Origin of the sequence: Janthinobacterium sp. KBS0711 (assembly GCF_000988085.1) — a bacterium.
Classification (GTDB): Bacteria; Pseudomonadota; Gammaproteobacteria; order Burkholderiales; family Burkholderiaceae_D; genus Janthinobacterium; species Janthinobacterium lividum_E.
Genome location: NZ_LBCO01000011.1, coordinates 169,753 through 227,423 on the forward strand (window position 1 = coordinate 169,753; position 57,671 = coordinate 227,423).

The window sequence follows — 57,671 nt, forward strand, 5'->3', positions numbered from 1 at the left end:
AGCCGTCGGCACTGATGGCATAGCGCGTCTTGCTGTCGCGCGCCACCACATCGTCCAATTGTTCCAGGGAAAGGCGGCGGCCATGCTGGGCCGCCAGCGCCAGCAGCTGGCCGATGTCTGCCCAGCCTTGGGGATCGAGCGTCAGGCCGATTTTTTCGGGGGCGTGGCGCAGTATGAGGGAAAGGAATTTACTGGTATTTACCAAATGATCTGTCATGCCGCAGTCTACCTTTATCAGAACGCGTATGACAAGGTCAGGCGCGCGGAACGCGGCTCCACCGGATGGAAATGCCGGTCATTCACCCCATCAGCCGCTTCGCCGGGCAAACGCGACGCATAGTAATAATCGATGTCGCTGGCGCGCTTGTCGAACAGGTTGAACACGTCCAGCGAGACGCGCGTCTTGCGGTTGAGCTGGTAAGCCACTCTTGCATAGGCCAGGGTGGTCGAGGCCGAGCGCACGCTGTTGTCCTCGATCAGGGGACGGGGGCCGAAATAGCGCAGCTGGAAGGCGCCCGACCACGGCCCCTGGTCCGTCACGGTCACGCCGAACGACGCCACCTTGTCGATGGAACCGGGTATATAGTTGCCGGCGGGGTCGTTTTCCGTATAGCGCGAGCGCGAAGCAGCCAGGTCCAGATCGAACAGCAGCCAGGGTGCGGCAATATAATGGTTGTTCCACTCGATGCCGTGGCGGCGGCTGGCGCGGCTCGCTTCCGTCTCGCCCGCGTCGCCCACGAACAGCAATTCCGACGCGATATCGAGGCGCCACAGGGCCAGCGAGCTTTGCAGGCCCGGCAGCCATTCCGTGCGCGCGCCCAGTTCCATGCCTTTCGTCGGCACCAGCGGCGTGACGGGCGTGGATGGCGTGCCGTCGGGCAAGCGCGTCTGCGTCGTGCCGCGCGCATCGTTGCTGTGGAAGCCCTTTCCGTAGTTGACAAAAAATTCCGTCTTGCTCCATGGACCAAGGATCAAGGACAGTTTCGGCGACACCACGTGGTCGTTCGCCGCGCCGCTGTTGCCGGCTATGCTGCTGTCCACATTGAAACGGTAGGCGTCATAGCGCACGCCCGCCACGGAACGCAGCCACGGTAGCCATTGCACCGTATTTTCGCCATAGAAACCGATGCTGCTTTCGCGCACCCGGTCTTCGCGCACCGTGCTTTGCCGCACGCGCTCCACCGTGTTGTACAAACCCACGGGCGAGAGCCGGTCAAAACGCGTCTGCACGCCCAGCTTGTTGCGCAGGGGAAGACCGAACAGCTCCATGGTCCAGCTTTCGCTGGCGTTCACGCCGGCCACCGTGCGCCGCTCGCTTTGCTGGAACTGGTCGCCCTGCTGCGGATCGGCAAGGAAATACGTGAAGTCGCTGTTGAGTTCCAGCTGCGAGCGGATCACGTAGGCATCGAATTCAAACAGGCGGTTGTCCGTGCGCTTGCGCATCGCGTACGACAGGCTGTAGCGCGAGGTGTCGCCGCCGTCGCTGGGCGCCAGGCTGCCAAAGCGGCCGATCAGGCCCGATTCCACGGCGCGCAGCGGCACCTGGTCAGTGGCGTTCCAGCTGTTTTTATAGGCCATGCCCGTCACGCTGAAGCCGTCGTCCGGCGTGCCCTGGCTGTAGCGCAGCACGCCGCTGTATTTGCGCACGCGCTCCGGCACATCCCAGGGACCGTTGTTGCGATTCACTTCCAGGCCGACCAGCAAGGTACCAGGCCCGGCCCCGAACGAGTCGGCGACGACGCCGCGCACATAGCCGTGCTGGCCCACGGACACGCTGGCCTGGCCCTGCGGCAATTTGTCGGCCAGACGGATACGGGCGCTACCTGCCGAGGCGAAATCGCCTTCGCCGGCAAAATACGGCCCCTTCTTGTAATCGATGCGCTGCACCAGTTCGGGAATGAGGAAATTGAGGTCGGAATAGCCTTGCCCATGCGCATGCGTGCGCATGTTGACGGGCATGCCGTCGACGTAAGTGGCGAAATCCGTGCCATGGTCGAGATTGAATCCGCGCAGGAAATACTGGTTGGCCTTGCCGTCGCCGCTGTGCTGGGTGACGATCAGCCCCGGCACGAATTCCAGCAATTCGCCCGTACGCAAGGCGGGCCGGTTGACAATCAATTCAGTCGTGATGACGCCCTGGCTGGCCGCGTCCGACGTGCCGACGGCGTTGTCGTAATGGCCTGTCACGCGTACGGTGCGCGTCTCATCGGCGACTGTTGCGGCCCCGTCCTGCGCCAGCGCCTGACGTCCCACGCTCAACAATGCCAATGCACAAGCTGCCATCCGTTTGCTTTTTATCAATCGCATCGCGTCTTCCCTTTTTATGATGTCAGTACAGGCTCCCATGGGATATATACGCGGCAGGCTGGCTGCCTGGATTCAGCAATTTTCAAGGAGCGACCGTGGACTTGAGCGACAGTGCCGGCAAGGCAAGCAAAACCTCCGCCGCGGCCGTGCGCAAGCGCGACGTATTGCCTTACATCCTGCTGTTCATTCTGCTGGCGGGCTTGCTGGCCGTACTGGCGGGCGCCCTGCTGCCTCCCTATTACCACGCCGTGCCGGCCCTGCTGTGGAGCCTGGGCTTTTGCGTCAGCGGCATGCTGCTGGGCTTTTTGTTTGGCATCCCGCGCACCTTGCCTTCGGGCACGGTCAACATGGCCCCACCCGATGAGCGGGCCAATGGCAAGGCCCGCCCCACGGACGAGCCGCCAGCCGCCGGGGCCGATACGGCGGCCGGCAACACCAGCAATACCCTGTTCCTGGGCACGCCCACGCCCATGGAAATCAATTCGAATCTGGTGGAAGTGTCGGACTGGCTGACGAAAATCATCGTCGGCGTGGGCTTGATCGAACTCAAAAGCCTGCCCGGCAGCGCGCGCAGCATGGCCGCCTTCATCGCGCCCAGCCTGGCCACCGATACGGCCACGGCGATGGCGGTGGTCGGCGGCATCATGCTGTTCTTTTCCGTGCACGGTTTCCTGATCGGCTACCTGCTCACGCGCATTTACCTGTCCATCATGATCAAGCGGGCCGACAGCATGGTCAAGAACGAGTCCGTGCGCCTGGAGAGCGGCAAGGAAATCGAAGTGACGGAACTGAGCCGTCTGCAGCAAAAATCGCTCGATGACATGCAGGAAGCCGTCACGCAGCTGCTGCTGGCCCATCCGCCCGATGGCGGCGCGGCCGTCACGGCCCTGGCTGGCGTGCCGACGGCGCAAAAGCCGGCCAGCCTCGTGCTGTGGCTGGACGACCATCCGCGCAACAATACCTTGCTGGTGGAACAGCTGGAACGGGAAAACATCAAGGTGGACCAGGCCGTGTCGACGCGGCAGGCACTGGCCATGCTGCAACAGAAACCGTATGCGCTGCTGATCACGGACATGGCACGGGTGGAAAACCGCCGGCGCATCAAGGATGCGGGCGTGCGCACGGTGCGCGAAGTGCGCCAGACCTTGCCGGAACTGCCCATCGTCGTGTATTGCAGCAAGGATACGGTCGCCAGCTACGGCACGGAAGCGCAGGCGGCAGGTGCCCGTTTCATCACCACGTCGGGCACCAGCCTGCTGGCGGCAATCAACAAGTTACTGCATGAGCAACGCGAGGATGGTGCTCAGCCACCAACGTAGGCATAGCTGCCCACGTAATGCAAGGAACTGCGCTGCGGGTGCGCCAGCTGGTTCGGCGCAAACACGCAGACGGCCGTATCGGCCAGCAGGTGCTGCCCATCCGCGTCCGCGCATGCCTGCGCCAGCCAGCTGTCGGGGTACGACACGCCATCGAGCAACTGCGCCAGCGGCGCGGGCGACGCCAGCATGGCGCTTTCGAAACAGGCCGGCTCGTAGCACGTGAGGCCCGTTTCCAGGAAGAATGACGACGGCACGGCATCGCCATCTTCCGTGTACGTGGGCGACAGGTAGGCCTGCAGCGCTTCCCAGCTGGGGAAGCGGCCGCTGCAGGCAAACACGTGGACGATGGGCAAAGTATTGGCCAACTACAGCTTCTCCATCTTTTGTCGCACGGCCGGGGCCGTCGAGGCCGTCGGCGCCAGTTCCAGATAGGTTTTATAGGCGGCTTTCGCCCTGGCCGCATCGCCGGCCTTGGCATAGGCGTCGCCCAGGTTCAGATAGGCGATGGCGCGCGACGGGTCCATCCTGACCGTGTTTTCAAACCAGCGGGCCGCTTCGCGGTATTTTTCCTGCTTGTAGAACACAAAACCCAGGTTGTTGGCGGCCAGTGCGAAATCGGGACGCAGTTTCAGCGCTTCCGTAAATTGCGCTTCCGCCGCCGCATACTGTTTCTCCTTGTACAGCTGCAAGCCACGGTCGTTGGCCCGCTGCGCCAGTTGGCGCGTCGAGGTCGGCACGGCGCCCGGCGTGACGATCTTCTGTTCGCCGCCCTGCAAATCCTTGACCGTCACGCTGGCCGCCGCCGGCTTGGCGTCGAGCTTGCTATTCAGGGCAATGGCTTCCGTCGACAGCTGCGTCGTGTTCGGGCTGAGGAATTCCGTCTCGCCCGGCAATTCAAAGACGAAATCGCCCCCTTCCGAACCGGGCAAGCTGCCAAACGCGGGCGTCTGGTTCGACACGCTGGACACGGCCGGCGCCACATAGGCCGCCAGTTCCGTCGCCGTGATCAAGCCATCGCCGTTCAGGTCGCCCTTGCCCGCCAAGCCTTGCAGCAGGGTCCACGTGAACACGGAGTGGCCGTTCGGCCCGCCATCGGCCACCAGTTGGTCGCCGCCGCCGGCCGTCAGCATTTGCCGGCCGATGCGCTTGGCGTTGTCGCGCAGGAAGGAGCTGGAACCGGCGCCGCGCGTCAGGCCCAGGCCGCTGTAGCACGCGTCCATGACGAAGAACGCGTGCTTGGCCGTCAGGGATTCCGCGATATTCTGGATTTCCGTCATCGGAATCGCATCCGTGGCGAACTGCGCCGGATCGGAATCGACGGGCACGATGTAGCCGAGGTCGCGTCCGGAACTGAGCTTGCGCGTGGCGCCGTGGCCGGCGAAGAAGACGAAGATGCGGTCATTCTTTTGCACGCCGCCATGGGCCAGCTTGTCGTGGAAGGCGGCCAGGATATTGTTGCGCGTCGCTTCGCCGTTTTTCAGGGTCACGACACGCTCGGGGGCAAACGCAAACTTTTCAATCAGGGTTTCGCGGATGCCTTGCGCGTCGCGCACCGCATATTGCAATTTCGGCCACTTGGCATAATCGTCGATGCCGATCACCACGGCCCAGGAATTGGCGTAACCGGTGGTCACAGGCACTTTTTCCGGGGCGGGCGCCGAGCTTTTCGCTACCTGGAAACTCGTGCCATCCCAGCCCGCGAATTGATAGCCTTCGGCGATCAGCTTGTCGAGCACAGCTGGCAAGGCTTTCACCGTGCGTTCGTGGATGTCATGGAACAAAATGATGCCGCGCCCCGCCTTGTCGACGGACGCCAGCACCCGGTTCGTGATGGAACTGGGCACGGGGTCGGCCCAGTCCAGCGAATCGATATTCCACATCACGGATTTCAGATGCGCATCGGCCAGCGCGGCCATGCCTTCGCTGTTGCGCGCGCCATACGGGAAGCGGAACAGCGCGGCCCGTTCGGGGCTGATGGCCTTTAATAAAGTGTCGGTGCCGAGGATTTCGCCTTTCAGCTTGTCGCCCGTCTGTTTCGACAGCTGTGCATGGCTGAAACTGTGGTTGCCCACGGCATAGCCCTCTTTCATCAGCTTGCGGCTCACTTCCGCGCCTGCGTTCAGCTTGGCATGGCCTTCCGCATCGAGCGAACCGAGGTTGCGGCCCACGTTGAAGAACACGGCCGGCACGCCATATTGTTTCAGGATGGCGCTGATTTCTTCCGTGTAGCGACGGTGCGGGCCATCGTCGAAGGTCAGCACGATGGTCTTCTTCGGCAAGCCCAGGCCGAAGATTTCCGCTTCGTCTTTCTTCGGCACGGGCTTGGCTTCAGGTACAGAACCTGCCGGCGGCACGGCATAAGGCACGACGATGCCGTTTTCCTTCAAAATCTGTTCGCGGCTGTAGAGTTTTTTCAGCTGCGCCACGTAATCATCCCACCGCTCGCGCTTGAGTTCGATGGCGCGTTGGCCCAGGTTGCCGAAGATCTGCCGGATTTCCTTCTCGTAATTGCGCTCGATCTCGCCCAGCGCGTCGAGGTCTTCGGAAATGCGCTTGTGCAGCTTGATCGCCGGCAAGGACGAATCCTTGGCGACGTCGGCCAGCATGCTTTGCAGCAGTTCGCGGAAAGCCAGGCGGTCCGCGTCGTACAGGCCGGGATCGGATTCGATATACGTCAACAGGCTGTCGAGCGCCTCGAAGCGGCCAGGATTGGTGGGCGCAATCAATTGGTCAAGCGCAAGATCGAGCTTGGCGATGCGTTCCTGGTTTTCATGGAACAGCGCCTGCCCCACTTTGCGGGCTTCGTCGCGCGCGCCTTCGGGCAAGCTTTGCTCGTCGGCCAGCAGCACGATGATCTTGCGGAAATTGCCCAGCAAGTCGCGGAACTGGCTGGTCACGGCAGCCGTATCGACGGTCGATTGCGGTGCGGCGGCTGGGCTGCCCGATGCGGGTGCGCCGGGCGTGGCCGTGACGGCCGGGCGGGTGTACGTATAAATGCCGGCCCCAGCGGCGAGAGCCACGACAACGGTGGCGGCGATCTTGATCGGCTTGGAAGTCACAGGCTTGTCATTCCCTTCACATACTATGCATAGAATTCAGATGGCGCGGATGCGCAGATGCATAATTGTAGAGCACACTTGGCAATTTACTCATCCGCACGCTGAATTTGGGCAATAATATGCTGGCAAACCTCCATCGAACGTACGAACAGGAAAGACGATGCACAAGAAACTCTGCGCCGCGGCGCTGATGCTGGGCGTGGCCCTGATGCTGCTGCAACTGCGCGCGCATGCGGGCGACGATGTCATCAATGTAGCGGGACGCGTTTGCCTGCCGCATTAAGTTAAGCCACGCCCCACGGCCACACTACACCTTGGCCGGCTCCCAGTAATTGGCCAGTCCCAGCTTTTTCAAGCCTGCCGCCACGAAACGCGGTTCCAGCAATTCTTCCGCCGTCAAGGGCTGGCGGATCAACTTTTGTTCCTGCGCAAACGCCAGCACCCGGCGGTAATGGCGGTAGACGGCGTCGTCGTACAGGGGCGACCAGCGCTCTTTCCACTGCAAGCCCGGATCGTCATAGCTGCGCCGCACCACACTGTCGGGCGTGCCGTTGCGCGTGCCATCCTTGATGATCGCTTCGCGGTTGCCATCGAGCGCAGCCCAGTGCTGGGCCCGCAGCCAGGCCGTGGCCACCAGTTCGGCGATGTCGGGATGGGTTTGCGTAAAGTCGCGCCGCGCCCACAGTTCCGCCCGCATCTTGCGTTCCGGCAGCCCCTTGCTGGACCAGATGATGCGGCCGATGCCCTTGTCTTCCAGCGGATAGCCATTGATCATGAACAAGGCATCGACGGCGCCCGTGGCCAGCGCGGCCGTGCCCGGTTTCAAGTCCATATTAATCAGACGAAAATCCGTGGGCGACATGCGCTGGTCGGCGATCAGCTGGCGCAATCCCAGTTCCCATGGCCGGCCCCGGTGCACGCTGATGCGCTTGCCCTTCAGGTCAGCCAGGGACATGGCGCGCGAACCGGTGGGCACCAGCAGGAACTGGTCCGTGCCTCGCCCTGCCGGCACGATCACCTGCGTGCGCACGCCGCCCGCGTTGAGGATGACGGACGGCAAGTCGCCGTACGCGGCCATGTCGATGCGCCCGCTGGCGAACGCTTCGTTCATGGTGGCGCCCGTGTCTCCCGTGACGGGCAGCCATTCCAGCCGCACGCCCCGCTGCTTCAGTTCGCGCGCCAGCCAGCCTTCCTGCTGCACCCGGTAAGCGATGCCGCCCAGTTCCGCCTTGCCGTTTTCCGCAAAACCCGTCGAGGCGATGCGCAGGGCCGCCGACGGCGCCCCCGCCCCTTTCGCTACCGACACTGCCGACACCGCCTGTCCCGCCAGGGGCAGCAAGGCCAGCCCGCCCATCATCGTGCGTCGCCGCATCGCATTCTCCTCATCATCGAACATGGCCACTGTTGACGTGCTTCCCGCTCAAGCCGCCCGGCGCGTCTGCGCCAGCGCCGCCTCGAAAGGACGGGGATCGATCCAGGCGCGCACGTCGACCTTGCTGGGCAAGAAATTCCAGCGGAACAAAAAGTCGCTGAAATCCTGCAAACCCGCGACCGACGTTTCCGCCAGGTCCGTGTCCAGCCGCAGATGCGCATCCTTGCCGTAAGCCACTTGCACCCAGTGCTCGCTGGCATTCGATTCGCGCGCCAGAAAACGCCGCGTCTCGTCCGCATGGCCGCGCGCCCACGCTTCGGCCCGCAGCACCTGGTCCACCAGGGTCACGGCGGAATTGAAATGCTTGTCGAGCAGGTGCGCATCGACGCTCAGGGTGCGCGGCGTGCCATTGTTGGCGCGGATCAAGGGTTCCGGATGGATGCCCGTATCGATCACCGTATGCAAGCCGAATTGCTGCGCCAGCTGCGCGGCCGAGGCGCCTTTCAGGAAGATGGCGTCCACCTCGCCCCGCAGCAGTCCCAGCAATTCTGGACTTTGCCCGCCGCGCCGTGCGCCGCTGAACAGATTTGTCGCCGCGCCCTGCTCCGGCGCCGTTTCGCTCTGGCCCGTGTTGACCACATAATCGACCAGTTCCACGTCGGCAACGCTCAAGCCTTCCAGGCTCAGCGCATTTTCCAGCCCGCGCAAGGCTTGCGCGCGCGCAAAGTCGATCTGCGCCTTGGCCCACAAAGGCAAGCCGAAGCGCCGCCCCTTCAAGTCGCGCACGGTCTTGATGCCGCTGCCGGGCAGGGTCAAGATCAGCTGCGTCTCGTCCGACCACGACAGGCCGATGACGCGCGTCTCGCGCCCCGCCGCGCGTGCCCACAGGGCGGGAATATTGCCGCCGTGACGCACGGAATTTTGCAAGGTATGGTCGAAATGCGATTCGCGCACGGCTTCCTGGTCCGATTCACGCAAGGAGCGCAAGCTGGTGCCGTCGGCGCGCAAGGCTTCTTCCAGCCAGCCTTGCTGCAAGGCGATCCCCAGGCCTGTGGGGACGGGGCAGCGCGTGTACCACAGGGTGTCGAGTGCTTGCTTTTCTACTTGATTTTCATTGCTCATCTTGTATCTCCAGAGTGGGTGGACCAGTCAAAAAGGAAACTACAGCGCCATCCTGCGCGCCCATTCATTGCCATCCCACAAGCTGCTGGGGTGTTCTTCCTGCGCCACGGACGCATGCGATTCGTCGAGGTCGCTGAAATCCGCATGCAAGCCGTCGCGGATGGACACAAAACCGGCAGAGCCGCGCTGGCGCGGGTGGGCCAGCGGCACCTCTTGCACCCGGCGCACCTTGCCCGGGCGGGCGTCGAGCACGACGATGCGGTCGGCCAGGTAGACGGCTTCATCAATGTCATGCGTGACCATCACCATGGTGATGCCTTCGTCCTGCCACAGCCGGCGCAGTTCCTGCTGCAAGCGCAGGCGTGTCAGCGCGTCGAGCGCACCGAGCGGCTCGTCCAGCAGCAGCACGTCGGGCCGCCCCACGAGGGCGCGGGCGATGGCTGCCCGTTGCGACATGCCGCCCGATAACTGATGCGGATAGGCATCCGCATAGCCATCGAGGCCCACGCGCGTGATTTCCGCCGCCACGCGCGATGCGCGCTCGGCCAGCGGCACCTTGGTATTGCTGAAGGCCACGGCCACGTTCTGCTGCACCGTCAGCCAGGGGAACAGGCGGTGGTCCTGGAACACGAGGCCCCGATGCAGATCCGTGCCGCGAATCGGCACGCCATCGTGCAGCAGCAAGCCCGTGTAATCCGTGTCCAGGCCTGCCAGCAGGCGCAGCAAGGTGGACTTGCCGCAGCCGGACGCACCCACGATGGCGACGAACTCGCCCGGCGCGATGGTGAGCGAAATATCGTCGAGCACGGGCAACGGCGCGCCTTTCAGCGAAAACGACTTGCTCACGTGCTGCACTTGCAAGCCGCCGCTCAGGTGCAGCTTTTGCGGCGACAAGGCCGAAGGGGAAACAAAATCATTCATGGCGCACTCTCTGCGGTGGGGGCTAGGGAAGGAATGGCGGCGGGCCGCGCCCGGCGCAGCCAGCGGCTGCCGTGGAAAACCAGCCAGGCGGCCAGCCACGGAGCCAGCCAGATCAGGAACACATTGCGCAGCCCCGTCAGGTCGGCCAGGCGCCCCGCCGCCAGCGCGCCAGCCGTGCCGCCCACCATGCCGAACAGGGTCAGATGGGCGGAGACCCTGGCCTTGTCGACGGGCGCGCGGGCGATATTGTCCGTGTTGACGAGGTTATTCACGCCCAGTCCCAGGCCCAGCAGCACGGAGGCAGCCAGGTAGGCGATGCTGGAAGGCCACAGGCCTAGGATCAGCAAGGCGGCCATGATGGCCAGATGGGCGCCGCCATACAGTTGCTCGCGGTAGCGGCTGGCCAGCACGAAGCGCCCCAGGAACAGCAGTACCAGCACGCAGCTGAGTCCCTGCACGGCCATCAGCCAGACGGAATGATGCGCAGGCCAGTGCAGCACGCGGATGGCCAGCAAGATGGAAAACACGCCCACGCTGGAGGCCGTGAAACTGGCGAGGATCTCGAACAGATACGTACTGCGCACGACAGGCAGGCGCAGCAGTTCGCGCAGGCTGGCCGCGCCGGGCAACAAAGCCTGGCCTTGCTGCTTGCGCGGCGCCGTATTGCTGGGCAACACTTGCCAGCCCAGCACGGCCAGGATGGCGAACATCAGGGCGGAAATCAAAAAGCCTGCCTTCAACCCCAGCTGCGCGATCAGGTAATTGCCGCACAAGGGTCCCAGGAACTGCATGCCCAGGATCAAGGTTCCCTTGTACCAGCCCGCCTTGCCCTGGCCCAGTTCCGGCAAGCGCACGAGAAACACGGTGCTCATGGCAACGATGCGCAGCGAGATGCACAGGCCGACGAGAAACATCAGCAGGGCCACCCATTGCCAGCCGGGCAGCCACGGCAACACGCAAAAGGCCAGCGCCAGGCTCAGGCTCACTCCCGCATACAAATGCTTGGGGTTGCCGCGCGAAAGAATGTATCCGGCCGGAATAGTGCCGAGCGCCATGGCCAGGGTTTCCGCGCTGCTGATCGCGGCCAGCTGAAAATTGCTCACGTGCAGGTGCAAGCCCAGCAAGGTGGCCAGCACCTTGTTCATGCCGATGGTCACGCCCGACAGCAGGGTCAAGCCGATAAAGCGCAGCAGAAAGGCGCGCAGCTCGCCTTCGCGGGCGCTGATGGCCACGTCTACGGTCAATGGCAACGATTCACTCACTGCTGCGCCCCTTCACCAGCAAACGCGCGAGACGCGCAAACGCCACGTTCATCGCTTGCGCCAGCAAGGCGATCACGAGCACGGCCAGCAAGACGACGTCCATGCGGCCCGACACTTCGCCATTGAGCAGCAATGAACCCATGCCGGGGCCAGCCGAAAACAGCAGTTCGCCGCCCAGGCAAGCGAGCCAGGCGAAAGCCAGCGCATGCGTGACGCCGGTGACGATGGCCGGCATGGCGCCCGGCAACAGAATCTGGCGCAGGGTCTGCGTGCGCGTCAGGGTCAGCACCTGCCCCACTTCGCGCAAGCGCCCCTCCACCTGGCGCATGCCCGCATAGGTGTTGAGCACGGTCGGATAAAAGGCGGCGATGGCGATCACCAGCAGCTTGGCGCCGTCGCCATTGCCCACCCACAAGCCCAGCAAGGGAATCAGGCCCAGCAGCGGCACTTGGCGGATGCTGTGGAACAGTGGGCCGATCAATCTGTCCGCCAGCGGCGACTGCGCCATCAGCGCACACGTGACGACGCCGGCGCTACCGCCCAGCAGCAAGCCGGCCAATGTCCTGCCCAGGCTGGCGCGCAGATGCACCCACAGTTCGCCCGTCAAGACCAGGTCGCGCAGGCTGTGCGCCAGGTCGCCCAGCGATACGAAGATGTAGGCGGCCGCCGCGCCCTGGCCGGAAGCCCATTGCCAGGCGCCCAGCAAGGCCAGCGGCAGCAGCGCGCCCTTGATAATGAGTATTATCCGTTGCTTCATTTGAACTCCCCGCTACGCTTCCAGCGCATCAGCCGCGCTTCCAGCGCGTGGCAGAGCCGGTCCAGGCCAAAGCCGATCACGCCCGTCAGCACCACGCCCACCATCACCACGTCGAGGCGGAACATTTGCCGGCCCATTTCCATCATCTGGCCCAGGCCGCTGTCGGCGGCCAGCAATTCCGCCCCCACCAGCACCATCCACGAGCGCGACAGGGCGATGCGCATGCCCGTCAGCGCGGCCGGCACAATGGCGGGCAAGACGATCAGGCGGATGCGCTGCCAGCGCGAAAAGCAATACACTTGCGCCACTTCAAAATAGCGCGCAGACAGGTTGCGGATGGCGTCATGCACGGCCAGCGCGACGATAAAGAAACTGGCCTTGGCGACGATAAACACCTTGAAGCTCTCGCCTATGCCGAACAGCAAGATAAACAGGGGGATCAGGGCCACCGTGGGCAACTGGCGCAAGACATTGAACGTGGGGTCGACATAGCTGCGCAAGCCAGGCGACAGGCCCAGCACGACGCCGAACGCCAGGCCCACGCTGGCGCCCAGGCCGAAGCCGGCCAGCAGGCGGAACAGGCTGATGCCCAGGTGCTGGCCCAGTTCGCCGCTCTCGGCCAGGTCGCGCGCCGTCAGCAGCACCTGCCATGGCGACATCAAAATGTGCGCAGGCATCCATTCGAAGGTGGTGGCCGCCGTCCACAGCAGCAGCAAGGCCAGCGGCGAGGCCCACACGGACCAGGGCGAGCGCACGAAGCGCTGCAGCAAAGGAACAGAGGCCGCACGCGCTGGCGCAGTGGCGCGCGGCAAGGCGATAGTCAAGGAAGTCATGGCGCCCAGTAAGTTTGCAATTTCAGCTGCGCCAGCGCCTGGTTGACGAACTGGGGCGCGAACAGGCTGTCCACTTGCAGGGGCCGCCCGATCAGGCCCGCGCTCTTCGCATACGCCGCCTCGCCCACGTAATGCTGGCGCAGGCTGGCCGTAAACAACGGCGACCAGCGCGCCTGCCACGGCGTATGGTCGCCCGCCAGTTCGCGCCGCACCACGCTTTCCACCTGGCCCGCGGCCGCCTCGGTGCGCACATACTCATCTTCGCCACCGGCGCCGGCGGCCCGGTGGTGCTCGCGCACATAGGCTGTCACCACCAGCTGGGCCAGCTGCGGATAGCTTTTCAGAAAGCCGCTGTCGGCCCACAGTTCGGCGCGCATCTTCCAGTCCTGCGGCGGCGCCTTGCTGGACCAGATGATCTTGCCCACCTTCTTATCTTCGAGCAGGAAAGCGTCGCTGAGGGTAAAGAAGGCGTCCGCGCCTCCGGTCGCCACGGCCGCCGCGCCCGCCTGAGGATTGAGATTGAGGATTTTCACGTCGCGCAAGCTCATGCCGTTCGCTTCCAGCAGGCGCGCAAACGGGTATTCCCACGGCCGGCCCCGGTGCAGCGCGATCTTCTTGCCCTTCAAATCCTTGATCGACTTGGCCTTCGAGCCGTTCGGCACCACCAGATAGGTGTTGTTGGCGCTGCCGCCGGGCAAGATCAGCCGCGTCTGCAAGCCCGAGGCATTGGCGATAATCGATGGCAGATCGCCATACTGGGCCAGGTCGATCGAGTGGTTGGCAAACGCCTCGTTGACTTGCGTCGCCACGGAATTGGTCGTGACGGGCACCCATTCCAGCTTCACGCCCAGCTTGCCCAGTTCGGCCGCCAGCCAGCCTTGGGACGCCACCTGGGCGGCCGAGCCGGCAAACACGGTCTTGCCGGACGGCGCCGTACGGGCCACGACGGCGATACGCACGGCTGGCGGCAGCGGCTCGTCCGCCACCGCAATCATAGGCGCCAGCAGGCTGGCCGCCACGGCGGTAACAAGTACTTTGCGCCAGTTCAAACGTAAGAATTTCAATGACATCGTGGGCCTGTTCTTGAAAGGGTTACACCAGGTCGGTGGCGGGCAATAACGACAAGGCGCGCGCCGTGTCGATCAGCTTGCTCATCTTCCATTGCTGCAGCAGCACGCCGGGACCGAAATCGCGCGAACCGCCGATGGCTTCGGCCGCGATCTGTATCTGCGCGCCCTCTTCCAGCAGCAGGATGAATTCGGCCAGCTTCAGCAAGCCCTGCTTGCCCCACACGGTGGCGCCGCCGTTCGCCTCCAGGATGGCGGTGGCGTGCGTATTGCGGGCGATTTCGCCGAGGATGAAATCGACTTCCGGCTGGCGGCGGTCGATATAGATGGGAATTTCGCGGATCAGCTGGAAGCGCTGCACGGGCACGTAGCGGATCGGCAGCGTGCGGTGCGTCTGCGCCCACGCGCCCAGGGACGGCGAATGCACGTGCGAGATCGACGTGACCTCGGGCCTTTCGCGGAACAGTTTCAGATAGCGCGCACCGCCGTTGTTCGCGTCGCCCACGATCACCGTGCCATCGAGCGCCAGCACGGCCGCCTTCAATGCCTGGCCGCGGCGGAACGGGCCCGGATCGTTGACCACCACGACCTTGTCGCCGCCAGGGGTGCGCTCGACAAAGCCCACCGTGCCGTTGGCCGTCAGGCTGCCCGTCTCGCGCAGACCATCGAAGGCGATCTGCGCGTCGCGCCGCACCTGCTCGACGAAGGCCAGTTCGGCCGCCGTCAGATCCTGCGCCTGTACTTGTTGTGCTTCCGCTTGTGCCACGTCCGTCATGTCATGCTCCATTTGCTTGGGTTGGAATACGGGTCAGTCATGCCTGTACTTTCGCAAGACGCGTGCCAGCGCCAAGGCCAGGGAAATGGGGAAGTGCTGCTGCCTGCGCAACAGCGGCTGCTGGCGTGGCAGCAGGAGTCTGCACGCGCGCTGTCGGCAAGCCAGCAAGCGGCGCGGGCACGTTTCCTGCACGGTTCCAGGCTCCACCCACCACCAAGGAATCCCATGACTACCGCAACATCTCCCGCTGTCGATACCGTCTGGTTCACCCGCTGCCCCGTGCCCACGGCGACGGGCCTGGCCTATAAACTGGGCTGGCTGGACGAGGAATTCGCCCGCGACGGCATCGCCTTGAAAACCCTGCAGGAAGTGGGCGGCGAACTGGCGCGCCACCATTACGACCACGGCCTGTCCACGCTCGTGCGCGAAGGCGGCAACCTGCTGGCCCTGCCCGCGCGCGCGCAAGGGGCGCCCACGCGCCTGATCGGCCTGACGTGGATCGATGAATGGCAAGCCATCCTCGTGCGCCCCGGTTCCGGCATCACGACACCGGCGCAGCTGCATGGCAAGCGTCTGGCACTGCCCGTGTTCCGCGCCGAGGACTTGCGCGAAAACCGGCGCGGGCGCAGCATCGCGCGCGGCATGAGCCTGGCCGGCTACAAGGGTGTGCTGGCGTCGGCCGGCCTCACCCTGGACGACGTGCAATTGGTAGAAGTAGGAGCCGACGCCCAGGCACCAGCCAATCTGGGCGCGGGACTGTGGCAAGGCATCGCGCCGCTGCTGCGCGGCGAAGTCGATGCCGTCTATGTGAAAGGCGCGGCGGCGGCCGAAGCGGCCCGCGCGGCGGGACTGGAAGTGGGCATCGACATCGACGCCCTGCCCGACCGGCGCTTCCGCGTGAACAATGGCACGCCGCGCCCGATCACCGTGCATGAAACGATGCTGGAACAGCATTTCGAGCTGGTCGTGCGCTTTTTGACGCAAACCCTGCGCGCCGCGCACTGGGCCCGCAGCCACCAGGCCGACGTGCTGGCCATCCTGCAGGGCGAGACGCGGGCCGGCGCCGACGCCGTGGCGGAAGCTTATCGGGACGGTTTTCATCTGACCCTGGCGCCTGACCTGTCCGATGACAAGGTGGCGCTGTTCCGCCAGCAGAAGGATTTTCAGCTGCAGCACGGTTTTCTCGATCGTGACGTGGATATCGAAAGCTGGATCGACCGCAGGCCTCTGGAGGAAGCGCAGCGGCGGCTGGAGGCGTTGTTGCGGGTGGCGGCCTAGTTTGGTGTTGTCGGCTTACGCTGCGTTAAGCCGACCTACGGGAAAACGCAAAGGCCGGCGAATTTGCCGGCCTTTCTACATCAGGCAGTCAAGGTCAGAACTGGATCGTGTAGGACGCCCCCACTGTGCGGCCCTGGCCGATGATGACGGTGTCGCCGTTGACGGCGCCCGGCACGAAGCTGGTCAGGGTGTGGTTGCGGTAGACCTTGTCGGCCAGGTTGTTCGCATATGCCGTGATGCGGTGCTTGCCGCCCGGGAGCACGTACGACAGGCGCGCATTGGCCAGCGCGAAGCCGCCCTGGTTCAGCAAGTCGCGCGCGGCGTTTTGCGGGTCGACATAATAGTACTGCTTCGATGTATAGCGCACGTCGCCGCTGAAGACCAGTTGCGCGCCATTGCCCAGCGGGTAGCGGTAATCGGCCGCCAGCAAGGCCGTCACATGGGGCGAGCGCACGAATTCGTTGCCGGAACGGTCGCCGCCATTGTTCTGGATGGCGAAATCGTCGAATTCCGTGCGCAACAAGCCCACGTTGGCGTTGAAGTGCAGGTTGTCCGTCGGCTGCGCCTCGATCTCGAATTCCGCGCCATTCACGTGGGCCTTGCGCACGTTCTGCAGGTAATTGACGCTTTGCGTGGGGTCGCCGTTGTACACGCCCGTGATATTCACCTGCACGTTCTTGTAGTCATAGTGAAAAACGTTGGCGTTGAAATTCAGGCGTCCATCCAGCCATTCGGACTTGATGCCCGCCTCGAACGAGTTCAGGGTTTCCGGTTTCACCGTATTGAGCGCCCGCACGTCCGTGGCGCTCGTGTTGTAGCCGCCCGACTTGATGCCGTGCGCGTATTTCAAATAGCCGCGCAGGGTGCGGCTGAAGCGGTATTCCGGTGTCACGTCGTAGGTCAGCGCGTTCCACGTGGTCGATGGGTTCGACGTGAAGTTGTTGTTGGCGACCGAGGCGGCAGCGTAATTGCCGCCCCGGACCGTGTTCCACCAGCTGGCCGCGTCGCCAAACGTCACCGTATTCGATGCGGCCTGCACGCGCTGCAAGTCCAGGTCCTTGGTTTCCGTCGTCCAGCGCAGGCCGAAGGTGGAGAGGAACTGCTCGCTGAAGTTGACGGTCGTGCTGCCGAAGATGGCCGCGCTGCGCGCCTTGTGCTGGTAGATGGTGCGGTTGTAGCCGACAGGCTGCGTGCTGCCCGCCAGCGCCGACACCGTGCCGTTGGGCAGGCGCGCGCCGGCCGAATCGGAATCGATCTTTTCATTGAAATAGAACAGGCCCGCCACCCAGCTCACGGCGCCGTTTTGCGGCGACGTCAGGCGCAACTCCTGCGACACTTGCCGACTGCTGGCTTTTGAACGGCTGCGGCCCACTTCCAGCGGCGTGTTGTCGCTGTCGCCCGTCGCCTCGTTCCGAAAATTTTCATAGCCCGTGATCGATGTCAGGGTCAGCTCGCCCAGCGCATATTCCAGGTTCAGCTGCGCGCCGCCCTGCGTCACGTCGCTGTCGGCCGGCGCGTTCGTGCTCACGTCATCGGGATTGGTGCTGGGGATGTAGCCATTGCGGTAGACGCCATTGGCGCCATAGCTGGCCACCGTCGTCGTGGCGCCCTTGGTCGTGTAGTCGCGGTAATGCAGGTTCAAGTTGGCCGTCAGGTCGCGCCCGATCAGGGCCTTGAGCTGGCCGCGGATGGCGCTGTCCTTGAGCTTTCCATCGCGCTCGCCCGTAAACTGGTTGTGGAAGCGGCCCTTGTCCTGCTGCTCCGTATGGAAAGACAAGCGCCCCGCCAGCACCTCGTCGACCAGTGCGCCGCCAATGGCGCCTTCGGCCAGCTTGGTGTCGTAGCTGCTGTAGTCAAGCTTGGCGTAGCCGCTGGACTTGAACGAAGGCTTGCGCGAAATGACGTTGATGGCGCCGCCCGTTGTGTTCTTGCCCCACAAGGTGCCTTGCGGGCCGCGCAGCACTTCCACCCGGTCCAGGTCGAACAGGGGAAAGCCCGTAGCGCTGGAATTGCTGATGTAGACGTCGTCGAGGTAAAAGCCGACGGGGTTCGGGAAATCCACCTGCTGCTGGCCCGCGCCCACGCCGCGTATCCACCAGCGAGGACGGCCATGCTGCTGCGTGCCGGCCGAAGCGTTCGGCACGTAATTGAGGATTTCGCTGGCCGAGCGGCCGATGCCCGTGTCGAGCAGCTCCTTGCCGCCCAATACCGTGATCGCGCTCGGCACCTTTTGCGCCGATTCCTCGCGCTTTTGCGCCGTCACCGTCACCGATTGCAGGGAGGCGCCCTCGCCACCACCGTTCGCGTCGACGGCGGCAATGGCGTCGGCGCCCGTCGTTTCGGCATGGGCCATGCTCGATGCGAGCATCAGGCCGCCGATGGCGAAGGCCGAGCGCAGCGCGCGGCGCACTGGCGTCAAATGGAAGGGGAAAGAAGAAACGGCGGCGGGGGCAGTCGAACGGCGCATGGGTGATTATCCTTGAGTAAAGTCAAAACGCGAGATGGTGATGACCTGTATTGCAAGGGGCATGCCCGCTGCCGCAGCGCAGCAGAATGGAAGTTAAGTGCTTGATTTCAAAGGAAGACTATCATCATGATAGTGCTGTTGATTTGGCAGCAGCGCCGCCGCCGCGTGCTGCCTGCGCGACAGCAGGCGGTGACGCTGCTGTCGCGGCAACAGGGGAAAGGATCAGGCGGCGCGCAACAGTGCCGCCGTGTGGCCGCGCACGAGCGGCAGCACTTCCTCGCCCACCCTGTACGCTTCTTCCAGGTGCGGCGTGCTGGCCAGGATGAAGGCGTCGGCGCCCAGCTGCACCAGTTCATCCAGACGTTCGGCCACCTGTTGGTAGCTGCCGACAATGCCCTGCGTCTGCCCGCCGCGCAGCAGATTGAAGCCGGACCAGATATTCGGCGCCGTGATCAAGTCCTTGTAGCTGTTCAGGGTGGTCGGGCGGTTGCCCCGCTGGCGCGCCGCGCCCACGGAATCGCCGCCATCGGCGCCGAGGAACTGGCGCAAGGTAGCGGGGTCCACGGCGTCAAAGCCCTTGCGCACTTCGTCCCACGCTTCTTCTTCCGTGGCGCGGGCCACGATGTCGACGCGCACGGCGCACTTGATCTTGCGGCCCAGCAGCGCCGTCTTTTCATGCACGCGGGCGAATTTCTCGCGCAGCTGCTCGAACGGTTCCAGCCACGTCAGGTAGTAATCGGCGTGCTTGGAAGCGGAGCCGAGGGCCGCGTCGGACGAGCCGGAAAAATAAATCTCGGGGAAATCCTGCTCCGACAGCGGCGTGGCCAGGCCCGCGTCTTCCACCTGGTAGAACTTGCCCTGGTAGGAAAATGGCCCGCCGCGCCACACGCCGCGCACCACGTCGAGAAATTCCGTCGTGCGCGTGTAGCGGTCGTCGTGGCCGGCCGAATCGCCCCACCACAGCTGCGCCGGACCGCCGCCGCCCGTGATCACGTTGTACAGGGCACGGCCGCCCGTGGCCCGTTGCAGGCTGGCCGTCATGCGCGCGGCCACCACGGGGTTCAGGAAGCCGGGCTGGAACGGGATCATGAAGCGGAAGGTGCTCGTCTCGCGCGCCAGCAACGCGGAAATGGCCCACGGTTCGTCCGTCATCGGGAAGGACGGAATCAGGCCGCCCTGGAAACCCGACAGTTCAGCGGCGCGGGCGATTTCCGCCAGGTAGTCGATATACGTAAAACCCTCGGCGCCGCCGCCACCGAGGCCGGCCTGGCGCAGGTTGTCATTGCCGGGAAACCAGTCGCCGCGAAACGGCGTACGGGCGCGGTGCGAACTCGGTTCGCCATGCGTGGGGATGCGCCAGAAAAAATCGATTGCCATGTAGTGGTACTCCTTCAAATAAGGGGATTCAGGCGGCTTGCCGTTGCGTGTACAAAGCTGCCCGCACAAGCGGCAGCACGTGTTCGCCGATGCGGTAGGCTTCCTCGAAATGGGGGATGGCCGCCAGCACGAAGCTGGAGACTCCCGCCTGCGCGTAGGCCTCGAGCGCGGCGCTGACCTGCTCGTAGCTGCCGACCAGGGCGCCACGGGCGCCCGTCTGCGCTTGCGCAAAGCCGGGCCAGAAGGCGGCAGTGCCGTCATCGAATGGTCCATCGCCGGGCAATCCCGCCCCGCTGCGGTAGCGGCGCGCGTCGCGCAGTGCTTCGTCGAACGTTTCACGGGCCAGCACGTCGATGCGCACACCGGCCGCCACCGTGCGGCCCAGCTGGCGCGCCTGCGCTTGCAAGCCGGCGATGGCCGGCTGCAAATCCGCGAGCGGCGCCGCATCGAACACATGCACGTCGGCCTGGCGCGCCGACAGGGCCAGCGCCTCCGACGACTCACCGGTCAAATAGATGGTGTTAACGGGATGGTTCGCCAGCGGCCCCTTGAAGCCGCCGTCCTGCACCTCGAAGAACTTGCCCTTGAAACTGAACGGCGAAGTGTTCTGCACGCCGCGCGCCACCGTGATGAATTCATCGATGCGGGGGAGAATATCGGCGTCCGGCACGGCATCGCCCTGACGCCGGCGCACTGCCGCATCGCCGCCGTGACCGATCTGCCAGGCAAAGCGCCCGCCCGTAAAGCGCTGGAAGCTGACGGCGTTCTTTGCCGCGTACACGGCCGAACCCCAGGCCGCGTCGAATTCGGCGATCAGTTTCAGGTGGCGCGTGCTGCGGGCAAGGTAGCCGGCGACGATCCAGCTTTCATCGCCCTGCGTATCGTGGCGTATCTGGATGCCGTCGAAGCCGGAAAGATCGGCCGCGCGGGCGATCTGGTGCAGGTAGTCGAAATAATTGAAGGGCGGCCGCGCGCCGCGCGGGTCGCTCACGCCCGCCTGCAAGGGACTGGGCGCGCCAGCCGCACGTTCGCCCCGGCGCGTGATGCCGGGCGCCACGTAACGGCCGTCGCCGCTGGTGGGCAATTGCCAGATAAATTCGATGGTCATGCATGGACTCCTGTCGTGGGTCGAAGAAAAGGTCGCGGCGCATCGTGCGTAGCGATCTGCCCTTCCCTCCTCGCAGAAAACATGCCATGCGCTGGCTCCCCATCGGCGCCCGAAGCTGCTGCTTAGGCAGCAACCGGCTGCAGCCACGGCAGCAATGTGTTGCGCGCGCAGCAGCCATGAAAAAAGCCGGAGCCGCATCGCTGCGGGTCCGGCTCCGGGAAGTCCATCGAGCGCCTAGTCGATGGCGCCCGCCTTTTTCAAAAACGTGCGCAAGATGTTGCGGCTCAGGTTCAAATGCCTGGCCGTGCGTACCTGGTTGCGCTCGTTGCGCTCCCACGCGGCGCGCACCAGTTCCTGCTGCATGGCTTCGAACTCCACGGCTTCGCCCGAGTCGAGCAAGGCTTGCCAGGCGCGGGCAAAGCGCTCGGCGGCCAACAAGTCGTCCTGGCCAGCCGCGCCATGGGCCGCATACGCGATGTCGGCGCCGCCGGCCCACGCATCTGGAACAGGCGCAGAGACAGGTGCGGCGGCAGGCGCGCGGTGCCAGCCCGACAAACTCAAGTCCTCGTCCCGCACGACGCCGCTGCGGCAGACGAGCAGCGCACGGTGGATGACGTTTTCCAGTTCGCGGATATTGCCCGGCCATGGATAAGCGAGCAAGGCCTGCTGCGCATCGGGGCCCAGTTCCACCTCGCCCAGGTGCAAGCGCTGCGCATAGATGGCCATGAAGTGGCGCGTCAACGGCATGATGTCGCCCGGACGCTCGCGCAAGGGGCGCAGCGGCAGACCGATCACCTGCAGCCGGTAATACAGGTCTTCGCGGAAGCGCCCCGCCCGCACGGCTTCGGCCAGGTCCACGTTGGTGGCCGCGATCAGGCGCACGTCGATGGGGATGGCGCGCCGCGCGCCCAGGCGCACCACTTCGCGCTCCTGCAGCACGCGCAGCAGCTTGACCTGCATCGCCAGCGGCAGGTCGCCGATTTCATCGAGGAACAGGGTACCGCCGCTGGCCGTCTCGAACCAACCCGGCTTGCCCTGCTGCGCGCCCGTAAACGCGCCTTTTTCATAACCAAACAGCTCGCTCTCGACGAGGGTTTCGGAAAACGCGCCGCAGTTGATCGCCACAAAGGTCTGTTCGGCGCGCCCGCTCAAGCCGTGCACGTGGCGCGCAATCAGTTCTTTTCCCGTCCCCGTTTCGCCGGTGATCAGCACCGTCGCTTCGCTGGGGGCGATACGTTCGATCAGTTCGTGCAGCTGGCGCGAACGGGGATCGGCAAAGACAAAGGCCGTGGCGCGCACCAGCAAGCTCATTTGCTGCGGGTCGCGGAAGGCGACCAGCGCCTCGCTGTCGCCGTCATCGCCGGCGCCACGGGCAAGGTGGGCGCTGCGCGCGAAATCGCTGCTGAAGTTGTGGGCTAAAAGTTCCATGGGCCGACTATACCGCGCTCCATCCGCAGGCGTGAACGAATGGTGCCGCGCTAGCTTATCCGGATTTTGCATATGCGGGGCGTGGGCCCGAACCTTGCTGCGGCAAGCAAGCAGGCAATGCAGCCTGCCCAGCACCCCGCACACGCTGGCGCGTGCCGCTTGACCGCCATTTGACTATGCCTGGTCGGGATCGAAATGCTTGCACAAACCTTGCCAGCACTCGAAGTAGTCGTTTTGCAGCAGTTCGCTGTTCAAGGCGAACGGCGTGGGCTTGAGGATGATGCGCGTCTCGAACATGAAGGCCATGGTGTCGGCCACCTTCACGGGCGCGGACGTGTCGCTGTGCGAGGCCTTCTCGAACGTCTGCGCGTCGGGGCCGTGGCCTGACATGCAGTTGTGCAGGCTGGCGCCGCCCGGCACGAAGCCGGCCGCCTTGGCGTCGTACACGCCGTGGATCAGTCCCATGAATTCGCTGGCCACGTTGCGGTGGAACCACGGCGGGCGGAAAGTGTGCTCGGCGGCCAGCCAGCGCGGCGGGAAGATGGCGAAATCGATGGCGCCGAACAGCGGATTTTCGCTGGGCGCTTGCAGCACGAGGAAGATCGACGGATCCGGATGGTCGTAGCTGATCGAGCCGATGGTGTTAAAGCGGCGCAAATCGTATTTATAGGGCGCGTAATTGCCATGCCAGGCCACCACGTCCAGCGGTGAATGATCGAGCGTGGTGCGCCAAACATGGCCGCCGAACTTGGCCACCAGTTCGCACTCGCCGTCGATATCCTCGTAGGCCGCGTGCGGCGTGAGGAAGTCGCGGCTGTTGGCCAGGCCGTTCGATCCGATGGGGCCCATGTCCGGCAGGCGGAAGGCCGTACCAAAGTTTTCGCAGACATAGCCGCGCGCCGCGCCGTCGGGCAGGGTCACGCGGAAGCGCACGCCGCGGGGAATCACGGCGATTTCCTGCGGTTCCAGCTCGATCAAGCCCAGTTCCGTGGCAAGCGCCAGCCGGCCTTCCTGCGGCACGATCAGCAATTCGCCATCGGCCGAATAAAAGAAACGCTGCATGGAACGATTGGCCGCGTACACGTGGATGGCACAGCCGCTCATCGCTTCGGCGCTGCCATTGCCAGCCATCGTCTGCCAGCCATCGATGAAGTCTGTTGGCGTCGCGCTGTCGGGCAGCGGCAGCGGGTCCCAGCGCAGCTGGTTCGGCGGCGTCGGCGGCATGGCGTGAAAATCGCTGACGATGCGGGTATTTTCCACCAAGGTGAATGGCGGATGCTGGCTGGCGGGACGGATGCGGTACAGCCACGAGCGCCGGTTCTGTGCGCGCGGCGCCGTGAAGGCCGTGCCCGAAAGTTGCTCAGCATACAGCCCCAGCGGCGCCTGCTGCGGCGAATTCTGCCCTTGCGGCAAGGCGCCGGGTACGGCTTCCGTGGCAAATTCGTTGCCGAAGCCGCTTTGGTAGCCGGCGCCTATCATGCCTGTTCCGCCAGGCCGTCGGCCGCGTCGCGCAGCAAGCCTTGCACCACGTCGGCCCTGCCGATGGCGCCCATGGCCAGCAAGGCGAAGCGGGCCAGGAACAGGGGCGAACGCTGTTCGCCCAGGCCGCCCATGGTGTGGCACAGCTCGGTGTATAAATTATCGAGTTCGATGTCGGTCATGCTGCCTCCTAAATAACTTTTATTAATCCGCTGCGCAAAGCGCCGGGGTCAGACCCGGCGGGGGTGCACGCCCCAATGGGGCGCGTACCGCTCCCGAAGGGACTGACCCCGGATTTAGCCAGCGCTGCCGCCACCTGCCCCGCCTGCACCTGCCGCCAGCGCCCCAGCACGTGCCCGTCCGGACGCACGAGGTAATAGCTGCCAGGCTGCGCATCGAACAGCGGGAATACCTGCGCCGTGTGGTCCCAGGCGTCCCCTTGCGCCCCGCTGCGGGCGATCGCCACGGTCGTCAACGGCAATGTATCGCCCAGCGCCAGCAATTCCGCAGGCAGGCGGCCATCGTCGCTGAAGTACAGTCCCGTGAAATTGCCATCAGTGCGCTTCACCAAATCGGTAATATACCCCGCTTTTTGCCCGCCGTTGTGCCGCAGCGCCAGCGGACACTCGGGCAAGACCGTGCCTGGTGCTGGGCCGGCGGCAAACACATCCGAATCGAACACATTCAACGGCGACTGCGCATACGCGATGGCGCTCGTCTGGCGCGGGTTGATCAAGGAGCGCACGTGCGCATGCTTGCCCGCCAGGCCCAGCACGGCCGTGCGCATCAGCTCGAAAGCGAACGTGGGCGGCGCCATGAATTCCGTGCTTTTGGTGCCGTGGCGCAGGTTTTCATGGGCGGCGTACACGCGCTCGTCCGAATAGCTGTCGAGCAAACTGTCCGGCGCCCGGCCCTTGACGACGTAGGCCAGCTTCCAGGCCAGGTTGTCCGCGTCGTCGATGCCGGAATTGGCTCCGCGCACGCCGAAGATGGGCACCAGGTGGGCCGCATCGCCCGCGAACAGCACTGGGCCATGCCGGTATTTCTCCAGGGTCAGCGCGTTGGCTTTATAGATGGTGATCCACACGGGATGCCACGGCTGTGCCTCCCCCATCATGGCCAGCAGGTTGTCGACACGGGGAGCCACGTTTTCCAGCAGCACGGCCGCCTGCGCATCCTCGTCGTCGCGCAACTGGTAGTCGATGCGCCAGATATCGTCGGGCTGCTTGTGCACCAGCACGGTCGAGCCGGGATTCGACGGCGGATCGAAATACGCGAGGCGCTCCGTCGGACGGTCGCTCTTCAGGTGAATGTCAACGATGACATAACGCCCTTCATAGCTGGTGCCCTGCAATTTCAAGCCCAGTGCCTCGCGCACGACGCTGCGCCCGCCATCGGCCGCCACCAGCCAGTCCGTCTCGATCTGGTAGGTTGCATCGGGCGTGGCCACGCTGACGGTGGCGCCATCGGCGCGCTGGTCCACGCCAGTCACCCGCGTTTGCCAGCGGATATCGATCAGTTCGGGCTGGCGTTCGGCCGCGTCGAGCAGGAATTGCTCGATATGGTATTGCGCCAGGTTGACCATGGGCGGCAGCTTCTGGTTCGCGTCTTGCGGCATCGTGAAATGCAGCACTTCCTCGTCGCGGTAAAAGCTGCGTCCACCGACCCACGGCAAGCCCTTGGCCAGGAAACCGTCAAGCGCACCCAGGCGTTCGATGATTTCCAGGCTGCGCCGCGAGATGCAGATAGCGCGGCTGCCCGTGCAGACGCCATCGTCCGCTTCGATCAGCACCGAGCGCACGCCGTGGCGGGCCAGACCCAGGGCCGTGGCCAGGCCCACGGGGCCGCCGCCGACAATCAGCACGGGCACGTGCTGCGTGGCGGCGCCCGCCGGTTTGCCGGGCGGATACACCTTCGGCACATGGGGATAAGGGTGGAACGTGTCGCTCATGATGTGTCCTCTTCAATCAAGATTGTTCTTTACCGCCGCGCGCGATGGGCAGGGTCAGCACGATGGCCGCGCCCGCCACCAGCAGCACGCTGGCATACAGCAAGCCCGTGGCAAAGCTGTGCGTGAAATCCTTCAGCCAGCCCACGACGACGGGGTTCAGGGCCGAACCGATATTGCCCGTCGCATTGATGACGGCGATGCCGATGGCGCGCGCACCCAGGCTCAATGCCCGGTCCGGCGTGGTCCAGAAGACGGACATGGCCGTGTAAGCGCCCGTCGAAGCCATGCAGACGCCCAGCAGTTGCACGATGGGGTTGGCCGAGTAGGCCGTGAACATCCAGCCGGCGGCCGACAGCAGCATGGGCCAGACGATGTGCCAGCGGCGTTCCTGCAAGCGGTCCGAGCGGCGGCCCCAGGCAATCATGCCGATGACGGTGCACACTTGCGGGATGGCGGCCAGCAGACCGATTTGCGTGTTGCTGGCATTGCTATTAAAACTTTTCACGATCAAGGGCGTCCACACGGCCACCATGGCCAAAGTATTCACCAAGCAAAAATAAGCGACGCCGAATTTCAATACCGTGGGCGACAGCATTTCGGTCAGAACCGAAGTCTTCTGCTGGGACGCCACCGGCTTGTGCTCGGCCGCCAGCATGCGCGCCAGCACCTGCTGTTCCAGCGTGCTCAGCCAGTTCGCCTTGCCAGGTGCATCATCGAGGTAGCCATACACGGCCAGGCCCAGCAGCACGGATGGCATGCCTTCGAGCAAGAACAGCCATTGCCAGCCCTTCAAGCCACAGTGGCCATCGAGGCCCAGGATCAGGCCCGACAAGGCCGAACCGATGGCGGCCGTCACGGGCATGGCGATCATGAACAGGGCATTGGCCCGCGCCCTGTAGGCGCTGGGAAACCAGTAGGTGAGATACAGCAGCATGCCGGGCAGAAAGCCCGCCTCCGTCACGCCGACGAGAAAGCGCAGCGCATACAGGCTGGCCGGACCGCTGGCGAACAGGGTCGCCGTCGAGGCCAGGCCCCAGGCGATCATCATGCTGCCTATCCATTTACGCGCGCCGATGCGGGCCAGCACGATGTTGCTGGGGATGCTGCACGCGATGTAGGCGATATAAAACAGGGTGGTGGCAAAGCCGAACTGGGTACCGCTCAAGCCCAGGTCTTGCATCATGGTCAGGCCGGCAAAGCCGATATTGATGCGGTCCAGAAAGGAAAACACGAACAGCAGGAACAGAAATCCCAGCAGGTGGCGCGATACCTTGCGCATCACCTGCTGTTCCAGTTGGTTGGCGGCCACGTCGGGAACGGGCGCGGTGGCGGCGGGGGTGGCGATGGTCATGCGTGTCTCCATAAGGTGTCGCCCTCCCCTTGTTATTGTTCTTGGGTGAGAGCGGCCGGGTGATCCCGGCTTGAAACACAGTATGCAGACGGCGATGCCGGCGGCTGTCCCCATTTTGGGGACGTTTTGCGGCTAAAACAGTCAGAAAGGCGGAGCCATTGCTACGCCAAAAGTACTAAGGCGCTGGCGCCATGCACAGCGCGAACAACTGGCGCTGGCTGGAAATACCCAGGCGTTTATAGGCGCGCTTCTGGTAAGTCGTCACGCTGGACGGTTGCACACCCATGATCTCGGCGATTTCCACGGCCGTGAGGCCTTCAAGCACGCAGCGCAATACGTCCAGTTCGCGCTTGCTCAGGGCGGGGCAATGCTGGCGCAGCCTTGCCAGCATCATCGGCGCGACGCCCTGCGTATTCTGGCCGTTCAGGCTGTAATGGTGCTTGACGGCATGGGCAAACAGCGGCGACAGGGTTTCGATGCCCGCCACTTCGCCGGGCAGGAACTTGCCCTGGCTGCTGTCGCGGTAGAAATTGACGGACAGCCAGATATCGCCGGCCGGCTGCACCAGCAGGGACAAGCGGTCCGAGACATTCGGTTTTTGATAGCAGGCGGCGCGGTAGCCGGGATGGTCAATCTCGTCGCTGGCTTGCTGGTGCAGCACGATGGCGGGATCCATTTTCCGCCCCGGCGCCGGCGCGATCACGCGCTGGTTGCCATCGAGCGCATAGTAATGGCGCGCGTAGCTCTCGGCGATATCCTGCAAAAAACGTCCGCCGCGCCGGTCGGCCACGGCGACAGTCCTGGGCCGGTTGCCGAATTCATAGGCAAAGATCGTGCACTGGGCAATCGGTGCGACCGTACTGACCGTTTTCAGGATGGCCCCGGCGACGGCATTCACGTCGGCATGGCCGATGGCGGCCATCAGCTCCAGGGTACGCCCGAAGTCCAGCTGCCCTTCCGCCTGCCGCCGCTCGACGCGCCAGTAACGCATGCCTGCTCCTTATTGCGCGCGCTGCGGCAACACCCAGTCCGGCCGGATGTAGTGGCAAGTGTAGCCGTGCGGCAAGCGCTGCAGATAATCCTGGTGCTCGGGTTCTGCTTCCCAGAACGGACCGGCCGGCGCCACTTCCGTCACCACCTTGCCGGGCCACAGGCCGGAGGCATCGACGTCGCGGATGGTGTCTTCGGCCACCTTTTTTTGCTCGTCGCTCGTGTAATAGATGGCCGAGCGGTAGCTGGTGCCGCGGTCGTTGCCCTGGCGGTTTTCCGTGCTGGGATCGTGGATCTGGAAAAAGAATTCCAGGATCTTGCGGTAGCTGATGGTATTCGGGTCGAAAATGATCTCGATCGCTTCCGCATGCGTGCCATGGTTGCGGTAGGTGGCGTTGGCCACGTCGCCGCCGCTGTAGCCCACGCGCGTGGCAATCACGCCCGGATAGCGGCGCAGCAATTCTTGCACGCCCCAGAAGCAGCCGCCGGCCAGGATTGCCGTTTCATTGCCTTGCGCATTGTCTTGTGCCATGGTGTCTTTCCCGTTCTAGTCAGAAGCAGCTATCTTACCCTGTCGCGCGACTTTCTTCAGCGGGCCAGCAAGCGTTTGAGCTGCGCCGCCTGGTAGGCGCCGATGGCGTCGTTGAACAGGCAGCGGATCAGCGGGTCGTCGACGATGTCGGCTTCCGCCAGCTCCGCCCGCGCTTCGGCATCGAAAGGGCCATCGTTGATGCGCATGTACATCGACGTCAGCGATTCACCCAGTACCAGCGCCGCATGGCACTTCACCAGCGGCACTTCGGTGGTCCAGCCCGGCGCCTCGCCCGTCTCCGGCACGAGATCGATCAAGTCGCCGTGCGTGCGGTAATGCAGGACCGTGGCCGCGCCGTCATGTCCGTACAAGGACAAGCGCCACAGGCGCGGTGGCTGGAAGTAGCTGTCCTCGGACAGCTCCATGTCGCGGTAGCGTTCAAGCAAGCCGTTACGGCAGAAGTCGAGCACCAGCGCCGCATCGGCATCGTTCAAGGGCGCGAAACGGCGGGCAATGTCCGCCGTGGCGGGCGGCGGCGCCTCGGGGCGGTAGTCGAAATCGACATCCTGCGGCCCCACGGGAATGACCCATGGCAGCGGCGCGGCCGGTGTGATGCCGTGCGCATCGAGCAGCACGGCCGTGCCAGGATCGAGACGGAAGATGTGCGCCTCGGGCAGGGCCTTGCCGATTTCCTCGGCAAAGCGCCGGTAGCTGATCGGGAACATCGCATGGTTGTACCAGGACCAGTCTTCCTGCACGAACTGGCAGGAACTGGGCACGATGTACCGGGGCGCCAGCGCGCGCAGATGCGGCACCCAGTCATCCGGCAATTCCACCGGGCCGCGCGTTGCCAGCGACGGCGCGATGACGGCGATCTCGCGCATGGTCTGGAATGGCCACAGCACCATGTCCCACGGCGCAAAGGCGGCCAGCTGTTCTAGCGTCTCCGGGCCGATCCAGGAATCGACGACGTTGAGCACGTTCATGCCGGCGGCGCGCACCTGGAACAGCGAGTCGACATCGTCATCAAGCGCACGGCGCGGGATCACCTCGATGCTGCCCACCTGCACGGGTACGTCGACGTGCAGCCGCTGCACCTGCGTAAACCCCAGCGCACGGATCATGGCGAACAGTTCGTCGAAGACGCAGTACAAATAGATGGGCGTGGCGCGGTCGAGGACATCGAGGCTGTCGAGCGAGCAGTGGTCGTCGTGGAAGTGCGAGATGAAGACGGCATCCCAGCGCAACTGGCGCACGGCGCCAAGGTCGAAGCGCACGGGCGGAAACGCATGGCAGTTGCGGCTGAACGGATTTTCGACGATGGGGTCGAAGGCGATGGCCGTGCCTTCGCATTCGAAGACATAGCCGGCGTGCAGGATACGGGAGATTTTCAGGGGCATGGGAAAGCTGAATAAACCCAAAGGCAAATTCCGGGGTCAGACCCGGCGGGTCTGACCCCAGCTCTTGCTTCTGGGGTGAAAAAGGCCGCTAACGGCGCGCCAGAGACAAACCTTAATACGGATTATTCAGCACATCCATCGCAAAATACGTAAAGATCATGTCCGCGCCCGCGCGCTTGATGGCGCCCAGGGTTTCCTGCACCACGCGGCGCTCGTCGATGGCGCCGGCTTGCGCGGCGAACTTGATCATCGCGTATTCTCCGCTGACCTGGTAGGCGCCAATCGGCAGGCGCGTCACTTCGCGCAGGTCGCGGATGATGTCCAGGTAGGCGCCGGCCGGTTTCACCATCAGCGCGTCGGCGCCTTCGGCTTCGTCGATCAAGGACTCGCGCACGGCTTCGCGGCGGTTCATCGGGTCCATCTGGTAGGTCTTGCGGTCGCCTTTGAGGGTGCTGCCGGCCGCGTCGCGGAACGGGCCGTACAGGCCTGATGCGAACTTGGTCGAGTACGCCATCACGGGCGTGTCGTGGAAACCGGCTGCGTCGAGCGCGCTGCGGATGGCCGCCACCTGGCCATCCATGGCCGCCGACGGGGCAATGATGTCGGCGCCCGCCTGCGCGGCGATGACGGCCTGCTTGCCCAGGTTCAGCACCGTGCTGTCATTGTCGACCGTGTCGCCATGCAGGATGCCGCAATGGCCGTGGTCCGTATATTCGCAGAAGCAGGTGTCGGACATCACCACCATTTCCGGCACGGCGTCCTTGATGATGCGCGACATGCGCGCCACCAGGCCGTCCGGGTTCAGGGTGTCCGTGCCATGGCTGTCCTTGTGGTGCGAAATGCCGAAGGTCATGACGGAGCGCAGGCCCGCGCGCGCGTAGCGCTCCATTTCCTGCGCCAGCTTCGCTTCCGGAATGCGGCGCACGCCGGGCATGGACTTGATGTCGATGAAATCGCTGCTGCCTTCGTCGACGAAGATCGGCAGGACCAGGTCGCGCGGATTGATCTCGGTTTCGCGGAACAGCTCGCGCAGTTGCGGGGTCGCGCGCAGGCGGCGCATGCGCGAAGTGGGGAATTGTGCTGGCATGGGGTGACTGGCTTCAGGTTAACAACGCCGATAAGTATACGCCGATCGCGCCAGTTGCGCCGGACCGCCCGGCAAAAAAGCCGCGCAAGTCAAGAAATGGTCCCCTGCGCCGTCATTGCGCGTGCAGCAGGGCCGCCACTTGCCAGCGCATGTCCGCCGCCAATTGCACCAGCATGGCGCCGCGGCGGCGCGCGTCCGACCGTTTTTTCGACGGCACCAGTTCCAGCTCCGGCATCCGGCAAGGGCCGCATGGCAGGCGGAAATTGCCGTCGCTGGTGGGCTGCGCATGCAGCTCGCGCCAGGCCAGGTCGTAATCGCACGAGATATGCCGGCGCCGGCGCCAATTCAGCGCGATGCGGTTGGCGTTGCTGACCAGGTCCAGGTGGACGCAGCAGAAAAAATCGCCCAGGTCGCGCAAGGCGGCCACCATCAGGTTTTTCGGCCGACAGCCATGCAGCGCCCGCGTGGCCTCTTTCACCGCCTGCGCGCCGGCGGACGAACGCAAGCCCTGCAAGGCGCCCAGCTGGATGACGGCGCCGCCAGGCTGGGGACGGAACAGGAAACTGGCCAGGTAGAGCGGCACGCCGTCGCGCGTCAGGCGCAGGCACAACTCCCCTTCGCGGTGGCTGTCGTGGATGGCCGTCAGCTGCAAGCGGTAGGTGGCGCCATCCTTGCCTTCGATGGCGGCCAGCTCCAGCGCGCGCCGCGCCGCGTATTCCACCAGCGGCCGCGCGCCCGCCTGCCACAGGAAGCGGTAGTGCCCGCACAGCAGGTCCACCCGCGCCGCGCCGCCGAACTGGCCGCTGGCGTAAGGACGATAGATCTTGTACAGCAGGCTGGGATGGGCTTGCGCCAGCGCCGCCATTCCCGGCGTCGCGGCAATGAACGCTTGCCAGCGCGCGCGCTGCAGGGGAAAGACGATGACGCCCAGCGCGGCCTTGATACGGTGGCCATGCTGGCGCAGTGGCGCCTGCTGCGGCGCGGCGTTGTCGCCGGTGGCGGTAAAAGTATGCATGCGAACGGCTCTACGACGTGTCGGGATAAGCGGGACGCGGCGACGGCCGCAGGCAGCCCGGAACAGGCGGCTGCGCGCACGCAGCCGCTCTACGCCGGGTAGAGCGGATGATAGGGCGAGGTGAAAATGAAGGGGGTTACAGTTTGGTAATGTCGACCTGGCCTGTGGCGCACAAGCACATTATGGCAGCGAGCCGGTTGCAGGTTCCCTGACGCCGCGCTTGAGCCGCTGCAGCAGCCAACGCCGTGCCGGCACTTCCAGCAAGCGATAGCTGATGCTGCTGACAAAGAGCAGGATGCCGGTGAAGATCGCCGCCTTCATGATATAAGCCGATATACCCGTGCCCGGAAACATCAGGCGCAGCAGTTTCTGCAGCATCATGGCGAGCGGCAGATGCAGCAAGTAGATGGCATACGAGCAATCGCCCAGGAAGGCTGCCGCCCGGCCCTCAAGTATGGCCGGCCGCAACCTGGCGGCGAGCCACACCGTCGCGGGCAATGCCCCCATCACGACGAGGCCCAGCGGTATGACACCGGCGCTATCACCCAACGCATGAAAGGCGGCAAACACGCCGAGCGCCAGGGCCGCAAAATAGGCCAGTATCCGGGCATGCATCCGACACTGGAACAACAGCAAGCCCCCTGAAAAGCCCAGCAGGCCGCGCAGCAAGCCTTCATGTACGTCATCCGACCTATAGCCGCTCAGATAGCGGTTCATCCAGACGGCGCATCCCCATAGCAGCAGCGCCGAGCAAAAGTGTAGCGCGAGTTTCCAGCGCAAAGTATGCATACCCATGCGCACGGCAAAGAACCAGATCAGATTGATGAACACCTCGACGAAAATCGACCAGCTGGGTCCGTTCAAGGGAAAACTAGGTCTGTCAGCCTGCAGACAGGGCAGCATCAGCGCATTGGGCGCGAAGCATACGATGTTGGCCGACGTGGTGCCGATGTGGCTCTTGATCAGGATGACGGCAAGGGCCGCCAGTAGCGCGACAGCGTATAGCGGATAAAGCCTGGCAAAGCGGTTGCGCAGAAAGTCTCTGAAGGGCATGCCGAGGTGGATGCGCTCTTCATAGCTATGTGCCATGACCCAGCCGGAGAGGATGAAAAAGAAGTCGACTGCCAGGTAGGCGTGCGTGATCGTGAAACCAAATATGCCCGGCAGATGATGCACGGCGACCAGCATCGCCGCCAATCCACGCAAGCCATCGAGAGAAACGATACGGCCGCCGAAATGGCCAGCCTTCATGCCAGCACCAGTCATGTTTGCTCCATATCTATCCACCTGTCGAATTGGCGCAGCACGCCAACAACGAGAACCAGGCAGATTTGGCGATCACTCGATGCGGCCGCACGACGAAGGCCGTGATCTACGGTCAAATGGCGAGGTCGAAAAAAAGTAACAAAATTATATCACAATACTTTATTTAAAAGCAAATATGGCAACGTTTATGCTGCAAAAAAAAACGCGGCGGGGCGGACAACAAGAACGGCTTAGCGGACAACAAAACCTGACAGCCTAAAACGCAGCCGCAAGCCCGGCGCCGCATCCTCGATCTCCAGGCTGCCGCCATGCAGGGCCGCGATGGCTGCCACGATGGACAGGCCCAGGCCATTGCCGGGCAAATGGCGGCTCTTGTCGAGCCGGTAAAAGCGCTGCGTCAGTTTCGGCAGTTCTTCAGCCGGCACGCCGGGGCCGTTGTCCCGTACGGCCAGCCAGCTGCCGTGTTCATCGCTGCCGGCCGATACTTCCACCGTGGCGCCCCGCCCCGCATATTTGATGGCGTTGTCGACCAGGCTGGCCAGGGCACTGCCCAGCAGGTTGCGGTCGCCGCGCGCCGGCACGCCCTCGCCATACATCTGCACCAGCAGCACGCCCTGCTCGTCGGCCGTCGCTTCATACATTTCCACGATGTCGGCGCCGATCTGCTGCAAGTCGATATCGTCGAAATTCTCGGGACGCATGCCCGATTCGGCCGCCGCGATCTGCAGCAGCTTGTCGAACACGCGCGTGAGGTCGTCGATGTCGTCGATGGCCGCCTGCGCCGCGCTTTCGTAGCCTGCCACGCCCTGCTGCTGGCGCAAGGCGCCATCGAGCTTGTTGCGAATGCGCCCCAGCGGCGTGCGCAGGTCGTGCGCAATGGCGTTCGACACATGGCGCACGCCTTCCATCAAGTGTTCGATGCGGTCGAGCATGCGGTTGATGTCGCGACTCAGCAAGCCGAATTCGTCTTCGCTGGAAACGGGAATGCGCCGGCTCAGGTCGCCGGCCTCGATTTCCCCCGCCGTGCGGCGAATCTGCCCGATGCGCGCCTCGAGCTGGCGGCGAAACAGCCACGCACCCGCCACCACCAGCAGGATGGCTACCCCGCCGCCATAGGCCAGCGAGCGCAGCACCAAGGCGCGGATCGACCTGCCCTCTTCCATGTCGCGCCCGACGAACAGGCGCGCTCCGCCATCGAGGTCGCGGATCAGCATGCGCGCGGGCACCCTGCGCCCTTCGCGCGTGACGTCGCGGTGCAGCAGGCGGCCCACTGGGCTGCCCACGTCGGGCCAGGACGACAGATTGCCTGCCACGCGGCGGCCATCGGCGTCCACCAGCAAAAAAATCTCCGTGTCGCTGTCGGTGCGGTCGGTCAGCAAATGGGCGATTTCCGCCGTCGTGCGGCTGCTGCCGCCCTGCTGGTACAGCGCGGCGAGGCGCTCCGAGAGCAGGGTCAGCTTGCGGTCCACGCTGCGATCGAGCACGCCGATGGTGCCGAAATAGAACACGGCGCAGACGATGCTGATCGACACGACCACCAGCACGCCATAGCCGAGCGCCAGGCGGGCCGCGATCGAGCGGTGCCAGTTACGCACTGTCGATCACGCCCAGCGTGTAGCCGACGCCGCGCACCGTGTGGATCAGCGGCGGCGAAAATTCCTTGTCCACCTTGGTGCGCAAGCGGCTCACCTGCACGTCGATGACGTTCGTCTGCGGGTCGAAATGGTAGTCCCACACGGCTTCGAGCAGCATGGCGCGCGTGACGGACTGGCCCTGGTGGCGCATCAGGTATTCGAGCAGGCGAAATTCGCGCGGCTGCAGGGCGATTTGCCGGTTTGCGCGCGTCACGCGCATGGTGCGCATGTCGAGCACGAGGTCGGCCACCTGCAGCTGCGTCGATTCGGGCACGGGCGCGGCGCGCCGCAGCAGCGCCTCGATGCGCGCCAGCAGCTCGGCGATGGCGAACGGTTTCGACAGGTAATCGTCGCCGCCGCTGCGCAGGCCGCGCACACGCTCGTCGACGCTGGAAAGAGCCGATAGCACCAGCACGGGCGTGTTGCTGCCCATGCCGCGCAGGCGCGCGACGATCGCCAGGCCGTCGATCTCGCCGGGCAGCAGGCGGTCGAGCACCAGCGCATCCCAGTCTTCGCCGCAGGCCAGGCGCATGCCGTCGATGCCATTGTCGCAAGCGGTAACGTCGTGGCCGGCCTCGCGCAGGCCGGCACAGATATAGCGGGAAGTTTCGGCTTCGTCTTCGATGACCAGGCAGCGCACGGGATTTCCTTGTAAAGATCAGGCAGCAAATAGGCGCAGCATACGCCAGGCGCGCGCCACTTGCCAGTCCCGCCGCGTGCGGCGCGCGATGACAGGGTCGGGTACAATACGACCTCGACATTGTTTGGCCGCGCGCCTGCGCCCCTGTTTTATCGGCGCCTCCCGGCTTGCCGCGGCCTCTATAGCCATCACTGCCACTAACGAACATCCGGCGCGCCAGGCGCGCGCCACAGACCAATACAGCCATGAAATCGACCCACTCTCTCGCACTGGCGCTGGCCATGGCCATCAGCTGCGGCAGCGCCACCGCCGCAGATACCAAACAAAGCATGCTGTTCGATGAAATCCCCATCGGCAGCTGGAGCACTTCCGCCGAACTGGGCGCCATCACCACTTCCGGCAACACGGTCGGCACCTCCGTCACGGGCAAGATCGACGCGCGCCAGGAACTCGATGACTGGAGCAACCAGTACATTTTCAGCGGCTACTTCAAGGAAGACGAAACGACGAACGACGATGGACAAAAGATCCGCGAACGCTCGGCCGAACGCTTTTCCGCTTCCGCCAAGGCCGCCTACAAACTGATGGCCGACCATGAAAAACTCTTCGTCCTGGCCTCGCACGTGAACGACAAGTTCGGCGCCTACACCAAGTACTCGACCCTGGCCGTCGGTCATGGCTCGCGCTGGTACCAGTCGACAGACAAAAGCGTCGACGTGGAATTCGGTCCTGGCTATTTCAGCGGCACCAACGACGCAGGCGAATCGGAACACGGCCTGACGGTGCGCGGCGCGGCCGCCATGAAGTGGAAGATCAGCCAGTCGGCCATGTTCACCCAGACGGTCAGCGTGGAACGAGGCACCTCGAACACCCACTCGATCGCCGAAACGGCCCTCAGCACAAAAATCAACGGCACCATGCAGATGAAGGCCGCCTTCAGCGCCCGCAACGACACGCGCGTACCGGACGACAAGAAGAACACGGATACGCAAACCTCGCTGACCCTGGTCTACTCGTTCTAGGACGCGCCCCCATGCTGATGCGGCGTCTGCGCGTATGCGCCCTCCTGTGCGCGGCGGCGCTGCTGAGCGGCTGCGCCGCCGTCACCGTCAGCGCGATTTCGCCGGCCGACTACCTGCAGCAGCGGCGCGGCGACATCCTCACGACGGGCAAACTGAGCGCCTCGGCCAGCGAGGTGCTGCGCATCATCGGCAGCGACATCGCCGCCTGCGAAGCCAATACGGGCAGCTGCCGCGCCGACCTGGCCCGCTCCGAGCTGCTCAGCGACGAACAGCGCCTGGCCACCCTGTCCGAATTGTGGCTGGAAAGCGCCCTGGCGGAAGAAAAGCAGGGTGGCCACCCCAGCGCCGAACGCCTGGCCGCCTGGCTCGAATCGGCCCGCTACGCGTATGCCTACCTGTTCTACACGACGCGCACGCCGGGCCAGCGCGCCTTCGAGGAACGCCAGACGCAAATCCGCGACTACTATAACTATGCCGTGCAAAAGGCCGTCGGCAACCTGTTTCGCCACCGCGGCGAATATCGCCCGGACGGCCATGTGATCCGCGTCGCCGGCTGGCAGATCGACAGCGAACTGTCGGCCCTGCGCCTGCCCGACGACGGCACCCTGCCCGACGAACTGCTGCCGGCCACCTCGCTGACGTTTTCCGGCCTGCGCAATGTGTACCGGCGCGACGGCTTCGGCGCCGACCTGGTGGCCGTCATGCCCAAGCCCGCCGGAGCCAGGGACGCGGCCTTCCAGGAAAGCCGCTTCCCCGTCGTCACGGCGCTGATCCGCTTCGATGGCAACAGCCTGCAGGAGGTATTGGCCACGCAGCAGCTGCTGGTGATGCTGGTCGACCCGACGCGCAGCGAATCGACGCGCATGGCGGGCCAGGAACTGCCCGTGGCAGCCAACTTCACGGCCGGCTATGGCCTGTGGCTGGCCCGTTCCGGCTTCGGCGTGCAGGCGTTGCGCACCCTGTTCGGCAGCGCCGACGGCATTTCGCGCCCGCAGGTGCACCTGATGCAGCCCTACGACCCGAACAAGCGCACCATCGTCATGCTGCACGGCCTGGCCAGCAGCCCGGAAGCGTGGATCAACGTGGCAAATGAACTGATGGGCGACGAACAGCTGCGCCGCCGCTACCAGATCTGGCAGGTGTACTACCCGAGCAATGCGCCGCTGGCGGCCAACAACGCCGCCATCCGCAAGGCGCTGAACGCAACCCTGGCGCAGTTCGACCCTTCGGCCAAGGCCGACGCGGCGAACGACATGGTCTTGATCGGCCACAGCATGGGCGGCGTACTGGCGCGCCTGATGGTCTCCGACGCCAGCAACACCCTGCTCGACGCCATCACGGAAGAATACAATTTGAAGGGCAAGAAAGCGGAAAAAGTGCGCGCCGGCCTGGCGCCCTACCTGAATTTCACGGCCATGCCGCAGGTGAACCGCGCCATCTTCATCGCCGCGCCGCACCGCGGCACCTCGTTCGCCAACCACAAGGTGGCGCGCTGGATCGCCAACCTCGTCACGCTGCCCATCACCATGCTCGACCAGTTGTCGGACGCGGCCGGCAGCCTGGCGCAGCTCGACACGGGCAGCAGCGAACCGCTGCGCATCCCCAACAGCATCGATAACCTCAGCGACAAGGACCCGTTCGTGCGCCTGGTGGCCGACCTGCCCATCAGCCCGAACGTGCGCTACTACTCCATCATGGGCAACGACACGCCGGACCTGCCGCTGGCGGAATCGAGCGACGGCGTGGTGCCCTACGCCAGCGCCCACCTCGATGGCGCCCTGTCGGAAAAAGTCATCCCGTCGTGGCACAGCGTGCAGGAAAGCCCGCAGGCGATCCTGGAGATACGGCGCATACTACGCATGCCGGATTAAGTCGCCAAGGCGATAGCAGCGCAGGCCGGATCAGGCGGGGCCGCCGAGGCCGCAGGCGGTAATCCGACAACATTATTGGCCACGCCCATGGTGATGTCGGCTTACGCGCTCCGCGCTAAGCCGACCTACCCGACTGGTGCCAATGGATGGGCTGGCAACCGTAGGTTGGATTAGGCGGAGCCGTAATCCGACAACATTGTTAGCTTCACTTTGGGCAGCGCCAGCATCACACCGGCTCGCGCCACTTGTCCTTGATCTCCAGCATGGCCGGTAGCTGCTCGACGAACAGCGCCAGCAGCTCAGGATCGAAGTGCGTGCCGCTGTCGCGCTGCATGGTGGCGATGGCTTCGTCGATCGTCCAGGCGCGCTTGTACGGACGTTCGCTGGTGAGGGCGTCGAAGACGTCGGCGATGGCGACGATGCGGCCTTCATGCGGGATTTCCTCGCCTTTCAAGCCTTGCGGATAGCCGCTGCCGTCCCATTTCTCGTGGTGCGTGAGGGCGATGGTGCGCGCCATTTTCAACAAGCCGCTTGCGTGCTCGCCGATGATGGCCGCGCCAATTTCCGCGTGGCGGCGCATGACTTGCCATTCGTCCGCATCGAGCTTGCCCGGCTTTTGCAGGATGGCGTCGGGGATGCCGATCTTGCCCACGTCGTGCATGGGCGCCGCGTTGAGCAGGTCTTCCGCCCTGCCCGCGCTGTAGCCGGCCGCCAGCGCCAGCTGGCGCGCGTAGTAGCTCATGCGGATGACGTGCATGCCCGTCTCGTTATCCTTGTATTCGGCCGCCTGCCCCAGGGTCTGGATCACCTGCAGGCGCGAACGACGCAATTCCTCGGCGTCCACCAGCGACAGATGCGTGCGCACGCGGGCGCGCACGATGGGCGGACTGACCGGTTTCGTGATGTAGTCGACGGCGCCCGCGTCAAAGCCGTCCGCCTCGTCCTTCACGTCGCACAGGGCGGTGACGAAAATGACGGGGATGGAGGCGGTCGCCGGCATCGCCTTCAGTTGACGGCACACTTCATAGCCCGTCATGGCGGGCATCATGATATCGAGCAGGATCAGTTCGACGGGATTGTTCTGCGCCAGTTCCAGCGCCTTTTCGCCATCCTTGGCATACAGCAGGCGGTAATCGTCCTGCAGAATCTGGCGCAGCACCTGCAGATTCGTCGCTTCGTCGTCGACCAGCAGCAGGATCGGTTTATCTTCGTGTAAGGTCATCGTAAGCCCAATATCAGGAAAGGTCGGCAGGCATAGGCGCTTCCAGCCACGCCAGCAGCTGGCGCAGCACGCCTGCGGCGCGCGCAAATTCAAAGTCGTCGATGGCGCTGGCCAGCGCCTGCAATCGCGGCTGCTGGCCGTGCGGCGCCAGCATGGCCGCGATCTGCGCCATCAGGGCGTCGTCGAGCTGTCCGCCTTCCAGGCTGGCGATGGCTTGCCGCAGCAAGGCACCGGCGGCGTCGGCATCGAGTGGCGCGCCGGCAGCCGGCGTACCCACGGCCACGGCCGGCATACCCGATTCTTCCAGCTCGCCGGCCAGCGCCATGAAGGCGGCGGCCAATTGCACCAGCAATTCGGTCGCCGGCAACTGGCGCGAGATGGCTTGCTCGATGCGTCCCAGCAGGCTTTCGATCTGCACCAGGCACAGGTTGCCCGCCGCGCCCTTGATACGGTGCAGCAGGTGGCCCGCCACGCTGCTGCCGCCGCGCTCCAGTTCTGCCGCCAGCATGGCGGCGCAGTCGCCATTGGCTTGCACGAAGCGGCCAATCGCCCGTTGCAAGGCTTCGCGGCCGCCCCACAGGGCGATGCCGCGCTGCCAGTCCACCTGGCCGGTGGCCGCACGCGCCGCCGCGCCGGCCGCCGTCGGCGGCATGGACACGGCGATATCGAGCAGGCGGGCGATTTCCGCCGTCAGCTTGTGCATTTCCAGCGGCTTCGAGGCAAAACCATTCATGCCGGCCGTCTGCGCGGCGCGCCGGTCCTGCTCCAGCACGCTGGCCGTCAGGGCGATGATGGGCGTCGCCGTCAGGCCCTGCTCGCGCTCGTACACGCGGATCAGGCGCGTCGCTTCCAGGCCATCCATGCGCGGCATCTGCACGTCCATCAGGACGACGTCGAAGCTGCCCTTGCTGAACTCGCGCACAGCGCTCTCGCCATCGCTGGCGGCGATCACCTGGTGACCGGCCGCGCCCAGGCTGATCAGGAGCAGCTCCACGTTCTGCGGCACGTCGTCGGCCGCCAGGATGCGCAGCGGCGGCAAGGCCACCACAGGCTGCTCGCTGCGGCGCGACACGGCCTTGCCCGGCGCCAGCGGCAGCAGCACGTGGAACACGCTGCCCACGCCCAGGGTGCTTTCCACGGTGATGGTGCCACCCATCAGTTCGACCAATTGCAGCGAAATCGTCGTGCCCAGACCCGTGCCGCCAAAACGTCGGCTCATCGAGGAATCGGCTTGCGTGAACGGCGCGAAGATCTTGTCCAGGCGGTCGGCGGGAATGCCGATGCCCGTGTCGTGCACGGCGATATGCACCTGCTCGCCCTGCATGCCGACGGCCACGCGCACATGGCCCACTTCCGTGAACTTGACGGCGTTGCCGATCAAATTCGTCAGCACTTGCTGCACCCGGCGCGCGTCGCCCAGGAAGAACTGGCCCATGCCGGGGTCGACATCGACATGCAGCACCAAGTCGCGCGCATGCGCCGTGATGCGCAGGGACGCGGCCACGTGGTCGACCAGGTCCGGCAGCGAAAAGTCCACCAGTTCCAGCTCGGTGGCGCCTTTTTCCAGCTTGGCCATGTCGAGGATGTCGTTCAGCAGCTCGAGCAGCGAACGTGCCGACTGGCGTACCGTGCCCAGATGGCGGCGCTGCAGGCTGTCCAGGGCAGTCCCCAGCAGCACTTCCGTAAAGCCGATGATGGCATTCATCGGCGTGCGGATTTCATGGCTCATGTTGGCCAGGAAGCTGGTCTTCGATTCGGCGGCCAGTTCGGCGCGGTCTTTCGCCGCGCGCAGGTTTTCCTGCATGGCGCGCCGCTCGCTGACGTCGGTGGCCAGCTTGACCACCTTGAACGGCTTGCCATCCGTGTTGAAGATCGGGTTGTACGAGGCCTGTATCCACACTTCCTTGCCATGCTTGCCGATGCGCTTGTACTCGCCCGTATTGAATTCGCCCTGCGCCAGGTGCTGCCAGAACGCGACGTAGTCGGGCGAGGTCACGTAGCCCGGCTCGCAGAACACGCTGTGGTGCAGGCCCAGCACGTCCTCGAGCTGGTAGCCGGTCAGGTCGAGGAAGTTCTGGTTGGCCGCCAGGATGCGTCCCTGCAGGTCGAACTCGGCGACGGCCGTCGCGCGCGAGATGGCCGTCACCTTGCCTTCGTATTCGGCGTTGCGCAATTCGCTTTCCGTGATGTCGAGGATGACGCCGTCGATCCAGCGCACCACGCCGTCGTTATCGAGCACGGGGCCGCTGCTTTCGCGCACCCAGCGCTCGCGCCCGTCGCGGTGGATCATGCGGTAGACGTTCTCGAAATCGCGCCGTTCGCCGGCCGCCTGCACGCAGGTGTCGTTGACGCGCTGGCGGTCGTCCGGGTGCACGAGGTCGAACAGCCTGACCCGCCCTTCGGCGAAGTCCTGCGGCAGCCAGCCCGTCAGATTGAAGACGGCGTCGCTGATGAAGATCATCTTCCATTCGGGCGCGAAGCTGCAGTGGAAGGACACGCCGGGGATATTGCGGATCAGGGTGCGGTACTGGCGTTCGCTGTCTTTCAGCGCCTGCTCCATGCTGCGTGAAGAGCGCATGTCCGTGACAAACGCCACGAACAAGGGCTGGCCCGGCGCATCGATCTTGCCGATCGCCACGCGCATGGGCAGCACGGCGCCATCCTTGTGGCGGCCATCGAGTTCGCGTCCGCTGTCGAGGATGCGCGAGGCGCCCGTTTCCAGGTAATCGCGCAGATAGCCCTCATATTCGGCCGCGTCGGCCGGCTGCAGCAGCACGCTGGCGTCGCGCCCCACGATCTGCGCTTCGCGCCAGCCGAACAGGCTTTCCGCGGCGGGATTGAAGGAGCGCACCTTGCCCTGGCCATCGATGGTGATCAGGCCATCGGCCGCCGTGTCGACGATGGCGCGCAGGCGCGATTCGCTGACGCTGGCGTGGCGCAGCAGCTGGCGGTAGCGCAGCAAGCCGTTCGCGGCGGCCACGAAGACGGTCAAGGTGACGGTGATCAGGGCCACGGCCAGGGCCACGAACGAGGCCTGCACCGTGATCGTGTTCTCGCCCGCCGTGGGCGTGCCGGAAAAGCGCGCCGCCAGCATGCCTGTGTAATGCATGCCGGAAATGGCCAGGCCCATCACCACACTGCTGAGCAGCAAGGACGCCAGGGGGCTCAGGCGCTGGCGCATGGCGCTCAAGCCGAAGCGCACCCACAGCGCCAGCATGGCCATGGTGACTGCCACCAGCAGCGACAGGGCGAACAGCCAGGGTTCGTAGCGCAGGGCCAGCGACGTTTGCATGGCGGCCATGCCGCTGTAATGCATGGAGCCGATGCCCACGCCGACGAGCATGCCGCCCACCACCAGCTGGCGCCAGTTGATGCTCGGACGCGCCAGCATGTGCAGCGCCACCCACGAAGCGGCCATGCCGGGCAGCATGGAGAGCAAGGTCAGGCCGGGGTCGAAGGACACGCGCGTGCAGATGTCGAAGGCCAGCATGCCGATGAAATGCATCGACCAGATGCCGCCGCCTAGCGCGATGGCGCCCGTGATGATGGCCGTCTGGCGCTGGAAGCCGCGCTCGCTGCTGCGCGCCATGCCGGCGATCTGCAGGGCCATGAACGAGGCAAAGATGGCGATACCGATGGAAAACAGCACCAGCCAGGCATTGTGCGTGCCATAGATGTACTGCATGGTATCGGTCGATACGGCAAAGATGGAACTAAGCATACTGTCGTGGCATAAGAGAGTGAAACCTAACGTCGCAAAACATGACGGCGCACCGCGCGCCGGCGCCAGGCTTTTTACTAAAGCGGCAACACAGCGGAAATGACAACGGTAGCAGTCGACCAGGGCAAGGCTCGGTCATCACGCCCGCGCCTGCCGCGCGGGGGAAAGGTGCTTTTTCAGAGGGAAAAAGCGGAATGCGTACGAACTCTGGCGCGGATGTCTGGCCGCCAGCGTGACGATGATTTTTTAAAGAGCCATGAGTATAGTTGCTTTGCGAAAATATTCATAGGACTTCAGCAATATAGTTGCCAAAAGAAAACCATTTTGCGGCCACGATGCCACAAGTTCAGGGAAGCAGGCGCTCGGCCATCATCTCGCCATCCCCATCGAGTCCTGTTTCAACGAAACCGGCCTGCGCGTACAGTTGCCGGGCGCGCGCATTGGCAGGCACGTAATAGAGCACCACCCTGCCCGCCCCGCGCGAGCGCATCTCGTCCAGCAGCAGGGCCAGCGCCGCGCGGGCCAATCCCTGGCCCTGCCACGGCGCCGCGATCATCAGGCGGTACAACACGTGCGTATCCTGCCGCCCCGCACTGCCCGGCAGCGCGTACATGGCAAAGCCGATCAGTTCGTCGCCGGCATAGATGGCGCGCGGGTGCATGTTGGCGTGGCTGGCGGCCAGCGCCAGCGACTCGGCATTGCTGGCAATAAAATCGCGTTGCGCCGCATGCAGCGGCAGCCCGATGACGGCGTCGGCGTTGGCCGCGCAGACGGGACGCAGGGTCAAGACCGCGTTGATGCTCACGCCCTTCCTCATGCTGGCGGCCACTGCGCGCGTATCGCGGCAGATTCCTGATAGGTCGGACCGGCACGCACGGCCACAGGGATACCGGCCAGCGCACAGCGGCGGCTCAGCTCGTCCTTGATCTGCCGCAACGATAAACGCTGCGGCACGGGCAGATCCATGCCTACCACGCGGATCAGCGGGTAATCGTCGAGGGTCGTGTGCAGCAGCAGCTCCACGCGTGCCATCGGCGGCCCTCCGCGGTAGACATTCACCGCGCCCGCGTAACTGACCACTTCCAGCGCGCGGATCTGCCGCAGCTCCAGTTGCAGCACCTTGTCATGGCCGGGCAGGCGCCGCGCCACCCGGCGCAGCAACAGGCCAGCGTCGTTGATCTCGACATGAAAAAACAGATTGGGGCCCGGCAACAGGATCAGTCCGACGATCCATGCGGCCAGCGCCGGCAGGAGCAGCAGCACTGCCTCGCCCGCGTACGCCACGTCGCGCCAGACGGCTTGTCCGACAAAGGCGAAGATCAGGGCGCAGCCCCCTAGCAGCACGCTGCGCGACAGCACGGGACGCAGATTGGCCATCATCGCCGCATGCGAGCTTGCATCGTCGGCCGCCGCAAAGCGTATCCATTCCGCGCGCGCCGGGTTCAAGCGCCTGGCGGGAATGCCGCTCAAGTATGCTGCGCCAGCATGCCGCGGAACCATGCCAGTTGCTCGCGCGTCAGGTAATTGGCGCCATCGCCGTGCAGGATGACGATTTCGATCTCGGCCGGAATCGACGCGACCAATTGCGCGCCCGTCACGGGAATTTTCGGAAAGGCGATGCCGGCCAGGAAGGCCAGGTCTTCCGCCACCGTCACGCACTGGCGCTCGGGATTGGGCGACGGCACGAGGAACAGGTCGATCTGCTCGCTCTGCCCGCCGATAACGACGTGCAATTGGGCGGCCAGCAGTTCGGGCAGGATCAGCTCGATGTTATTCTCGGTGCGCGATTGCTGGAAAGCGCTTTTCAGGGGCGTGAGGACAGGAGTAGCGATCATGGCAAAGTGAAAAGATAAAGACGGCGGCAGTGTAGCAGAGCCGCCTGGCCTGGCGCGCTCTGCTGGCGCAACGGCTACATCTTGTAGTGCAAGGACAGCAGCACGCTGCGCGGCGCACCGTAGCGTTCCAGCCCGCCCGACCACGCGTAGCCGAGGCCTTGGTAATAGCGGCGGTCCAGCACGTTGTCGATATTCACGCGCAGCTGCAGCTGCTCGCTGATGCGGTAGCCGGCCGTCAACCCCACGATGGCGTAGCCGCCCTGGCGCGTCAGGTAAGCCGTGTCGCGGCGGTATATCTTGTCTTGGGCGTAGACGGAAGCGCCCACATTCCACTGCGCCAGGCTGCCGCTCAGCTGTACGTTCGTCATCAGCTTGAACAATTGCTTCGGCTCGTCCGTGGCGATGCGCTGGCCGATGTTGGCGGCCACGCTGTCCTTCGTATACTTGGCCAGTACATAGGTGTAGCCGCCCGCGATCTGCCAGCCCGGCAATGGCGAACCGGACACCTGCAAGTCGACGCCTTCACTTTGCACCTGCCCGGCCGCGCGGGCGCAATAGATGGCGCCGCCCGTGGGACAATTGAGCTCGTCGGCCATGGCGCGATTATTCTGCTTGATGCGGAACAGCGCGCCGCTGGCGTTGAGCCGGCCGCCGAAATACTCGCCCTTGACGCCCACCTCCAGGTTGGTGCCGCTCAACGGCGGCAAGGTATTGCCGCGTACATCGAGCGAACTTTGCGGCTCGAAGATCTGCGTACCGCTCGCATACACGGAGTGATGCCGGTCCACATCGTAGACGAGGCCCGCGTACGGCGTGAATTTCGCATTTTCCGTCAGGCCGCGGCGCCAGGCGGGGTTGGTGGCATACCAGCCCGTCACATCCTGCGCATACCAGCCGAAGCGCCCACCCAGCACCAGGCGCAGTGGATCGGCCAGGCTGAAGTTGCCAGCCGCATAAATCCCCTTCTCGTCCGTCTTGCGGCCCCAGTTGTAGGGCTCGAACGGCGCGCCGCGCATCGGGTAGGCATACGGATTCCACTGGCGGATATCGATCACGCGCGTGGCAGCGCCTTCCCAGCTCTGGCCCGCGTCCGAGTCGTCATGGCGGTAGCTGGCGCCGACGATCACGTCGTGCTGGCGGCCGAACCAGGTGACGGGGCCGCTCAGGCGCCAGTCGGCCACCACTTGCTCCGTGTTGTACTTCCAGCCCGTTTCCGACTGGTTCAGCTTGTATATTTCGCCATCGATGCGGCTGTTGGTGGTATTGCGCGTGCTGGAAGAGGCGTCGATACGCGTGATGGCGAAGCGGCTGCGCCAGCCCTGCTCCAGCTGCGTTTCCAGGTCGGCGAAGACGACGTTGTTGTCGCGCTTCTGGAACGAGGCGGCATTGTTCAGGAAGGTCGAGCGGGGCAAGTCCATGTGACGGCCGTCAAGCAAGGTCGGCAAGCCGACGAACACGCCATCGGTGCGGCTGTGCTGGCGCGAAAAACCGATGCCGGCCGTGGTCGATGGCGTCAGGTCCGCCTCGACGATCGCATACACGGTGCTGTTCCTGTTGTTGACCACGTCGACAAAACTGTCGCTGTCGCGCCAGCTGGCCGCCACACGCCCCCGCACGCTGCCCGACGCATTCAGCGCATTGCTGGCGTCCACCGTCAATTGCTTGTCCTTCCAGTTGCCCAGGTGGGCCGAGGCGTTCAGCAAGGGCGTGGCCGTGGGGCGCTTGCGTATCATGTTGATGCTGCCCGACGGCGCGCCCGCCCCTTCCATCAGGCCCGTGGCGCCGCGCACCACTTCCACCCTGTCGTACATCAGCATGTCGGCCGAGACGTTGCGCTCATTGAAACCCGTGACGTCCAGCGGCAAGCCATCGACGTTGACGTGGCTCAAGGCGAAGCCGCGTGCGAAATACGTGGTTTCCTGGTCGGACACGCCCTGCGTCTTGCCATAGATGCCAGGCGTGGCGCGCGCCACGTCCTGCAAGGTGGTCAAATCGAAATCTTCCATCTGCTGGCGCGAAATGACGCTGACCGTTTGCGGCGTGTGGCGCTGCGACAGGTTCAAGCCCGTCGCCGTCGACATATTCCTCGACGTGTATAAACCCGTGCCTTCCGTGGCGCGGTCGGCCTCGGCGCTGACGACGACGGCGGGCATGCTGGCCAGGCCGCCGTCGACCGTGCCGGTATTCATTTTGCGCAACAGGTAATTGCCATTGCCGCCGTCCGCCACTTCCAGGCCGCTGCCCTGCAGCAGCTTTTGCAGGCCGGCCGTGACGCCATGACGCCCCTGCAAGCCCGGCGTCGCCAAGCCGTCGAGCGCCACGCCCTGGGTGGACAGGTTGATCCCGGCGGCGATGGCAAACGAGGCCAGCGCATCGCGCAAGCTGCCGGCGGGAATGCTGTACTCGCGCACGGTGGCGGCCGGGCTGGCCTCGGCGGCCAGCGCCGTTTGCGGCAAGCCGGCGCCCGTGGCACCTACGGCGAGGAGCAAGACCAGCGCGGCGCGCACGGCGCCGGTGGTGGGATGGAGCGTCATGCGTGCTGCTGTAAAGTTACGGTGCTGCAAAGCCATGTAAAGCCCTTTCGATGGTTCGGATTGTTCGTTCTCTACCTTGTATGACGAAGCAATCCGGAAAAAGGGACAGGGGAAATGCAAATAGTGGCGCTTGCCAGCTTGGCGGGGCGCAGCCACGCGTAAGCCGACAAGGCCAGCCCGCATCGCCTGTCGGCTTACGCCCTGCGGGCTAAGCTGACCTACAAGACCCGGCATGCGTAAGACGACTAGCTCATGCCGCCTCGACACTGATCCAGTAGCGCGTGCGGCGCGTCAGCCGGATCGGCAAGGATCGCTGCAGCAGGAGCAGGATGTTGTCCGGATCGTTCAGCTGGAAGATGCCGTCCACGGGCATGGCCGCCAGTGCGGGATCGCAGCGCAGCACGCCGTACCGGTAACGCGCCACCTGTTCCAGCAGCTCGCCCAGCGGCATGCGCTCGGCGATCAGCACGCCCTGCAGCCAGCCGGCAGCGTGTGGCGCCAGCGGCGTCAAGGCAGAAACGGCACGGTCATCGAAACTGCCCTGCCGGCCCGCACCGATCCTGCGCGAGGCGTCGGGCGCTTGCGATGGCGCAATCTCGACGGCGCCCTCGCTGACGCTCACCTGCGTGCGCGGCGCCAGCACGGTGCCAAGGTGGCGCACGCTGAAGTGCGTGCCCAGCGCGCGCACGGCGCCATTGCTGCTGCGCACGAGGAAAGGCCGCGCCGGCATGGACCTGTCATGCGCCGTGGCGACGTGAATTTCCCCTGCATGCAACAAGACTTGCCGCGCCGTGTCGTCAAAGCGCACGTCGATGGCCGTGTCCGTATTGAGCACCAGTTGCGTACCGTCGGGTAATGCCATGTGGCGGATTTCACCCCTGGCCGTGCGGATGCCGGCGCGCCACGCTTGCCATGGCGCCGACTGGCTGGCCAGCCACAGCGCCGGGCCGGCCGCGATCAGCCCGGCCAGGCCGTAGAGCACGGCGCGCCGCTGCGGCGACTGCGGCGCCGCGTCCGCCGTCTGGCGCAATGCGGGCGGCACGCTGGCCAGGGTGCTGCACACCAGCTCGGCCCGCTGCCACGCCGCTTCATGCGCGGGATCGCTGGCGCGCCAGGCCTGGAATGCTTGCTGTTCATCCGGAGTCAAGGCGCCCCCATGCAGGCGCACCAGCCATTGCGCCGCCGCCCGTGCCGCGCTGGGATCGATGGCCCCGCTCACAGGATCAGCAGGATGCAGCGCTCGAACGCCTGCACCATGTAGCGCTTGATGCTGCGCTCGCTCACGGCCAGGCGCCGGGCGATTTCCCCATAGCCGAGGCCATCGACATGGGCCAGCAGGAAGGCGCTGCGCACGAGCGGCGGCAAGCCGTCGAGCATGGCGTCGATGCGCTGCAAGGCTTCGCGCACGAGCAGCCGCTCTTCCGGCGACTGCATCAGCAATTCAGGCTGCTGCGCCAGGGTTTCCAGCCATGCCTGCTCCAACGACAGGCGCCGGTAGTGGTCGATCAGCAGGCGCTGCGCCACGGTGGTCAGGTAGGCGCGCGGCTCGCGCAAGGTTTGCCGGCCTTCCGGCGGCGCCGTCAACAGGCGCACGAAGGTATCCTGCGCCAGGTCGGCCGCATGGTCGGCGCACTGCAGCTTGGCGCGCAGCCAGCGCATCAGCCAGCCGTGGTGGCTGCTGTAGATGCAGGCTATCGACTCGCTGGACTGCGCAATGTTCACTGGGGACTCCGATGCGCGCAAGGCAAGGCGCGGCTAATTGATAATAATTCTCATTATCACAAATCATGGCCTCCGGCGTCAATGCCGGCGCCTGCCTATCCCTGGAAACTGTTGTTTCAGTGTGGCTGCAATCTTCTAGCGGTCGGTATACAAGCTCTTCATCACCATGCCGCCGCGCATTTTCTTTGCGCCCGGCGCCAGCCCAGCCGGACAGGCTCCCTGGAACACGGCCGCCAGTTCCGTATGCTGCACCTCGCTCTTGCCATTGACTTGCACGGTGGTATCGGCGCTCAGGGTATATGCCTTGGCCAGATCGCCCTTGAAGGTGCCGGTCAGCCCGGCGTCCGGACAGCTGGACGCGAATTGGTAGCTGTCGCCCTGGCGGCTGTGCGACTCGATCTTGCATTCCTGCTCGAAGCCGGACCACAGGTCGTCGTCGATCAGGCGGTCGCGCGCATGGTCGACGCAGATTTCCCAGGAAAATGGCGAGGTGGCGGGCGTCACTTTCCACAACCCCGTGGCGCGCTGCAAGCGCTGCGCCGGCTCGGCCGCCGAAGCGAACGTGGCCGCGCACAGGGGGAAAACAGTCATCAGAATCCAGGTCGTGCTGCGCTTCATGAGCATTCCTTTTAGCTAAAAGTTTAAATATAGCAAAGAGGAACGCGCGCAGGCCGCACGCTTAGCCCGGCATCCCGGGCCTTGCGACCAACACGAAGGGAATGGCAAACGGCCCCAGGAAAGTCACCAGGATGGCACGGATCGCCGTTATTCGTAAGGAGCGGCGTTTGGCAATGAAGAGGCAAGCGAAGGCCGACAGCGACCAGATCAAGGCAGGCAGGTATGCGGTCATCATGAACTCCGGATGCGCCCTGGAAGGCAGGAAACCATGCTGACATGAAAATGTGACCACCGCAATGGCAGATTGGGTATCTGCCATTGCGGTGGATACGGGTCCAATACGATCAGTGCTGGCCGATCTTCATGATTTTCAGCGCATTCGTGCCGCCGACCTTGCCCATCGGCTCGCCCCAGGTCAGCACGACGGTGTCGCCCTTGGCCACGACTTTATGTTCCACCAGCAAATCTTCCGCCTGCTGCAAGACCTTGTCGCGGTCCGTGCCGGACGTCAGTTCCAGGGTGCTGACGTTGCGGTACAGGGCCAGCTTGCGGCGCGTACCCACGCTCGGGGTCAGCGCGACGATGGGGATATCGATGTTGCAGCGGCTCATCCACAGTGCCGTGGAACCCGATTCCGTCAGAGTGGCGATGGCTTTCACGCGCAAATGGTGGGCCGTAAACAGGGCGCCGTAGGCGATCGACTGGTCGATGCGCGAGAACGTGGCGTTGAGGAAATCGGCATCGAGCTTGCAGGTATCCCATTTTTCAGCGTCCAGACAGATGGCGGCCATCGCTTCCACCGTTTCGATCGGGTAGCGGCCCGACGCCGTTTCCGCCGACGTCATGACGGCGTCCGTGCCGTCGAGCACGGCATTGGCCACGTCGGACACTTCCGCGCGGGTCGGCACGGCGTTGACGATCATCGATTCCATCATCTGCGTGGCCGTAATCGCCAGCTTGTTCGACGCGCGCGCCATCTTGATCATGCGCTTTTGCAAGGCAGGCACGGCCGCATTGCCCACTTCCACGGCCAGGTCGCCACGGGCCACCATGATGCCGTCGGAGGCGTCGAGAATTTCTTGCAAGGCAGGAATGGCTTCCGCGCGCTCGATCTTGGCGATCATCATCGGCTTGTGGTCCCACGCTTCGCCGGCGATGTTGGCCAGCTGGCGCGCCATGACCATGTCGGTGGCGTTTTTCGGGAACGAGACGGCCACGTAATCGGCCTGGAAGCTCATCGCCGTTTTCACGTCTTCCATGTCTTTCGCCGTCAGCGCTGGCGCCGACAAGCCGCCGCCCTGGCGGTTGATGCCCTTGTTGTTCGACAATTCGCCGCCGATCTTGACGGTGGTGTGGATTTCGCTGCCGATGACTTTGTCGACCGTCAGCACGATCAGGCCGTCGTTGAGCAGTAATACGTCGGCAGCGCGCAAGTCGCGCGGCAATTCCTTGTAGTCGAGGCCGCAGCGCTCGATATTGCCCAGTTCGCCGTTCTCACCCCATTTCGCGTCGAGGATGAACTTGGCGCCGTTTTCCAAGAAAATCTTGCCTTCTTCAAACTTGCCGACGCGAATTTTCGGGCCTTGCAAATCGGCCATGATGGCCACTTCGCGGCCGCACAGGGCAGCCGCCTCACGCACCATGCGGGCGCGGTCGATATGGTCTTGCGCCTTGCCATGCGAAAAGTTCAGGCGCACGACGTCGACGCCGGCCTTGAACATGCGGACGAGGGTATCGATATCGTTCGAAGCGGGGCCGATGGTGGAAACGATCTTGGTGGCGCGTTGCTGTACTTGCATGGTCATGGTTGCTGCTTTCTAAAATAAGTTGCTACAAGGGCCAGCCTTGTGGGCCGGCCGTCCTGGTGCGCTGGATCAGCGGTACTACGTTCTTACTTGGCCGCCATCAGGGCGACCGTCGTGTCGAGCATGCGGTTCGAGAAGCCCCACTCGTTGTCGTACCACGACGACACTTTCACGAGGCGGCCCGAAACCTTGGTCAGGGTCGAATCGAAATTCGACGAGGCCGGGTTGTGATTGAAATCGATGGAAACAAGCGGTTCCGTCTGGTACGTCAGGATGCCCTTCAGCGCGCCTTCCGACGCCGTTTTCAGCAAGGCATTCACCTCTTCCACCGTCGTATCTCGCTTGGCGATAAAGGACAGGTCGACCAGCGATACGTTGATGGTCGGCACGCGGATGGCGAAACCATCGAGCTTGCCATTGAGTTCCGGCAAGACCAGGCCGACAGCGGCAGCCGCGCCCGTCTTGGTGGGAATCATCGAATGCGTGGCCGAGCGGGCACGGCGCAAGTCTTCATGCATCACGTCGGACAGCACCTGGTCGTTCGTGTAGGCGTGCACGGTGGTCATCAGTCCCGATTCGATGCCGATGGCGTCGTTGAGAGGTTTGACCAGCGGCGCCAGGCAATTCGTCGTGCACGACGCGTTGGAAATCACGGTGTCCGTGGCTTTCAACACCTGCTGGTTGACGCCGAATACGATGGTGGCGTCCACGTCCTTGCCGCCCGGCGCGGAAATGATGACTTTTTTCGCCCCGCCCTTCAGGTGGGCGGACGCTTTTTCCTTGGTCGTGAAGAAACCCGTGCATTCGAGCACCACGTCGACGCCGAGCTCGCCCCACGGGATCAGTGCCGGGTCGCGCTGCGCGAAGACGCGGATGCGGTCGCCGTTGACGATCATGTTGTCGCCGTCGATGGTGACGACGCCGGGAAACTTGCCGTGCACCGTGTCGTAGCGCGTCAAATGCGCATTCGACTTGGCATCGCCCAGGTCATTGATGGCGACGATCTCGATATCCTGCTGCTTGCCGCCTTCATAAAACGCGCGCAAGACGTTGCGGCCGATGCGGCCATAGCCATTGATGGCAACTTTGATGGTCATGCTGTCTCCTTGATGTTTTATTTAAAACCAACCCAAGTGCACAATCCGGGGGCAGACCTTAAGGTCTGACCCCAGCATTTGCCGTTGGGTTAAAAAGAATCAACCACTATTTCTCAAGCCCGCCGCAATCCCATTGATCGACAAATGTATCCCCGTGCGCGCCGCCGCATCCTGCTTGCCTTCGCGGAAACGCTTCAACAGCTCCACCTGCACGTGATTGAGCGGGTCGATATACGGGAAACGGTTGCGTATGGACCGCTGCATCAGCGGATTGGCTTGCTGCAACTCTTCCTGGCCCGTGATCAGTTTCAAGGCGTCCAGGGTGGCCACGTATTCGGCGTGGATGCGCGTGAAGATGGCGTCGCGCAATACTTTATCCTTGACGAGTTCCGCATATTTGCCGGCAATGGCAATGTCGCTCTTGGCCAGGACCATATCCATGTTCGACAGCAAGGACGTAAAGAATGGCCAGTCCGTGTACATGCCGCGCAGCACGTCCGCGCCATCGGCGGGATGGGCGGCCAGGTAGGCTTGCACGGCGGAACCGAAACCGAACCAGCCCGGCAGCATCAAGCGGCATTGCGCCCAGCTCAAGACCCAGGGAATGGCGCGCAAATCCTCGATGGACGTGGATTTCTTGCGCGAAGCGGGACGGCTGCCGATGTTCAGCGCCGCAATCTCCGCGATCACCGTCGATTCCCAGAAATACTGCTCAAAGCCATCCGTGCCGTAGACCAGGTCGCGGTAGGCGTTCAGGGCCGTGCCGGACAGCTCTTCCATCGCGGCAAGGTGGCCCGCGCCGGCAGACGCCTTCGGTTGCAGCTGCGCTTGCGGCAATAAAGTCGACTGGATGGTGGCGGCCACCAGCACTTCCAGGTTGCGGCGCCCTACTTCCGGGTTCGCATACTTGGCCGTGATGACTTCGCCCTGCTCCGTCAAACGGATCTGCCCCTGCACGGCGCCTGCCGGCTGGGCCAGGATGGCTTCGTAGCTGGGTCCGCCGCCGCGTCCCACGGAACCGCCGCGGCCGTGGAACAAACGCAGCTTGATGTGATATTCCTTGAAGACTGTCACCAGCTCGATCTCAGCCTTGTAGAGCTCCCAGCCGGACGTCAGGAAGCCGCCGTCCTTGTTGCTGTCCGAGTAGCCGAGCATGACTTCCTGCTGGTCCGCGCGCGACTTGAGCAAGCCACGGTAGAACGGCAAGCCGAACGCGCGCGCCATGATGGCGGGGCCGGCGCGCAAGTCGTCGATGGTTTCAAACAGGGGGATGATGTTGACGTCCACTTCGCGGCTGTCCTGGCGCAGCAAGCCCACTTCTTTCAGCAGCAAGGCCACTTCCAGCAAGTCCGACACGCTGGCCGCCTTCGAGATGATGCAGTTCGGCACAGATTCTTTGCCGTATTTGACGTGGGCTTCGCGCACGGCGCGGAAGATGTCGAGTTCGGACGTGGTTTCTTCCGAATATTGCGCATACGGCGACGTCAGCAGGCGTGGCGACTCCAGCTCGGCCAGCAGCAAGCTGATGCGCTGCTCTTCATCGAGGTCCAGGTAGACGAGGCCCGGCTGGGCGCCCGCGAACAATTCGTCCACGACGCGCTCATGCACGTCGGAATTCTGGCGCAAGTCGAGCGGGGCCAGCGAAAAACCGAACACCTTGACGGCGCGGCGCAGCTGGCGCAAGCGGCCACGGGCCAGCGCGCGCAAGCCATTGCTGACGAGCGAATGCTGGACCACGTCCAGGTCGGCCAGCAGTTCGGCTGCCGCAGCATAAGGCTGCACGCCGTCGGCTTGCTTGCCCTTGCCGGAAAGCACCACGCGTGTGTTTTCCAGCCGGGCATGGATGCCATGCAGGGCGCGGCGGTATGGCTCATCGACGCGGTGCGGCGACGCATCGGCCGAGCGTTCGGCCAGCGCGCGCAGCGGCTCGCTGCATGCGTTCAGGATTTGCGCCAGCGACAGTTGCGAAGCGAGCTTGCGCAATTCACCCAGGTAAAAGTCGAGCACCTTGTCGGCCTGCGTTTGCAGGGTGCTGCGCAGGATGTCGGCCGTGACAAACGGGTTGCCGTCGCGGTCGCCGCCTATCCAGCTGCCGACTTTCATGAAATTCGGTAATTCCGCATCTTCCCAGCGGGCATCGCGCTGGGCCAGCATGGTTTCCAGCGAAGAATACAGTTTCGGCAATTCGCGCAGAATCGTGTGGTCGTAGAACGACAGGCCATTGGCCACTTCATCCATGACGGACAGCTTGCTCGTGCGCAGCAAACGCGTCTGCCACAGGGTAACGATGCCGCGGCCCAGCGCTTCTTCGTTTTGCTCGGCTTCTTCCGGCGTCATCTGCACGCGGTCGCGCTCGCTCAACAGGCGCGCGATGGCCATCTGGCAATTCTGGATACTCTTGCGCTGCACTTCCGTCGGGTGCGCCGTGAAGACGGGGCTGACGAACGCATCTTCAAAGAAAGTTTCCAGCGCATCGGCCTTGCCCGCGTCAAACACATTGCCGACGGCGTAGCTGAGGCTACCCTGGCGCGGCGGCGAGCCGGCGATCAAGTGAGCGCGCGTGCGGCGGATGTGATGCTGGTCTTCCGCTATATTGGCCAGCAGCGAGAAATAGCTGAAAGCGCGTGTCAACTGCGTGGTTTCTTCCTGCGACAGCGCTTGCAGCGCGTCCGACAGCTGCACGCGCGCCGCTTCATCATTGTCGCGGCGGAAACGGATGGCCAGCTGGCGCACGTGTTCGATGCGCTCGAAGGCGGGGTCGCCCAGGTGGTTGCGGATGGCGTCGCCCAGCAGACGGCCCAGCTGGCGGATATCGCTGCTCAGCAGCTCGTCTTTCACTTCATTCATTTGCATGGTATTCATTTCCTGGGGCGGCCACGGCGGCACCGCACAGATTGCGTAGTACGCGCTTCCCGGCCCGGGAAACGCCCATCGTCGAATTTGTAGTAAATTTACCTTATTGCTTCACCATCCTCTTGATTTCCATCAACAAAAATCCTACCCAAAGGGACGACAAGGGCTTGCGAGCTGTTTGCCAGGGCAACAATATGAAAATTTACTACGCATTTAAGCGAAAGGCAATCAACTTTTGTCTTTCGAGGCGGAAAAGTGACGGCGCGACACACATGGCCGGCTCTCTCCTGTATGCTGCGGCTGAAACAAGGATGTAATCCACATCTTATGAACGAAGCCCATGCGACTGACTGCCTACACCGACTACACCCTGCGCACCCTGATGTACCTGGGCGTGCACCGCGACCACCTCGTGACCATCCAGGACATTGCCGACCTACATGCCATCTCGAAGAATCATTTGATGAAGGTGGTGCACCAGCTGGGCCTGTCCGGCATCGTGGAAACGGTGCGTGGCAGGAATGGCGGCCTGCGCCTGGCGCGCGACCCGGCCGAGATCAATATCGGCACTGTCGTGCGCGAGACGGAAAGCGATTTTTTCATGGCCGAGTGTTTTAACAAGGAAAACAATACCTGCCCGCTGACACCCGATTGCCTGCTGAAGGCCAAGCTGGGCCAGGCCACGGCCGCCTTCCTGGCCGTGCTCGACACGGTGACCCTGGCATCGATACTCGAAGCGACGCCAGGCGCGCCGGCGCTGGCGGCCGGCGTGATTCCCCTGCGCATGGCAAAGTAAGCGCGCCAAAAACAACAATGCCCGGCGAACCGGGCATTGTTTCTTTCAGCGACTCCTACTTATATCAATGCGCGCTGGCGCCTGCCGCGCCGATACCCGTTTCCGAACGCATTTGCTGCGCTTCGTAGCCGGCGCGGTCGATGCGCGCGCGGGGGCTCTTGTCGAGCACCGAGAACAGCCAGATGCCGACAAAGCCGGCCGTCATCGAGAACAGCGCCGGCGAGGCATAAGGGAACAGCGCTTCGCCATGACCGAGCACGTCGACCCACACGGACTTCGACACCACCGTCAGCGCGACGGCCGTGATCAAACCGAGGAAGCCGCCGATGCTGGCGCCCCGCGTGGTGCAATCCTTCCACAGCACCGACATGAACAGCACGGGGAAGTTGGCCGAGGCGGCAATCGCGAACGCCAGCGACACCATGAAGGCGATGTTCTGCTTTTCAAAGGCGATACCGAGCACCACGGCGATAATGCCCAGCACGATCGTCGTCACGCGCGACACCTTCAATTCGTTGGCGCCCGTGGCCTTGCCCTTCTTGATGACGGTGGCGTACAGATCGTGCGACACGGCCGACGCGCCCGACAGGGTCAAGCCTGCCACGACGGCCAGGATGGTGGCAAACGCGACCGCCGACATGAAGCCGAGGAAGACGTTGCCGCCCACGGCCTTGGCCAGATGCACGGCCGCCATGTTGTTACCACCCAGCAGCTTGCCGGCCGCATCCTTGAACTCGGGATTGGTGCTCACCAGCACGATGGCGCCAAAGCCGATGAT

At 64.2% G+C, this 57,671-nt stretch carries 48 protein-coding genes (1 of these 48 running past the window's edge); 6 read left to right on the forward strand and 42 right to left on the reverse strand.

Features of this window, described 5'->3' with window-relative positions; all coding sequences use genetic code 11:
- The coding region (locus VM94_RS07165; RefSeq protein ID WP_046682841.1) for an RNA 2'-phosphotransferase at nt 1–217 on the reverse strand (217 nt) is incomplete at its 3' end.
- Nucleotides 218–234: 17 nt separating this feature from the next.
- Nucleotides 235–2,307: a TonB-dependent receptor gene (locus VM94_RS07170; RefSeq protein ID WP_138829103.1), complete on the reverse strand. Its 2,073-nt coding sequence runs from the start codon at nt 2,305–2,307 to the stop codon at nt 235–237.
- Nucleotides 2,308–2,402: 95 nt separating this feature from the next.
- On the opposite strand from VM94_RS07170, the gene VM94_RS27170 reads away from it, so the two are divergent.
- Nucleotides 2,403–3,626 (forward strand): response regulator, encoded by a 1,224-nt coding sequence (locus VM94_RS27170; RefSeq protein WP_138829104.1) that lies wholly within the window; start codon nt 2,403–2,405, stop codon nt 3,624–3,626.
- On the opposite strand, the gene VM94_RS07180 is transcribed toward VM94_RS27170, so the two are convergent.
- Nucleotides 3,611–3,991: an immunity 22 family protein gene (locus tag VM94_RS07180; RefSeq protein WP_046682842.1), complete on the reverse strand. Its 381-nt coding sequence runs from the start codon at nt 3,989–3,991 to the stop codon at nt 3,611–3,613. The genes VM94_RS27170 and VM94_RS07180 overlap by 16 nt on opposite strands.
- Nucleotides 3,992–6,685, reverse strand: coding sequence for a polysaccharide deacetylase family protein (locus VM94_RS07185; RefSeq protein ID WP_046682843.1), 2,694 nt, complete (start codon nt 6,683–6,685; stop codon nt 3,992–3,994).
- Nucleotides 6,686–6,845: 160 nt separating this feature from the next.
- Between VM94_RS07185 and VM94_RS29305 the strand changes: the two genes are divergently transcribed.
- Nucleotides 6,846–6,968, forward strand: a complete 123-nt coding sequence (locus tag VM94_RS29305; RefSeq protein WP_255206395.1) for a hypothetical protein — start codon at nt 6,846–6,848, stop codon at nt 6,966–6,968.
- Nucleotides 6,969–6,992: 24 nt separating this feature from the next.
- Here VM94_RS29305 and VM94_RS07190 read toward each other — a convergent pair whose 3' ends face one another.
- The 8 genes from VM94_RS07190 to VM94_RS07225 are packed head-to-tail and all read right to left on the reverse strand — an operon-like array spanning nt 6,993 to nt 14,794.
- Nucleotides 6,993–8,057, reverse strand: coding sequence for an ABC transporter substrate-binding protein (locus VM94_RS07190; RefSeq protein ID WP_046683092.1), 1,065 nt, complete (start codon nt 8,055–8,057; stop codon nt 6,993–6,995).
- A 48-nt stretch (nt 8,058–8,105) separates the two neighbouring features.
- The gene (locus tag VM94_RS07195) at nt 8,106–9,179 is read right to left on the reverse strand and encodes an ABC transporter substrate-binding protein (protein WP_046682844.1); all 1,074 of its coding nucleotides are present in this window, start codon (nt 9,177–9,179) and stop codon (nt 8,106–8,108) included.
- A 39-nt stretch (nt 9,180–9,218) separates the two neighbouring features.
- Nucleotides 9,219–10,100, reverse strand: a complete 882-nt coding sequence (locus VM94_RS07200) for an ABC transporter ATP-binding protein (RefSeq protein WP_046682845.1) — start codon at nt 10,098–10,100, stop codon at nt 9,219–9,221.
- Complete coding sequence (locus tag VM94_RS07205) at nt 10,097–11,350, reverse strand: MFS transporter (protein ID WP_138829105.1); 1,254 nt, start codon at nt 11,348–11,350, stop codon at nt 10,097–10,099. Before VM94_RS07205 ends, VM94_RS07200 begins: the two co-directional genes overlap by 4 nt.
- Before the next feature lie 4 nt (nt 11,351–11,354).
- The gene (locus VM94_RS07210; protein ID WP_046682847.1) at nt 11,355–12,119 is read right to left on the reverse strand and encodes an ABC transporter permease; all 765 of its coding nucleotides are present in this window, start codon (nt 12,117–12,119) and stop codon (nt 11,355–11,357) included.
- Complete coding sequence (locus VM94_RS07215; protein ID WP_082127605.1) at nt 12,116–12,952, reverse strand: ABC transporter permease; 837 nt, start codon at nt 12,950–12,952, stop codon at nt 12,116–12,118. The genes VM94_RS07210 and VM94_RS07215 overlap by 4 nt, the downstream gene beginning before the upstream one ends.
- Entirely contained in the window at nt 12,949–14,022 is a 1,074-nt protein-coding gene (locus VM94_RS07220) for an ABC transporter substrate-binding protein (RefSeq protein WP_046682848.1), read from the reverse strand. The genes VM94_RS07215 and VM94_RS07220 overlap by 4 nt, the downstream gene beginning before the upstream one ends.
- Before the next feature lie 22 nt (nt 14,023–14,044).
- Nucleotides 14,045–14,794, reverse strand: coding sequence for a class II aldolase/adducin family protein (locus VM94_RS07225; RefSeq protein ID WP_082127632.1), 750 nt, complete (start codon nt 14,792–14,794; stop codon nt 14,045–14,047).
- Between the two features lie 225 nt (nt 14,795–15,019).
- On the opposite strand from VM94_RS07225, the gene VM94_RS07230 reads away from it, so the two are divergent.
- Nucleotides 15,020–16,072, forward strand: coding sequence for an ABC transporter substrate-binding protein (locus tag VM94_RS07230; RefSeq protein WP_046682849.1), 1,053 nt, complete (start codon nt 15,020–15,022; stop codon nt 16,070–16,072).
- Nucleotides 16,073–16,166: 94 nt separating this feature from the next.
- Here VM94_RS07230 and VM94_RS07235 read toward each other — a convergent pair whose 3' ends face one another.
- The 16 genes from VM94_RS07235 to VM94_RS07310 all read right to left on the reverse strand — a co-directional run bounded on the left by VM94_RS07235 (nt 16,167) and on the right by VM94_RS07310 (nt 35,797).
- On the reverse strand, nt 16,167–18,539 hold the full coding sequence (locus tag VM94_RS07235) for a TonB-dependent receptor (protein ID WP_046682850.1): 2,373 nt from the start codon (nt 18,537–18,539) through the stop codon (nt 16,167–16,169).
- A gap of 222 nt (nt 18,540–18,761) precedes the next feature.
- Complete coding sequence (locus VM94_RS07240) at nt 18,762–19,916, reverse strand: LLM class flavin-dependent oxidoreductase (protein WP_046682851.1); 1,155 nt, start codon at nt 19,914–19,916, stop codon at nt 18,762–18,764.
- Between the two features lie 28 nt (nt 19,917–19,944).
- Nucleotides 19,945–21,024, reverse strand: coding sequence for an LLM class flavin-dependent oxidoreductase (locus VM94_RS07245; RefSeq protein WP_046682852.1), 1,080 nt, complete (start codon nt 21,022–21,024; stop codon nt 19,945–19,947).
- Between the two features lie 234 nt (nt 21,025–21,258).
- Complete coding sequence (locus VM94_RS07250) at nt 21,259–22,452, reverse strand: sigma-54 interaction domain-containing protein (protein ID WP_082127606.1); 1,194 nt, start codon at nt 22,450–22,452, stop codon at nt 21,259–21,261.
- Between the two features lie 174 nt (nt 22,453–22,626).
- Nucleotides 22,627–23,931, reverse strand: coding sequence for a homogentisate 1,2-dioxygenase (gene hmgA / locus VM94_RS07255; protein WP_046682853.1), 1,305 nt, complete (start codon nt 23,929–23,931; stop codon nt 22,627–22,629).
- Nucleotides 23,928–24,113: a hypothetical protein gene (locus VM94_RS07260; RefSeq protein ID WP_046682854.1), complete on the reverse strand. Its 186-nt coding sequence runs from the start codon at nt 24,111–24,113 to the stop codon at nt 23,928–23,930. Before VM94_RS07260 ends, hmgA begins: the two co-directional genes overlap by 4 nt.
- Nucleotides 24,114–24,121: 8 nt before the next feature.
- Nucleotides 24,122–25,882 carry an FAD-dependent oxidoreductase gene (locus tag VM94_RS07265; protein ID WP_082127607.1) on the reverse strand — a complete coding sequence of 587 codons (1,761 nt, stop codon included), beginning with the start codon at nt 25,880–25,882 and terminating at the stop codon, nt 24,122–24,124.
- Between the two features lie 16 nt (nt 25,883–25,898).
- Nucleotides 25,899–27,233: an MFS transporter gene (locus VM94_RS07270; protein ID WP_185982121.1), complete on the reverse strand. Its 1,335-nt coding sequence runs from the start codon at nt 27,231–27,233 to the stop codon at nt 25,899–25,901.
- Nucleotides 27,234–27,408: 175 nt separating this feature from the next.
- A complete protein-coding gene (locus VM94_RS07275; protein ID WP_046682856.1) occupies nt 27,409–28,224 on the reverse strand; it encodes a helix-turn-helix domain-containing protein in 816 nt (271 codons plus the stop codon).
- A gap of 9 nt (nt 28,225–28,233) precedes the next feature.
- Nucleotides 28,234–28,755: a peptide-methionine (S)-S-oxide reductase MsrA gene (gene msrA, locus VM94_RS07280; RefSeq protein ID WP_046682857.1), complete on the reverse strand. Its 522-nt coding sequence runs from the start codon at nt 28,753–28,755 to the stop codon at nt 28,234–28,236.
- 56 nt (nt 28,756–28,811) lie between these two features.
- Nucleotides 28,812–30,155, reverse strand: a complete 1,344-nt coding sequence (locus VM94_RS07285; protein WP_046683096.1) for an MBL fold metallo-hydrolase — start codon at nt 30,153–30,155, stop codon at nt 28,812–28,814.
- Nucleotides 30,156–30,267: 112 nt separating this feature from the next.
- Complete coding sequence (gene hemB, locus VM94_RS07290) at nt 30,268–31,242, reverse strand: porphobilinogen synthase (RefSeq protein WP_046682858.1); 975 nt, start codon at nt 31,240–31,242, stop codon at nt 30,268–30,270.
- Between the two features lie 112 nt (nt 31,243–31,354).
- The gene (locus VM94_RS07295) at nt 31,355–32,257 is read right to left on the reverse strand and encodes a DUF535 family protein (RefSeq protein WP_052755599.1); all 903 of its coding nucleotides are present in this window, start codon (nt 32,255–32,257) and stop codon (nt 31,355–31,357) included.
- A gap of 180 nt (nt 32,258–32,437) precedes the next feature.
- On the reverse strand, nt 32,438–33,523 hold the full coding sequence (locus VM94_RS27175; RefSeq protein WP_082127608.1) for an acyltransferase family protein: 1,086 nt from the start codon (nt 33,521–33,523) through the stop codon (nt 32,438–32,440).
- Nucleotides 33,524–33,753: 230 nt separating this feature from the next.
- On the reverse strand, nt 33,754–35,118 hold the full coding sequence (locus VM94_RS07305) for a sensor histidine kinase (protein ID WP_046682859.1): 1,365 nt from the start codon (nt 35,116–35,118) through the stop codon (nt 33,754–33,756).
- Complete coding sequence (locus VM94_RS07310; RefSeq protein ID WP_046682860.1) at nt 35,111–35,797, reverse strand: winged helix-turn-helix domain-containing protein; 687 nt, start codon at nt 35,795–35,797, stop codon at nt 35,111–35,113. The genes VM94_RS07305 and VM94_RS07310 overlap by 8 nt, the downstream gene beginning before the upstream one ends.
- A 245-nt stretch (nt 35,798–36,042) precedes the next feature.
- Here VM94_RS07310 and VM94_RS07315 point away from each other — a divergent pair, with 245 nt between their 5' ends.
- Together VM94_RS07315 and VM94_RS07320 are read left to right on the forward strand one after the other, a co-directional pair.
- Nucleotides 36,043–36,819 (forward strand): DUF481 domain-containing protein, encoded by a 777-nt coding sequence (locus VM94_RS07315; protein ID WP_046682861.1) that lies wholly within the window; start codon nt 36,043–36,045, stop codon nt 36,817–36,819.
- 11 nt (nt 36,820–36,830) lie between these two features.
- On the forward strand, nt 36,831–38,690 hold the full coding sequence (locus VM94_RS07320) for an esterase/lipase family protein (RefSeq protein WP_082127609.1): 1,860 nt from the start codon (nt 36,831–36,833) through the stop codon (nt 38,688–38,690).
- Nucleotides 38,691–38,916: 226 nt separating this feature from the next.
- On the opposite strand, the gene VM94_RS07325 is transcribed toward VM94_RS07320, so the two are convergent.
- From VM94_RS07325 to ppc, 13 genes are all read right to left on the reverse strand, one after another.
- A complete protein-coding gene (locus VM94_RS07325) occupies nt 38,917–39,912 on the reverse strand; it encodes a response regulator (RefSeq protein ID WP_046682862.1) in 996 nt (331 codons plus the stop codon).
- Nucleotides 39,913–39,925: 13 nt separating this feature from the next.
- A complete protein-coding gene (locus tag VM94_RS07330) occupies nt 39,926–43,633 on the reverse strand; it encodes a PAS domain S-box protein (protein WP_046682863.1) in 3,708 nt (1,235 codons plus the stop codon).
- A 346-nt stretch (nt 43,634–43,979) separates the two neighbouring features.
- Entirely contained in the window at nt 43,980–44,438 is a 459-nt protein-coding gene (locus VM94_RS07335; RefSeq protein ID WP_160309278.1) for a GNAT family N-acetyltransferase, read from the reverse strand.
- A gap of 8 nt (nt 44,439–44,446) precedes the next feature.
- Complete coding sequence (locus VM94_RS07340) at nt 44,447–45,103, reverse strand: hypothetical protein (protein ID WP_046682864.1); 657 nt, start codon at nt 45,101–45,103, stop codon at nt 44,447–44,449.
- Nucleotides 45,100–45,468, reverse strand: coding sequence for a hypothetical protein (locus tag VM94_RS07345; protein ID WP_046682865.1), 369 nt, complete (start codon nt 45,466–45,468; stop codon nt 45,100–45,102). Before VM94_RS07345 ends, VM94_RS07340 begins: the two co-directional genes overlap by 4 nt.
- A gap of 74 nt (nt 45,469–45,542) precedes the next feature.
- Nucleotides 45,543–48,002: a TonB-dependent siderophore receptor gene (locus VM94_RS07350; RefSeq protein WP_082127611.1), complete on the reverse strand. Its 2,460-nt coding sequence runs from the start codon at nt 48,000–48,002 to the stop codon at nt 45,543–45,545.
- Nucleotides 48,003–48,252: 250 nt separating this feature from the next.
- Nucleotides 48,253–49,221, reverse strand: coding sequence for a FecR domain-containing protein (locus VM94_RS07355; protein WP_046682866.1), 969 nt, complete (start codon nt 49,219–49,221; stop codon nt 48,253–48,255).
- Complete coding sequence (locus VM94_RS07360; RefSeq protein WP_046682867.1) at nt 49,218–49,724, reverse strand: sigma-70 family RNA polymerase sigma factor; 507 nt, start codon at nt 49,722–49,724, stop codon at nt 49,218–49,220. The genes VM94_RS07355 and VM94_RS07360 overlap by 4 nt, the downstream gene beginning before the upstream one ends.
- A gap of 135 nt (nt 49,725–49,859) precedes the next feature.
- Entirely contained in the window at nt 49,860–50,342 is a 483-nt protein-coding gene (locus VM94_RS07365; protein ID WP_046682868.1) for a DUF3617 domain-containing protein, read from the reverse strand.
- 61 nt (nt 50,343–50,403) lie between these two features.
- Nucleotides 50,404–50,577: a hypothetical protein gene (locus VM94_RS28480; RefSeq protein WP_160309279.1), complete on the reverse strand. Its 174-nt coding sequence runs from the start codon at nt 50,575–50,577 to the stop codon at nt 50,404–50,406.
- 109 nt (nt 50,578–50,686) lie between these two features.
- Nucleotides 50,687–52,147: a pyruvate kinase gene (gene pyk / locus VM94_RS07375; RefSeq protein ID WP_082127612.1), complete on the reverse strand. Its 1,461-nt coding sequence runs from the start codon at nt 52,145–52,147 to the stop codon at nt 50,687–50,689.
- Between the two features lie 86 nt (nt 52,148–52,233).
- Complete coding sequence (gene gap, locus VM94_RS07380) at nt 52,234–53,244, reverse strand: type I glyceraldehyde-3-phosphate dehydrogenase (RefSeq protein ID WP_046682870.1); 1,011 nt, start codon at nt 53,242–53,244, stop codon at nt 52,234–52,236.
- Between the two features lie 99 nt (nt 53,245–53,343).
- Nucleotides 53,344–56,097 (reverse strand): phosphoenolpyruvate carboxylase, encoded by a 2,754-nt coding sequence (ppc, locus tag VM94_RS07385; RefSeq protein WP_200899201.1) that lies wholly within the window; start codon nt 56,095–56,097, stop codon nt 53,344–53,346.
- A gap of 340 nt (nt 56,098–56,437) precedes the next feature.
- On the opposite strand from ppc, the gene VM94_RS07390 reads away from it, so the two are divergent.
- On the forward strand, nt 56,438–56,893 hold the full coding sequence (locus VM94_RS07390) for an RrF2 family transcriptional regulator (protein WP_046682871.1): 456 nt from the start codon (nt 56,438–56,440) through the stop codon (nt 56,891–56,893).
- 64 nt (nt 56,894–56,957) lie between these two features.
- On the opposite strand, the gene VM94_RS07395 is transcribed toward VM94_RS07390, so the two are convergent.
- Nucleotides 56,958–57,671, reverse strand: the 3' portion of a protein-coding gene (locus VM94_RS07395) for a cation acetate symporter (protein ID WP_138829107.1). The gene runs 969 nt beyond the window's last position; only the last 714 of its 1,683 coding nucleotides appear in the window; its start codon lies beyond the right edge, outside the window — the gene reads right to left on this strand; its stop codon occupies nt 56,958–56,960.

Coding starts and splice junctions, on each gene's coding strand:
- VM94_RS07295 (WP_052755599.1), bottom strand. CDS start 32,257: ATGCATACTTTTACCGCCACCGGCGACAACGCCGCGCCGCAGCAGGCG.
- ppc (WP_200899201.1), bottom strand. CDS start 56,097: ATGCAAATGAATGAAGTGAAAGACGAGCTGCTGAGCAGCGATATCCGC.
- VM94_RS07365 (WP_046682868.1), bottom strand. CDS start 50,342: ATGAAGCGCAGCACGACCTGGATTCTGATGACTGTTTTCCCCCTGTGC.
- VM94_RS07215 (WP_082127605.1), bottom strand. CDS start 12,952: ATGACTTCCTTGACTATCGCCTTGCCGCGCGCCACTGCGCCAGCGCGT.
- VM94_RS07345 (WP_046682865.1), bottom strand. CDS start 45,468: ATGATCGCTACTCCTGTCCTCACGCCCCTGAAAAGCGCTTTCCAGCAA.
- VM94_RS07170 (WP_138829103.1), bottom strand. CDS start 2,307: ATGCGATTGATAAAAAGCAAACGGATGGCAGCTTGTGCATTGGCATTG.
- VM94_RS07350 (WP_082127611.1), bottom strand. CDS start 48,002: ATGACGCTCCATCCCACCACCGGCGCCGTGCGCGCCGCGCTGGTCTTG.
- VM94_RS07245 (WP_046682852.1), bottom strand. CDS start 21,024: ATGACCATCGAATTTATCTGGCAATTGCCCACCAGCGGCGACGGCCGT.
- VM94_RS07210 (WP_046682847.1), bottom strand. CDS start 12,119: ATGAAGCAACGGATAATACTCATTATCAAGGGCGCGCTGCTGCCGCTG.
- VM94_RS07270 (WP_185982121.1), bottom strand. CDS start 27,233: ATGACCATCGCCACCCCCGCCGCCACCGCGCCCGTTCCCGACGTGGCC.
- VM94_RS07315 (WP_046682861.1), top strand. CDS start 36,043: ATGAAATCGACCCACTCTCTCGCACTGGCGCTGGCCATGGCCATCAGC.
- VM94_RS07195 (WP_046682844.1), bottom strand. CDS start 9,179: ATGAGCAATGAAAATCAAGTAGAAAAGCAAGCACTCGACACCCTGTGG.
- gap (WP_046682870.1), bottom strand. CDS start 53,244: ATGACCATCAAAGTTGCCATCAATGGCTATGGCCGCATCGGCCGCAAC.
- hemB (WP_046682858.1), bottom strand. CDS start 31,242: ATGCCAGCACAATTCCCCACTTCGCGCATGCGCCGCCTGCGCGCGACC.
- VM94_RS29305 (WP_255206395.1), top strand. CDS start 6,846: ATGCACAAGAAACTCTGCGCCGCGGCGCTGATGCTGGGCGTGGCCCTG.
- VM94_RS07250 (WP_082127606.1), bottom strand. CDS start 22,452: ATGGAACTTTTAGCCCACAACTTCAGCAGCGATTTCGCGCGCAGCGCC.
- msrA (WP_046682857.1), bottom strand. CDS start 28,755: ATGGCACAAGACAATGCGCAAGGCAATGAAACGGCAATCCTGGCCGGC.
- VM94_RS07190 (WP_046683092.1), bottom strand. CDS start 8,057: ATGCGGCGACGCACGATGATGGGCGGGCTGGCCTTGCTGCCCCTGGCG.
- VM94_RS07285 (WP_046683096.1), bottom strand. CDS start 30,155: ATGCCCCTGAAAATCTCCCGTATCCTGCACGCCGGCTATGTCTTCGAA.
- VM94_RS07325 (WP_046682862.1), bottom strand. CDS start 39,912: ATGACCTTACACGAAGATAAACCGATCCTGCTGCTGGTCGACGACGAA.
- VM94_RS07220 (WP_046682848.1), bottom strand. CDS start 14,022: ATGTCATTGAAATTCTTACGTTTGAACTGGCGCAAAGTACTTGTTACC.
- VM94_RS28480 (WP_160309279.1), bottom strand. CDS start 50,577: ATGATGACCGCATACCTGCCTGCCTTGATCTGGTCGCTGTCGGCCTTC.
- VM94_RS07320 (WP_082127609.1), top strand. CDS start 36,831: ATGCTGATGCGGCGTCTGCGCGTATGCGCCCTCCTGTGCGCGGCGGCG.
- VM94_RS07200 (WP_046682845.1), bottom strand. CDS start 10,100: ATGAATGATTTTGTTTCCCCTTCGGCCTTGTCGCCGCAAAAGCTGCAC.
- VM94_RS07265 (WP_082127607.1), bottom strand. CDS start 25,882: ATGAGCGACACGTTCCACCCTTATCCCCATGTGCCGAAGGTGTATCCG.
- VM94_RS07275 (WP_046682856.1), bottom strand. CDS start 28,224: ATGCGTTACTGGCGCGTCGAGCGGCGGCAGGCGGAAGGGCAGCTGGAC.
- VM94_RS07390 (WP_046682871.1), top strand. CDS start 56,438: ATGCGACTGACTGCCTACACCGACTACACCCTGCGCACCCTGATGTAC.
- VM94_RS07235 (WP_046682850.1), bottom strand. CDS start 18,539: ATGCGCCGTTCGACTGCCCCCGCCGCCGTTTCTTCTTTCCCCTTCCAT.
- VM94_RS07260 (WP_046682854.1), bottom strand. CDS start 24,113: ATGACCGACATCGAACTCGATAATTTATACACCGAGCTGTGCCACACC.
- VM94_RS07225 (WP_082127632.1), bottom strand. CDS start 14,794: ATGACGGACGTGGCACAAGCGGAAGCACAACAAGTACAGGCGCAGGAT.
- hmgA (WP_046682853.1), bottom strand. CDS start 23,931: ATGATAGGCGCCGGCTACCAAAGCGGCTTCGGCAACGAATTTGCCACG.
- VM94_RS07240 (WP_046682851.1), bottom strand. CDS start 19,916: ATGGCAATCGATTTTTTCTGGCGCATCCCCACGCATGGCGAACCGAGT.
- VM94_RS07330 (WP_046682863.1), bottom strand. CDS start 43,633: ATGCTTAGTTCCATCTTTGCCGTATCGACCGATACCATGCAGTACATC.
- VM94_RS07230 (WP_046682849.1), top strand. CDS start 15,020: ATGACTACCGCAACATCTCCCGCTGTCGATACCGTCTGGTTCACCCGC.
- VM94_RS27175 (WP_082127608.1), bottom strand. CDS start 33,523: ATGACTGGTGCTGGCATGAAGGCTGGCCATTTCGGCGGCCGTATCGTT.
- pyk (WP_082127612.1), bottom strand. CDS start 52,147: ATGACCATGCAAGTACAGCAACGCGCCACCAAGATCGTTTCCACCATC.